The sequence below is a fragment of the Pedobacter deserti genome (assembly GCF_024436415.1).
Classification (GTDB): Bacteria; Bacteroidota; Bacteroidia; order Sphingobacteriales; family Sphingobacteriaceae; genus Pedobacter; species Pedobacter faecalis.
In genome coordinates this window covers 1,439,339-1,496,035 of sequence record NZ_JAFMZQ010000001.1, presented here as the reverse complement: position 1 = coordinate 1,496,035, position 56,697 = coordinate 1,439,339, and the positions used below count along the sequence as shown (strand labels likewise).

The following is a 56,697-nucleotide window of genomic DNA, read 5'->3' as shown; positions in this document are numbered from 1 at the left end:
CTGAAAAAAGACTACGAAGAAGAACTTAAAAAATAGCTTCAGCACTCCTCCGGTTTATCAGTAATTGAAAAACGTCTGAGCACGATTGGGTAGCAGGGCTTGCCCGAGGTGCTTTATCACAATAGGATAACCATCTGAATCGTAAGTGTATTCACCTTTACTGCCTAACATACTACCAGCGCCCAAATGAATTTGCTTACTTACTACATTATTCCGGTGAAAAAACTGAAGCCCATCAAATAACAACGATGTTATCGGTTTGCCTGGCGTCCCCCAAGTTGCTGTTGTTACCGAAATGATGGGCAAGCCAAAAAAGGGATTTGTCCTGGTATCCACCTGGTAAGCATTATCTTTATCACCCATAGCGGGCGGTATGTCTGGTGTAGGGTATTTAATAAAAACGATGCCTCCCCCGCCAGGTGAGCTATCTGGAAAATCTGGAATCTCATCACTGCGTGTACCTCCAAGCAGAACAGTATGGTTCAGGGGTATAATTCCAGAACTATAATTGAATGTATGTTCTTTCGCATCTGAAAAATGTTGAACCCTGGGCTCAAAAGAGATCTTAGTCAATCGTGTATTTGAGTAACTAAAGCTAACGCTGGCTACTAATTGCTCGCCTTCCGGATTATTTAGATATATATCGGCCTGCGATGGAGTGCCTCCGTCATACCTATACATGACTGTACTGGTCAGCGCGCCATTAGAGTACGACTTCAACTGTTTCAATTTGCCTTCTCCCTCGTATGCAAACTCCAACTTCACAGTTACCGGTCCGCCACTGGTGACCAAAGATGTGGGCCTTTTCAGAATTTTATTTTCTGTCTTATCCTTTTTACAGGAACCGATAATTCCAAATAAGAAAATAAACAGTACTGGCCTAAATGCCATTGATACCTTAAAAGCGAAGTTCATCGAAAGTTAATTTAGTTGCACTAAGATAGCAATCTCACTTTAAATCTTTGATAGACAGAAAAATCTTCCGAGGCGTCATCCCGGCCCAGTTGCGAGTAGCATATACAATCTTGTGATTCTGGTCAGTCACCACGATCACCGGCTTGTTACCAGTTTCGAATTTTGAAGTGAGGTCGGCCGCAGCCACAATATGCTGCGTGTTTACTATCGGGCTTTTTTTAAGGGCTGCTATAGATTGATCAACAGAATGATGTGTCACAGTGATAATGGCAAGCTTTTCTGAACCATGAAACCTTGATAGTACGTCATTTACCTGCTTATAAGCATCAGGAATTCTTTGGTAACAGTCCTCACACCAGAATATCAAGACTACTGCCTTTCCGTTCAAGGCCTCGATGTCGGTACGGCTTTCGAAAGGTTTAAGATCCAACGTCATACCCTTTTGGAGCAGAGGGCTGCCAGGCTTCAGGTATTCCTCCAGTTCGCGCTCGCGCTCTATATCACGCTCGTTGAATTTTGTGAGCACGTATCTCAGGGATCCGCCAACTTCGTAGGTTCGCACCTCATATTCATAAGTGGCAAGCCGGCGCTGTACCTCAGTTGAATCGAGCACGTTTCCAACCAAATCATAAACACGAGAATCTGTGGGGAGCGCCTGCTTAGGTAGCCGGTTATATTCCGCGCCCGTCATGGTTCTGCGTTCTACTTTTATACCATTTTGCACGCCTGATTGTGCGATCGTAAATGAGGCAGTAAATGATAAGATTAAGGTAAAAATGATCCGGTTCATAAAACGTTAATTGGTTCCGTTAAGATAGTGAAAGAATTACAAACCAGATCATCACAACCCATATTAAACACTTATTTCAGCAACCGCTTTTTCCAGCGCATGCTCCTGCATTCCGGGAATATTGATACCCTCTGCTCTGTATACCGTAACATCAGTCATTCCCAAAAAGCCAAGCATGGATTTCAGGTAAGGCACGGCAAAGTCGTACGGCTGATAAGGACCTTCGGTGTAAACTCCGCCGGAAGCCACAGCGAGATAGACCTTCTTATTTTTAACCAGGCCTTCAGGTCCGTGCTCCCCATATTTAAAGGTCTTGCCCGCGCGTGTGATGTGGTCGATCCAGGCCTTTAGCGACGAATGGATGGTAAAATTATACATCGGCGCGCCGATAACAATAAGATCAGCCGCCGTCAGCTGACTGATTGCATTATCAGAATGCCGTATCGCTTCCTGATCGGCCGCAGTAAGCTGCTCCGTTGGCGTGAAAAAAGATTGCAGATGCTGGGCGTTAAGATGAGGGATATTCCGCTGCAGAAGATCAACCTCTTCTACCCTGCTCTCCGGATACCTTTGCTGGAGCTGCTCTACGATTGCTTTACCTAAACTGATACTCACTGAGGCCTCATGACGGGGACTTGAAGTTAAATGAAGAATTGTTTTCATGATTATTCCGATTCAAATTATTTGCAGCAAAGTTATTTCTGCCAATCAGGGTTGAACCCATACTTCCCTGCAGGGAAGCACTTCCCTAAATGGAAGTGCTTAACTTTGTGTTATGGAAAATCACGAACAATGCACCGCCAGCGCTAACTATATCAGCGACGCCCTATACGTATTGGGCGGTAAATGGAAACTGGCCATTATATTTTCGCTGACCGAATCTCCCCGACGGTTCGGAGAACTGCAAAAGATCCTTAAAAGGATAGGCCCAAAGATGCTTGCCAAAGAATTAAAGGAACTTGAACTGAACGAATTTGTGGTTCGTCGCGTGCATGATGACACTCCGCAACGAATCGTTTATGAAGCAACTGCATACAGCGAGTCGCTATCACATGTTCTTTCCGAACTGCGCGACTGGGGCATGCAGCACCGGGAAAAGATCAAGCAAAGTATGCGAAAGACATCCTAGCTTTCCTTGTCGCGCAGCACCACACAACTCATTGTCACGCCGCCAATCGTTCGCTCTTCCAGGGCAGCGGTATATTCCGGATACTGCCCCTCCAGATGCTGTTGCATGATCACAAACATAACATCTGTTAGATCGGGCGGGGTATTTAACTCATAACAATACTTAGCCTGCAGCATCTGGGGTTTACGCACGTTGACAATGATCTGCTCACACGAAAACTGGTTTCCGGCACCAAGGGCAATAGCGTACAGTTCTGCCAGCGACTTGTTATATACAATGATGCGCCGGCCTTTATTAAAGCGCGAGGGTGTTATATGAAATGACGATTCAAAACCACTTTTAAATTTGCTGAAGCCCCATTTACAGCGATCATAGGCACTCACATCGCAGCTATTCTTCCTTTGTGCCGCCGCCTCATATTGCCCGCAGAGCGCAAGCATCAGCATGAGAACGAAAAAACTTATTCTAGTCATGAACATAAAAATGCCCCTCAGACTCCGTGTGTCGAACTCATTTCAGGAGTACTTTACGCTGAGCAGCATGTATTATACCATATAATGAATTGCGATATCCTTCAAATATGTATATTTACGTTATGGAAACCATCAAAAAGCAAGCGCACCTGGGCAGAAAGATCAGCCGCATTCGCGAACTTAGGGGTATAAAACAAGAAGCCCTTGCAGCAGAATTAGGTGTGAGTCAGCAGACGGTTTCCAGAATGGAGGCTAGTGAATTGGTGGAAGAAGAATTGTTGCAAAGGGTAGCGAAAGTGCTAGGCGTACCGGTAGAAGGGATTAAGAATTTTAGTGAAGAAAATGTACTTAACATTATCTCGAACACTTTTACGAGCAATGACACTTCTACGCTGAATGCGATAAATGTTCAACCAACCTTCAACCCTCTTGACAAGCTGATGCAAGTGATTGAAGAAAACAAAGCGCTATACGAACGCCTACTCAAAAGTGAGCAGGAGAAAGTTGAAATACTAAAGCAGCAGCTGAAGTAGCTCAGGATGCCTGGCGGTATTCATACCAACCCCGTAACCACCGCCACGCTGCAAGCCTCCATAGCATTCGTTACGTTAAGCTTTTTAAGAATATTTTGTCGGTGCCGGTTCACCGTGTTGATACTCAGCAACAACTTATCGGCAATTTCTTTGCTTCGCAGGCCAGCCTTAATCAGCTGCAGCACCTGCAGTTCCCTGGGACTTAGAAGCCGGTTAAACTGTTCTTCGTCATAACCAATCACGAGCCCGGTTTTCCTGTTTACGATAACACCTTCAGGTACGCCGTGGCCCGGGTGATCGTATACCAAATAATACAAACAGAGTGCTAAAGAGACCGAGCCATCGTCTGCACTGCTTATGTAAAGCAACCTGTGCTTCAACTTAACAAACTTCCCCTGCTCATCTCTGGCGCGCAGACCAGTAATTACCTCATAGTTACCACGCTCCGCCACCGGAACCGCACTAAGGAGCTGAAAGTACTGCAGTTCAAGCCGATATTTTGCCTGTACATCTTTCGGATGCATCCTCGAAAGCAATGCATCCTCCCAAATAGAATCGATTTCCAACTCGCGCTGCTCAATCCCAAGACGTGCCGCGAGGGCACTATAATAAATATAGCTCTTTCTGGATTTCAGATCGCTCAACACGCAGGTACACTGGTCTATCCTATTGTATACCTCGGCAATCAACTTTGCCTGTTCAAGCGTAATCTGCCCTTCAGCACCGCCAAATGGCTGAGCCAGCAGCTTTATATCCAGAAGCTGGCGAAGATTTGAATCAGTATTGCTATGGTTATTTATCACCATTGAATAACGGTTAAACAGTCGATAACTTTGCTAAACATACAAGTTAGTCCTGAAATAAAAATCATGAAAAAAATCTTTTTTGCCCTATTTCTCATTGCGGGCCTTACCAGTGCAAAGGCTCAAAGTCTTAATAAGCTGCATTGGTTTAACGAACCGCAAAAGTGGGAGATCAAAGACAACAGCCTCATCATGCAGGTAACGCCGAAGACCGACTACTGGCGCATTTCGCATTACGGATTTACGGTAGACGATGCACCCTTTTACTACGCCAATTATGGAGGCGAATTTGAAGCTAAGGTAAAACTGACCGGAGCATATAAGGCGCGCTTCGATCAGATGGGCCTGATGATACGCATAGACGAAAAACACTATATTAAAACCGGAGTAGAGTTCGTTGACGGCAAATTTAACGTGAGCACAGTGGTAACCAACGTGAAAAGCGACTGGAGCGTTACTACGCTCGAAAAAGTACCGCCATTCATCTGGATCAAAGTAGTACGCAGGCTGGACGCGATCGAAATCTTTTATTCACTTGACGACAAGACCTACATCATGACCCGGAACGCACCCCTGCAAGACAACAGCCCCGTAATGGTGGGCTTAATGGCCGCCAGCCCTGATGGTGATGGCTTCGAAGCCAAATTTGAAAACTTTACTGTAAAACATCTGCCAGATCAGCGCCGACTGGAATGGCTTAAAACTCATTAAACTACGCCCTCTCGCTTCTTATTTCATCGGCGAAACACAAGAAGCGATCAAAAGGTCGCCTGGTGCGGGCGGCCTTTTTTAACCTCAACAAAAAGACCAAAAATCAAAAAACCCAGGGCTTGGCCTGGGTTATATGTTCTTCTTTTAAAGTGCAGGACTATTGCAAATGAATAGCCGGGCACTGTAGAACAAAGTTACGCTGATCGTTAATAAAAAACAAGTTTTATTATACGATCTGACCGCAAAGCTCATCTAAAATTTCCGAAAGTGAATAGGTCTTGAGTTGTCCTTTCTCGAACAGCAATGCATCCTTAGCCGCATTTTTATACCTCTCAGCCAAATCAGGCTCTCGCAAAACGGCGTCCTGATCTTGAGCTAAGGCTTGTTTCACCTGCGCTTTTTCTCTCTCATTGAGCCCTTTTAACGCAGCTACTAGTTGCTCAACCGTCAATTTTACTGCTATCATCTTATGTTGATTTTAATATCAGATATCAACTGCCATCCAAGCGACGAAACACAACATCACAACCGCCAAGGCGAATTGAACAGGTTTAAAAGATCTTTTATTTCTCAAAGCGGGCGCTCCAAATAGCGTTGTTAACAAAACTTCAAGTATAGCTGACATAGTGTTTAAATTTTATCTAATATAATACAATTGAATTAAAATCCCCTGACTCACAGCCCATGTCTTTTCAAAAATGCTTCTTCCTCACCTAGAATATGATCATCATCAATAGCTGGAGCTGCTTTTAAATCCGCCAGAGCCAGTTCATCCATCATGTCGACAAAGTTTTTGTAGCTGGATCCGGCAGTCGGCTTAATAATTACAAATAAGGACTTCCCTACGTTCGATTTAACAGTAGAACCCACCTTCTGTTTGTTGGCAACTATGGATGCTCTTATATGTTCAAAGCTTTCAATTACGGGCGTGCTTTTGCCTGGCTCGCCCATATACCAGGCGATTTTGTCATTTTTCCCTAGTAGTATCGTCATCGTCCTAGATGCAGCAACAGGTTCCTGCACACCACCGTCGTCTGGCTTTGCTATATCCATTGCTACGGGTTTAGACAAGGAGGTGGTCAACATAAAGAAAGTAATTAGTAAGAATGCCAAATCGACCATTGCGGTCAGATCCACTTTTGGAACTGCCCTGCGGTTTCTTGATACGCTTAATTCTGCCATGATAGCTTAAGTTTAGGTACATCACTATGATGACAGAAGGTAAAATATTCCATAATTCAGGCTAGCAGTATTAAGTGTCTTTATCCCCCCTGCACCGCAGCATTCATCTCGTCAGGCCTTTTCGTACCTATCACAAACTTCTTCCCGCTTTTCAAGACCACGGCCAAGCCATAACTACCGCTAACGTTAAATACCGTACCGTATTTTATTGTAAGCCGTATACCCCAGCCGCCTACAAAGCCATAATTGATCACCTGGATATGATCTATATCTTCCCATTTCCACGTCTTTTTAAAAAAGGGAGCAAAACGCATTTCAATCCCGGTATGGTCTATCTTAGTGTGCAGTCTCGTAATAGCGAACAGGCCCGCAAGACAATAGATGAAAATTGTAGCGGCGATAAGCACACCATCCGGCGCAGGATTATTTCCCACAGATTCTTTCAAAACCAACTGTTTATAGAGACCATAAGAAGCTATAAGCGGAAGTGCAAACAGGATCCAAAGGAGTATATTCGGGAACCGTTGCTTTTCTTGAAATTGAATGTTCATGCATCAAGATAAGAAAAGCTGTTGCTATTCACAAACGATTCAACAACTCTCTAGGCGCATAACCATAATGTTTCTTGAAAGCATACGAGAAATGCGACAGATTTTCGAAACCTGTTTCATAACACACTTCAACGGGCCGTCTGCGTTTTTCAGTAAACTCGTAATGCGCTAACTCGAGTCGTTTCCGGGTTAGCCAGCGTTGCGGCGTCATGTTAAAGGCTTTACTGAAATCCCGCTTAAAGGTCGTAAGGCTACGCCCCGTCAGATATCCAAATCTTTCCAATGGCATATTGAACATGAAGTTCTTTTCCATAAAGCCGGTTAGCTCAATCTTATGCGGCTCTTCAAAATTTGCCAGGATATCATCGATTCCTTTGTCAATGCTGCGCAGAATGCTGATTGCCTCGGTAATCTTAAGCGATGCGATGTCTTCCGGAAAATTCTCCTGCATATCAAAATAGGGTATCAACGAGGCTAAGCAGCTTTGGAGCAAGGGATGCTGGTGAAAGCTGATGATCTTGCCAGCCAGAGGTTTGGCTTTAATGTTTTTATCGATGTAAAAGTTCCTGAGCCTTTCAATCGACAAATGCATGGCCACCGCTTTATGGGGCAAGCCGTCCTTTGGCACATTCATGATCGTTGCCAACTGATGCCTGGGAATCAAAAACGTATTGCCCGCACCGAAAACAAATGTTTCATCGGCCTGAATAATCTTGGTCTCACCCGAAATTAACCACACAAGCAAGTGATCATCAAATGCCGCTTCCGTTTTAAACAACTTCCCCTCGTAGCAGGAAAGCTTAATTTCCGGGTTGATATAATTTACCTGATAATCCATATCGCTTGTGTGTTAAAAGTACTAAATATCAGGAGATGTTGAATGTCACGCCAGTCATTTGTTCGCCCAACTCCCACACACGTTTTGCGTTCACTTCATCCAGCGAATATGGCTTTACCCCTCCTATAACCGACTCGTCTATATTTAAATCCGCCACTTCCACATGTTCGCAATACACCCCACCGATATCGTTGAGTTGTGGAGTGGTTGCACACCAAACGGTCGTCGCCGCACCCTGCGCCAGCGTCTTCAAGGAAGCCGCCACTTCGGGCAACAAGTTCCCATCCGCATCGCTGTAACCCATCTTTTGGAATAGCTCTACCGGAGCTTCCCTGGCAAGTTCCGTCTCGCCCACGGCCCCGGGGCACAATGAATAAGCGCGAACATCAAAAGCTTTTGCCCGTGAATCCAGTTCCATCGTAAAGAGGTTGACTGCCGTTTTTGACTGTCCGTAGCCCAGCAAAGTCTCATAATCTCTTTGCAAAAAGTTAGGATCTTCGAAATTGAAGTCCGAGAACTGGTGCCCGCCCGATGAAACATTGACTACCCTTGCACCATTCGCCTTTTTAAGCGCAGGCCAAAGTCTGGCAGTCAGATGAAAGGGTGCCAGGTAGTTGGTAGCCAGTTGCGATTCCACGCCGCGACTATCGCGACGGAGCGGCACCCACATAATACCGGCATTATTGATAAGTAAATGAAGCGGCCTGGCCGAGGCAATGAACTTTTCGGCAAAGGCATCAATCGAAGCAGGGTCCATCAAGTCCATAACCTCAATTTCTACATTGGCAAGCCCCGCAAGATTACGCCTGGCCTTTTCAACATCCCTGGCCGGAACGATAACCGTTGCTCCCGCTGATGCCAGCGTTCTCGTGGTTTCTAAACCTATACCCGTATTCCCGCCCGTGACAATAGCGATTTTACCTGTAAGATCTATTCCATTAATTACGTCACGCGTGGTAGATGATGCGTTGAAGCCCGACCCGATTGGTGTCTGCAGTGCTCCCTGATAGTTGTTCTGTTCCATGTCATTTTGATTTTGTATGGAACAAAGTTAGTAGCGCTGCAAACAGCCGGTTTTGTTTAAACGTCCGAATGTGCTTTGTTTAAAAGGTCATTGGTTTTGCAGAGCGCTAAGCTTTTCCTCGGCCATTTTCCGGTAGTATCCGATCCGCTCGTGCTCGATATATTGCTCACACATCGCAATACGCCCGACGTGCTAGAATAAGCTGTTGAAAGGACTCATCCATATAGCCGTATAACGATTGCTGCATGATCAAATATATCCTTTTCAAGGAAAAAGCGAGCCGCAAACAGAGAAAAGGGTCAAACTTGTAAGGCGTTTGCCATTGCTTGCTGCCCGGATACTACCCGGATACTACCCGGGTACTACCCGGATATTGCCCGGGTTTGGCCGCATAGCATCCATGTAGCTGCCGGGCAGATACTGGGCAGCAACCAGTCTGTATTCCTTAGCAGTACCTGCACTGCTTTTAGAGGCCACTGAATAAACGAAGCCACTGTAACTCTGGAGACGGGGTTGGCCATGGCCTAAAGGATAAAGTTGCCATTCGTTATCTGAAAGCGCGCAATTATTTTCTATCTTGCTTTAAACTATATATTATATGAAATTTTCAATTACGCTTTTCATCTTTCTACTTCCATTAACATGCCTTGCCCAGGCCGACACTTATTTTGTTATCAAAGGAAACGTCAAGAATCTGGGAAGTGACTTTTTTGAGATCGGAACCAGCGGCTTCATGGAAAGCGGCAGGCATTCCATCAAGGTAGACTCAAAAGGAAATTTCAACAAACGCATCAAAATTGAAGGTTTGCAAGATGTTTACCTTCCCCTCAACAATGACCTCTTCACCATCTACGCTTCTCCAGGGGATACTGTCCTATTAAAATGGGATACTAAGAAATTCGAAAATACTTTTATCATAAGCAGCCCGAAGCAAGCCTACGATCGGGAGCTGAAAATGCTCTTTGACTTGAACATGGCAACAAACCGGGCATTCCGAAAAGCCCATCAGAATACACATAATAAAAATCTCACTGATTCAGCAAAATACGAAGAAATTAATCAGTCCTATGAAAATTCACTTAAGTTGCTCTCGAAATATCAGTCTGTCAGTGAAAAGATCGTATACGATATTTATTTTAAACATGTCGATCTTCTGTATAACGCTAAGTTGCTCGACAAATTTACGCTTAAGTCAGAAGTGCAGATTGACGCCCAGAACGTTTCCCTATCGCATTTAAGTCCTCAATTTATATCAACCGCCGTCTTTGAACAATCACCCGTCTACCGTGATTTTTTATTCAACCGAGTCCGGTTCTTCCAGACGCCATTTGGCAGCATAAATTTCGACCTTGGCACAGGCATTTTCAATCCAACTAAGGCTGACTTCGCAATGGGAGAAGCCTTAATACCAGTCAGGTCCGTAAGAGAGTGGTATCTTGCCAAGGCTATCAGGGGTGGTTTTGAGCATTACGATTTCGCAAATACTAGGGAGATTTACCACAGATTCTTATCCAGCTATCCCGAATCTAAACATGCTGAACCGTTACGAAGCTTTTATACAGCCTTTAGCAGACTTGCTCCAGGACAGATTGCTCCTGCGTTCACGCTCAAAGATGTTAACAATAAATCCGTATCTCTAAGTGACTTCGCAGGGAAGGTTGTACTGATTGATTTCTGGGGTGTGTATTGCGGATCATGCATTGCCGACATTACTCGAAACGGAGAAAAGGTACACGACAAATATAAGGACAAGGACGTGGTCTTCATCAACATTTGCGTAGATGAGACTGGTAATAAATGGAAGAAAAAAGTAATGGACCTTGGATTGACCGGTGTAAATTTAGTGGCTGAAGGCTGGACCAAACATCCGGTAGTTAATGACTATCACATCCACGGGATCCCCAACTATGTGCTGATCGGCAGAGACGGGAAAATTATCGACAGAAACGTACCGGGCTTGTTTCATTTGGTGTCCGATCAGGAAAATAAGCTAGATAAGGCACTATCTGCAGCGATAAATGTTACGGGACCACAGAAATAGCGATTTTCAGACAGCAAAAATTTGGTTTGCAGCAGGCAAGTTATTCTGTATATTTCTTATGGACGCCCCAGCCAATTGTAAAAGCGAAGCCGGCATAGCCGCCTCTTCTAAGATCAGCAAATACCTTTAGGCCAAACGATCTCCCAAAAGCGGTTGGCCCGCCGACCGGAAACACGCCATAGATGTGGTACGGTATTTTACGCCGTTTAAAAAATTTGAGGTTAACTTCGAAAGGGATGCCGACATATCGGAGCGACTCCTCACCTAAATATTTGTCGTCCTCATCGACAATTGACGCAGAATGAAAATTTTGGGACACACCCATTGAGACGCTAAGCGAAAGGCCCTTTCCTGTAATTCGCGGACCGTACAAGATTGCAAACTCCCTGGTTCTCTGACGGTCAATTTCCCTATCGGGAGGTAAAAACAGAGAATCCAGAATTGGCAGACCGGCTAGCAAAGAGGTCCTGGCTGTAAACAGGTGAATGCCTCGCTGATAGTTGATATTTGCACCCGTGCCTAGCCCGTCCCCTGCTCCACCAAGCCACAGCTCACCAAATATTACGCGTGTTTTATTTTCCTGCCCTGTAGCGCATGTGGATGCTGCCAGCAGTAAAAAGAGCATTAGAAAGCGTTTCATAATTTATTAGCCCTTAAGCATGAGCGCTTTAGACATTCTAATATATAATATTTCACAATTATTTTCAGCAATAATTTGCAGAACTCAAAATCACTACATACATTAGTGTATTATTTAACTAATACAGTAGAGTATGGTAAAGATTAACGATCTGAATTTTGGGTATACGAAGAAGAGGCCCCTATTTAAAAACCTGAACATGAAACTCAGCGCAGGACATATATATGGCCTGCTTGGTAAGAACGGCGCTGGCAAATCGAGTTTGCTTAAAAACATGGCGGGGCTTGTATATGCCGATAGCGGTACGCTGGAAGTAATGGGCCATAATCCGGGCCGGCGACAGCCCTCGCTCCTGCAGCAAATCTGTTTCATCCCTGAAGAGTTTCATTTACCTGCCGCTAAAATTGATACTTACGTAAAAACCAACGCTCCATTTTATCCGGATTTCGACGCGACCTATTTCCATGGGTTGCTGTCGGAGTTCGATATTCCGACCGGCCAGAAACTTATCCACATGAGTTATGGTCAGAAGAAAAAGTTCATCATAGCATTCGGACTTGCCACCCGGGCCCGACTCATTATTATGGATGAGCCTACGAACGGGTTGGACATTCCGTCTAAAGCGCAGTTCCGCAAGGTTATGGCCGAGGCGCTAACGGAAGATCGCTGTATCATTATCTCCACCCACCAGGTGCGTGATCTTGATAATCTGATAGACACGGTGATCATTTTGGATGAACATGAGATTGCCCTCAATGCATCCATAGATGAAATCACTGCCAAACTCTGCTTTAAGCGTGTAAAAGAACTGGACAACACGGTCATATATTCTGAGCCCTCATTATCCGGACATAATGCCGTAACCATCAACTATCATAACGAAGACAGCAAATTGGACATGGAGCTCTTGTTTAACACCATGCTTGCTGCAAAAAGTAAACTTAAAACGGTATTCAACTAAAAGATATGAACAACACATTTGACATTAACCGCTTTGGGCTGTTGCTAAGAAGACAGTGGCTCGAATTTGGCAAAATATATTTAATGGCGCTTGGCGTTGCCTTTGGAGCTAATACTATATTTTACCTGTATTCGTTTTGGGCGACTATTATCTATCCAAATTTTACGCATATAAATCTGAATTTCAGGGAACCCCTTTTCCTCATTTTTGGATTTCTTTTTATCACGGCGATTGCCAGCAACTATTTCTCACACTATGGGCAGAAAGCCAAAACAGTGATAGACCTCCTTATACCTGCATCAACTTTTGAGAAATTCCTTGCTGCCGTGCTTTTTACTGCCGTCCTTTCTGTAGTGAGCTTTGTCGTGATTTTTTGGCTGGTAGATTTCGGTTTTATTACAAACTACCGGGCAAATCATGGTACAGCACGTGAACTTCATCTATTTTTCGCGATACATGTTCCAGACTTGTTTACCCCGCTTTATTTTGTCCCTGCCCTGGCAACGTCTATTTTTCTTTTGGGTTCCATTTACTTTCATAAATTCCACTATATAAAAACAGCACTCTCGGTTATGGTTTTCACGGGATTAGCGACATATATAGTTGCTAACGCAGGAGAGGCATTGACCAGAAACAGGCACCAACTTCCAACATCCCCGTTTATGAAGGTAGACGGCAAGGACCTGGCGGAAATATCGATTTCCCTGGTTCTGATCCTGCTCACTCTTGCCATATGGTCGATCACTTATGTCCGACTAAAAGAAAAAGAGGTTTAACAAAAGAACGAAATCATGGAATTTAGAGACAACAAAGCAATATACCTTCAAATAGCAGACTATGTTTGCGAGGGGATTCTGTTGCAAAAATGGAGGGCTGAAGAGAAAATTCCTTCGGTAAGAGAAATGGCCGTAGAACTTGAAGTTAACCCAAATACGGTGATGCGCACCTATGAATTGCTGCAAACCAAGAATATCATAAGCAACAAACGAGGCATAGGCTTCTTTGTGAATGAAGACGCCGTTGCCAACGTTAAGAGCTTTGCAAAAGGGCAATTTGTAGACGAAGAACTGCCCATATTTTTCAGAAATATTTATTTATTAGACATTGGTTTAGACGAATTAAAGGACAGATATAATGCCTTTGTCGCCGAAACCTTTAAACAATCAGAACAATGAAAACCAGCAATAAATTATTAATCATCTTTGGGCTAAGCCTAATTCTGTTGCCGATTTTGGTGGTAGCTTTTGTTTCCCGTGTCTATATGACAACAGAAAAGACTGCTGTCACTTACACGCCCGACACATTCGACCGACCTGTTGAAGGGACGACTTCTATAACGGCGCCAGAGCAGTTTAAGGGCGTAAGCATCATCGGAGGTTCAGGCAAGGAGTTGGCAATTACACTTGTAAAAGATAAAAAGTACGGGGTAAAGATCAGTGAACAAGCCCGGTCATTTATCAACTTCAAAGTAGACAAAGAGGGCATCTTACAGGTCACCATCAATGACAACTCACAACAAAATAGCGAGTATTATCAGCCCATATCGATTTATGCTCCCGACATCCAAAGTTTGCGAATACTTAACGCACAAAAAGTGACGCTTTCAGCTGGTTTCGATTCTCTAAAACTCGACGCAGAGAACACGGCTTCGGTTTGGATTAATACCAGTTCAAGTACTAGAAAATTAGAAAGCAATATGAACCGCGTTGGGGAGTTCGGCATCAATGACATTATTCCAAGATCAGCGTCCATCCATTTAATAAATAGTCAGTTCATCAGCCGTACCCAACATATCGGCACCATGAATATAAAAACCGAGGGCGACTCAGGCATCGATATCGACGGAGGTGAAGATGCCTCTAAAGTCCGGATAACCGAAAATCTAAACATTACCACCCTTGGAAAGACCAACCTGAAGATTGCGAACATGGAGGTTAAAAATATATCAGGCAGCCTTTCTGACTCGACCAATGTTCAAATGCCGGCCAAAGTACTCAATCAGATGTATAAAAAGCGATAGGTACTGTAGCCAAAAACGACACCATAGGTCAGGCTTCCAAAGACAGCAACGTAGTAATCGCTGGGTTGCTTTAGAAAAAACAGGCAGAGGAGCGTAAAGATGCACATATTTCTGAACATGCTCTTCCGCAGCCCCCGAGGTAAAAGCTCAGTGGAGAACACTGCCAGGCAAATGCCGCAGAGCCCAAAAATGGCACCAAAGGCTCCTGAGGTTGCTGCGGCGTCATTCCACCACAGGGAAGTTAGACCTGCAGCTATAGCCCCGAGGAGGTACGCGAGTGTGAACCGCAAGGAACCCAGGAGGGGTTCTAATATTTGTCCGATGTACACCAGCGCAAACATGCTTACGAGGAGCGGAAGAACACCCGTGCTTAGAAAAGATGCTGTAATGAGACGCCACGGCTGCCCATTCAGGGTGTCCGGACCAAAATTAGCACCCCATCTTATCAGCGCCTCTTCGCCTGCCGCAAAGAAAGGCACCCCGGAAAGACGCATAATGATAAAGATGAGCAGGCTTATGTTGACCAGCAGCGGTGTAATGATATAGCCCTCGCGCGGGAGGAAGAACGAGGCAAAGCCTCTATTAGTCACCTCCGGCGCGATCGTGGGGGTATCTACCTTCAACATCTCCCGGCGCTCGTATATGGACTTCAATTCTTCCTCAGTAAAATCGGGCCGCATGGCCTGCATCTTTTCTATGAACTGAAAAATGCGACCACCGCCATAATCAAATAACTGTGCACTAATATTCTCGCATCGGACACTTGCCATATCGTCGTTAACCGAAAAATGTATAAGGCGGTTATCGGCAGCAACATAAGGATTTGTATAAGCCTTGAAGCCTGTTGCATCTATATCAAAAATCGCCCAGCCCAGTTCTTTTGCAGCATGCAGGGCCAGACCCCGGTATGCCTCGGGAGAGATATCGCCCAGCGGATATACCTCCTGGGAAGTGGAATTTGACCGATTGGGAAGTGTCGTTGCCATACGCGTTAATTTGGTCAACACAATATACGGAAAACTAATGACCGTTGATATTGGTTTATTTATAAAAATATCTGCGTTATGGAGAGCAACAATCAAGTAATCAGCGACCTGAAGGGTTTAATTAATATCCTGAACGATGGAAAGGAGGGCTATGACTCGGCCAGCACGACGACTGAAAGCATAGAGTTACAAGGGTTATTTCTAACCTACTCGGCCCAGCGTGCTGCGTTTGCGGACGACCTGAAAGCACACTTGCATGCACATGGCGGCGACTCTGAAAATGAGAGCGGAGGCGTACTGGGCGCACTTCACCGCACCTGGATCGACATTAAGCAGGCTTTAAGCAGTAAAGAAGACATCGCTATATTATCGGCCATTGAAACCGGCGAAAAGGCGGCACTTGAAAAGTTCGATAAGGTTTTAGACGATCCGGCGCTTCACGTTGATCATCTGGAACTGCTGCAGCGTCAGCGCACCGGCATCCGCGAGGCGCTTACGGAGATTGAGACCTACCGCCGTCGATTGGAAGAGCTGAATGGTTGACCTCCGTTTTATTTTCCTTATCTTTGCCTTACTTGGCACACCAAAGTTTACACAGCGCCCCTTTGTACGGCAAGCCCGTAAATGCGAAATCTCTTTTCGTTAAGGCTGCCTCTTGTGCTTTGCTTTCAGTTATCCTGCCTGCATTTAAGTACTTTTTCTCCTGCTTTAAGGTTTTCAATACCGTAGCCCAGGCCTCCTAAACAATTTCGTCAGGGTCTGGGTTTAAAGCTAGATTCTTTCACTAGTCTCGCTATTTTTTCACTTCGCGGCGAAGTCCAGACGAACACATTTATCACTCCTTTTAATATATTGTTATGAATTTAAATGCAAACATCCCGGTAATCATCAGGGAAGATGATTATCAGTTACTTAAACCCTATTTCACCAAAACGGACGGGAGCTCAGGCGACATGTCCCTTTCGGCCGAACTAGGCAGAGCAGTGGTGGTAAAAAAACATGCATTTCCACCACATGTTATCCGCATCAACTCTCGGGTGCAGATTGTTGACGAGGAAAATGGCGCCGCAAGGGAAGTATGCCTTGTATTGCCTCAGCATGCCAATATCAGGGAAAATAAGATTTCAATTCTATCCCCTATCGGCGCGGCCCTCATCGGCTTCAGCAAAAGCGAAACCGTACAATGGCAGGTACCAGCGGGCCTGAAGAAGTTCAGGATTGCTGAGGTGCATAATGAGAAGGATTAATGCTCTGAGGGTTTGATCGGGCGACATTATACATATGCCGCCCGTTTAATTTTGTTTTAGTAGTTTTACGATTCGTATGGCCGATTATCGCACTTATACCGATCAGGAACTAACCTTGCTGCTTAAGTCGGGCAACCATTCGGCTTATGCCGAGATTTACAACCGGTATAAAAAGCTACTCTATGCCTTCGCTCTGAAACGGTTAGACAGCGAACAGGAGGTTGAAGATATTCTGCACGAACTTTTTCTTTCGCTCTGGAACAGGCGGACTCAGTTGAACGACAACACCCTGCTTGCCCCTTACCTGTATAATGCCGTCAGATACCAGATCATCAACGTTTTTTCAAAACGTAAATTATCGGAGCGCTACCTCGATTCTTTTAATGAATATCTTAACAATGAGATCAGCGCTGAAGAAACGGACTACCTGATCCGGCACAAGGAACTTGCCGCACTGATAGAAAAAGAAATAGCCGCATTGCCAGATAAAATGCGCCAGGTGTTTCAGCTGAGCAGGCAGGATGGATATAGTCGGAAACAGATTGCAGCAGAACTTGAACTGTCTGAAGAAACCGTTAAAAGCCACATGCATCATGCGCTAAAAATCCTGAAAACGAAGCTTGGCACCATGAGCGTTCTCCTTTTCCTATAAATTTTCATTTTTATTTAACCCTGCCGCCACAGTTTACTGACTATAGGGTATCAATTAACCCGACCAGATGAATAAGGATCAGTTTCAGGACCTGCTGGCAAGATACAGTAACGGTCAGTGCACCGAAAAGGAGAAAGCTTTGCTCAACAACTGGCTGAGCTTTGGACATTTCGATGGAAAGGTTCTGACAGATGAGCAACTGGACCTACGCCTGGACAAATTAGGCAGGCGCCTTAATCTTGCAGCCCGGCGGCGACGGTTGTGGCCGCGTTTTGCCGCCGCAGCCTCTATTATTCTTATCCTCGCAGCTGGCCTGTTTTATTACGCAAACCACAGGAGTATGTTAACCAAAGAAGTCTCCACATACGCAGGCGACGCAGACCCAGGTAAACTGGGTGCCACACTCACCTTGTCAAATGGAAAAAGAATCAGCCTGTCGGATGCCGGTAACGGTAAGCTGGCCGAGGAATCGGGCGTTGTTATTACCAAAGCAGCTAACGGGGAGTTAATTTATGAGATAAAAGCCGGGGCGGCTGAGCTAGACAATCTTAATACGCTGAGTACGGAAAAGGGGCAGACTTACCGGCTGCGCTTGCCAGACGGCTCGAACGTTTGGCTGAATGCCGCCTCATCGATAACCTATACAGCTGGCTTAGTTGAATCGGGTAAGCGCCGTGTAACATTGGAAGGCGAAGCATTTTTTGATGTAGCAAAAGACAAAGCGCACCCTTTTGTAGTGCAGTCAAACGGCCATCAAGTAGAGGTTTTAGGTACCCGGTTTAACATCAATAGTTATTCCGATGAACCGGTAAAAGCGACTACCCTCATGGAGGGATCCATACGTGTACTATGGGGTGCCTCCGAAAAAACAATTGTGCCCGGACAGCAAGCATTGATTCAGGACGGCTCCATAAAAGTAGCGAAAGTAAATGCGGCCGACTTTGCCGACTGGACGAAAGGTGAGTTCAACTTTGATCAGGTAAATTTTAAAGTAGCTATGCGAAAGATCGCACGCTGGTACGACGTGGATGTCAGCTTTGACGAATCAATTCCCGAGAACCTCTATACCGGAGGCTGGATCTCGAGGGACAAGAAGTTGTCGGAGGTATTAAATTTTATTGAATCATCGGGTATTGCCCGCTTCCATCTGGAAGGGAAAAGACTACATGTAACCCGATAAAAAGAAAGGAAAACGCCTATAGCTAAATTAACTACTTAAAAAAGCAAACCAGCAGTGTAAGACACCACTGGTTTGTGTTTGGAAAATCAACGAATCAATTTTTAACTGCAGACAGCCACTAGTTTTCGACGGCAAGGGGCTGCTGTACAGAACCAAACTAAACGTAAATGTATCAATTTTATACCAAAGAACCAGGTATAACCGATGGGTTATACCGCAAATTATGGCTGATTATGCGCCTGACTACCGTCATTTTATTCGCCTCGCTGCTGCAGGTTAGCGCGGCCACATTCGGTCAGCGTATTACACTGAACCAAAAAAACACACCCTTGAGTGCTGTATTAAAACAAATCCGCAGCCAAAGCGGTTACGACTTTTTCTATGAGGGAGAACTAATCCCGCCCAGTACACAGGTAAGCGTGCGGCTGCGCGAGGCTACTATCGAACAAGCATTAAAAACCGTATTGTCGGGTTTGCCGCTTACTTATGAGATCAGCGCGAAGAATGTTACGATTAAAAGGAAGCCTGAGAAGACCTTCCTGGACAAGCTCGCTGAGCGTTTCGCAGCTATTGATGTACAGGGCCGGGTTGTCGACGAAACCGGCCAGCCTCTCCTTGGAGCGGGTGTAAAGATAAAAAACGGAAAAGGTGCAGCCATTACCGGTGCCGACGGAGGCTTTACCTTAAGGGGTGTTGCTGAAGGGGCAACTCTGGTCATAACTTATCTTGGCCATAAGCCAAAGGAAGTTGCCGCGGCTGCGAATCTGGGCACCATTGAGCTAGAGCTGGCCGACAATATACTCGACCAGGTGCAGATTCAAGCCTATGGGGTGACCAGTAAAAGATTAAGCACCGGAAACATCGTGTCCGTTAAGGCCGAAGATATCGCAAAACAGCCGGTCAGCAATCCGCTACTGGCACTTGCCGGCCGTATGCCTGGGGTAAGCATAACGCAGACCACAGGACTGCCTAATTCCGGCGTAACCATCCGCATTCAAGGTATTAATTCTATTGGCAAAGGGCGTGATCCTTTCTTTGTGGTAGACGGTGTGCCCTTCACTTCACAGACGATGCCTACAGTGAGCACTGTGCTTGGAAGCTCCGGGACGTTCTATACCGGAGCAGTACAGGGAAGCGGAAACCCTTTCAGCTTTCTTAACCCTGCAGATATTGAAAGCATCGAGGTACTGAAGGATGCAGATGCAACATCTATTTACGGATCCAGGGCCGCCAACGGTGCAGTGCTGATCACCACAAAGAAAGGCAGGGCGGGACGCTCTTTAGTAGATGTAACCTTTCAAAACGGCTGGGGAAGCGTTCCAAGCAAACTGGATATGATGAACACCGAGCAATATCTCGCCATGCGCAGGCAGGCCTACAAACATAGCAACCTTGCTGTACCGGAAAGACCTGCTACTCCGACAGCTGCAAATGCCGGTCCCACAAACTATGATATTACTGTATACGATCCGAACCGGTACACCGATTGGCAGGAGGAACTGATCGGCGGAACCGCACAATATATGGATGGTCAGTTTGCTGTTTCCGGCGGCGGGCTAAACACGACGTTCCGCGTAAACGGGGGCTATCATCGCGAAACAACTGTATTTCCGGGTGATCTGTCGGATAACAAAGGCTCACTTGGAATCAGCATCAACCATACCTCCGCCAACAATAAGTTCCGATTCCAGATGTCGGGCAATTATATGAACGACAATAATAAACTGATCAGTACCGACTATACGAACATGGCGCTGAGCCTTCCGCCAAACTCGCCTGCTCTGTATAAAGGCGATGGCACGCTCAACTGGGAAAGGATTCCCAACGCTGCCGGAACAGACAGTGTGTCGACTTTTTTAAACCCGCTGGCACGACAGGAGGCAACGTATACGAATAAAACGACTAACCTGATCGGCAATACGGTTCTAAGCTATCAATTGCTCCGCAACCTTGAAGTGAAAACTACTTTTGGTTATACGAATATGGCATCCGATGAGATATCAAAAAGTCCGATCACCTACAATCCGCCGGAACTTCAACCTACATCTCAACGGCGTTCGACCTTCGGGAATGGCAGCTTTCAAAGCTGGATAGCCGAACCCCAGCTTAACTACAAGGCTGCCATCGCCTCCGGCCAGCTTGAAGCACTCATTGGCTCTACCTTTCAGCAGAATACCATGAACAGTGTACATCTTGCTGCCTCTGGTTATAACAGTGATGAGGTTTTGGAAGACCCGCTTGCAGCTCCGACGCTCAGAATAGCGAACACTGTAAGGAACACCTACCGTTACAACGCGGTCTTTGGCCGGTTAAACTACAACTATCAAAACAAATACATCGTCAATCTTACTGGAAGGCGCGATGCAAGCAGCCGATTTGGCCCTAACAACCGTGCGCAGAACTTCGGTGCAGTGGGGGCTGCCTGGCTATTTACCAACGAAGGCTGGGCGGCTGACCTGGGTGTGCTAAGCTTTGGTAAACTGCATGTAAGCTATGGTACGACCGGCAACGATCAGATTGGTGATTACCAGTTTATTACCAAGTACGGGCCTATCTCTTCGAACAATCCTTATCAGGGGTCGACAGCCTTATCGCCCAGGGAACATGCCAATCCTGACCTGCAATGGGAGTTGACAAAGAAACTGCAGGGCGGTATTAATCTGGGCTTCCTGAACGATCGCATATTGGCCGACATCAGTTACTATTACAACCGTTCAGGCAATCAGCTCCTCTCCTATCTTTTGCCTACCCTTACAGGTTTTGGTACGGTGACCAGAAATTTCCCGGCCATTGTGCAAAATACCGGATGGGAGGTCGCGCTGAACAGTACAAATATCCGTCGCGATGATTTCAGCTGGGCAACCAGTTTTAATTTCACTGTTCCCGAAAACAAACTGGTTTCGTTTCCGGGTATTGAGAATTCGACTTATGCCCGCGGATTGGCAGTTGGCCAGCCTGCAAACGTTTTAAAAACGTACAAAAGCGCCGGTGTTGATCCGAAAACCGGGCTTTACCAGTTTTACGCGGCCGATGGAAGCATTGTGACCACGCCGAATTCTACTACTGACAGGATCCACTATTACGATCCGAACCCAAGTTTCTTTGGCGGGCTGCAAAATTCGGTAACTTACAAACAGTTCCAGCTCGACTTCCTGTTCGAATTCAGGAAACAGACCGGGCCGAACATCCTGACGGCCTACCCATTCCCGGGCGGTTTCAGTTACACGGCACCTGGCTATAATCTTCCGACCTATTTCCTGAACGCATGGCAGAAGGAAAATGATATTACCGACATCCAACGGATCAGCAATGGCGGTAGGGCGATAACCGACAGTGACCGCGGCTTTACCGATGCGTCTTATATCCGATTGAAAAACGTATCGTTCTCCTGGACAATCCCTGCGGCATGGCAGCAAGCGGCAGGATTCCAGAACTGCCGGATTTTCGCTCAGGGTCAGAACCTGCTGACTTTTACCGACTATCTAGGCCTTGATCCGGAGAATGCAAGCATTTCCACCTTACCGCCATTACGGGTAATCACCTTGGGCGTACAGGTAGGTTTATAAACAGCTAAACGACATAGAATGAAAACGAAAAACATATTACAGAATCCAGTCCTGATCATCTGGATGTTTGTATGCACCACAGTTATCTCAGGCTGCGAAAAGTTCGTTGACCTGCCCGCCCCCGCTACTTCGATCAATGCGGAAAACGTATATGAGTCGGACGGGACCGCAATTGCCGTACTTACCGGCATCTATACAACGATGAGCTCCGAAAGCAGCAGTTTAGGTAACTCTGCAGGGAACGGCTTGAGCGGGATGACCGTATTTTCAGGGCTTTCGGGGGATGAATTTACGCTGGCCGACGGGATCACGGAAACACACAACGCCTACAGATATTACAAAAACAGGCTCGAAAGTGAATTTACCGGTACCAGGGATTTTTGGGTGAGCGCCTATTCCATTATTTACAATGCTAACGCGGCAATCGATGGCCTGAACGGAACGACTAAACTCACCGAATCGATTCGGCTACAATTGCTTGGCGAGGCTTACTTTTTAAGAGCCTTCAGTTATTTCTACCTGGCTAACCTATATGGTGATGTACCCAAGGTATTGTCGACCGACTATAGCGTTACTTTTGATCTGCCTAAGTCGCCCAGGGAGGAGATTTATCAACTAATTATTGAAGATGCTAACAAAGCCAGGACGCTCTTGTCTGAAAATTACCTGGATGCCTCTTTATTGAAGTCGACCATAGAACGCGTCCGTCCAAACAAATATGCTGCAGCTGCGCTTCTGGCGCGGGTTTATCTTTACCATGGAGATTGGGAAAAAGCAGAAGAAGAGGCGACGTCCGTAATTCAAAACAAAGCGGCTTATGATACAGTATCGGTAAACAATGTGTTCCTGAAGAACAGCAAAGAAACCATCTGGTCTTTGCAGCCGGTAACCGCCGCCACGCTCGCGAATACGGGGGACGGAAGGCTATTTATACCCTCTTCAACCACCTTTCCTACCTCTACTAACTACGTTTATTTAAGTCCCTCGCAGCTTGAGGCCTTTGATGTCGACAGCAAGCGCTATAAAGGCTGGGTAAAGAGCATTACTTCAGGAGGAACTACCTATTACTACCCTTATAAATACAAAATCGGGACCGTAAATGCGGCCTCGCCTTCGGAGTACCTGATCGTTTTAAGGCTTGCAGAGCAATACCTGATCCGTGCGGAGGCCAGAGCGAAACGAGGCAACACCACGGGTGCCCTCGAAGACCTGGACCTTATACGCAAACGGGCAGGATTAATGGCAAGTCCGGCCATCGGTGAAACAGCGATCCTTAATGCGATTTATCATGAGAGGCAGGCTGAGCTGTTCGCGGAATGGGGCCATCGCTGGCTCGACCTGAAAAGGACCGGGCGCATTGATCAGGTGATGCCCGCGGTTGCCTTGACGAAAGGAACGACCTGGGATCCGAGGTGGGCCTTGTATCCAATACCGGCAACCGATGTGTTGAGAAATCCAAACCTGCCGCCGAACCCGGGATATTGATGCTGCAGAGCACGATACGATTACTTCTAACGCGATCCCGGGTTCAAATGAACCTGGGATCATTAAACGATTTTAACGATGTTGAAGCATTTCAAAAAGTGGCAGCTATTGCTGCCCATGATAGTCTTATGGCTCCCGTTGAGCAATTATGCCCAAACGAATGAAAAAAGGTTCGTAATCCAGGGCGACATGACCGCGCTGCCGGCCGACTCGATTCCAAAGGTAATTTACTTTACCTTTAAACCCTATCTAAATAAAGAAACAGATAGCGTTAAGGTCATTGCGGGGCGCTATACCATAAGCGGAACATTGCCGATACCGGCTCATGTAAAAATAAGCCGAAAGGTTCAGGGCGCTGTAATTGCAAGTATTATCGCCGCCCCAGGCACGCAACAGGTCATCACCCTGCCCGCTGTCATAACAAGGGACAGGGCTTCTGCAGAGAAGCGGAACCTGCCCATGATCACGATCAAAGACAGCTCCATAGTCAGAGGTTCAGTCTCCGATTCGCTGTTTAAGAATGTGACAGATGCGGCTAGAAAAGCATTCCTGACTGTACCCGACCGCGCAAAACTCGGATTTATCGGCATCCTGACCAAGATGTCGGAGTTGTTGCAGGCCCAAATAATTACGGAGATAAAACAACATCCCTCCTCGCCAATCGCACCCATGCTCGTACTAAAGGTTATTTCTGACTATCGGATTAACCGCCAGTTAGCAGATAGCCTGCTCGCCATGCTTCCTCGGGATGTCCAGCCGCCTGTTGCGAAAGAGATGAGCAGGCTATTTGAGATCTCAGATGCAGCGGCACGCAAAAACAGGGCTGAACGGCAAAAGGTCGGACCTGCTATTGGTACGGAAGCACCGGTTTTCAGCATGAACGACACTACCGGCAAACCTGTCAGTATACGTGAGTTCAGGGGAAAATACGTGTTGATTGATTTTTGGGCAAGCTGGTGCGCGCCCTGTCGCCTTGAAAACCCTTCGCTGGTAAAGGCATATAAGGAATTTAAAGATAAGGGCTTCGAGATCATCGGCGTTTCACTTGACGATGCCAAACTGAAACAGGCCTGGATTAAAGCCATTCACGACGACGGCTTGCACTGGACACAGCTATCCGATTTGCAAGGATGGAAAAACGCTGCAGCGGCGTTATACGACGTGAAGGCCATTCCTCAGAATTTTTTGCTCGACCCGAGCGGGAAAATTATTGATAAAGGACTGCGCGGTAACGAAGTTTGGGAGGCTTTGGAAAAAGTACTGAGATAGTTTCTCTAACTAAAAAATAGCATATAGAACGCCGCCTAAAGGCAGGTCTATATGCTATTTCAATATATTAAGCTTTGATATCTATAGCTGACTAAAAGCTGTAATAACTTTCTTCCAATCCTTTCCGAAATCTACCTGTATCATCTTACCCTCGGGCGAGACGATGATCTTGGACGGATAACCTCTTATACTGTAATTGCGCTGTATAATGCCGTCTGACATGGCTACCGGAATGCCGAAGTTGTTCTCCTCAAGATAGGCTTTTACTTTATCCTCCTGATCGTTGCAGGCGACACTCAGAAACTGTACGTTTTTATGTTTGCCATCCTTTACTTCGTCGCTAAACCGGTTCACATCGGGCATTTCAGCCCGGCACGGGCCACACCAGGTTCCCCAGAAATCCATGACCAACCATTTACCTTTAAAATCGGCCAGGCTATGCTGACCCCCGTTTACCGCAGCAAGCGCAAAAGTTGGGGCAGCAGGCCAGCCACTTACAATCCGCTTTTGAAAAAAGGCAGAAAAATCATCCTTCTTAAACTTTTCTTCGTACAGCTTCTTCATTTCAAGGATTTGCTCGGGCATAGCCGTGATATGAGTTACGAAGACATCAGACGCTTCGGCCTCATTGCCGACCGCCAATAGCTTTTCGATGAACAGGTCGCGGTACCCTTCTTTGGTATCAAGCAGCGCACGATCATAAAAACTCATATGCGCCTTTTCTTTACTGCTAGCCGGCGAATACTGGGCGGCTTTAGATAAACTCCGGAAAGCAGAACCGTCGCCTTTCGCCTCATCCCTTAGAAACTTCAGGTAATAAGCGCCCGCCAGTAAATTTTTATCCAGATACTTTCTTGCGCTCAAGGAATCGGCGGTAAACCGTTCCAACCGTGCTATCGTACCATCGAGGAGCGCTCCCGCTTCGACTGGGCGACCAGCTGCCTGGAGCATTTGATATACCAGCAACGCATAGCGGGAGCCGTTGCCTGCCTGAATGTCCTGATCAGACATCTCATGGAATGTTTTAGCCGCTGCAATTGCAGCCTCCGCACTCGATGCCTGCTTTGCCCTAGACCAAATGGCAAGCGGGCGCACCTTTTTCAGATACTCAGCATCCTTGCTTGCAAGCATCATACCGCTCAGCACATAAGCCTTGTCTATTTTGCCGTCCAACTCACCCGGACTTTTGGCCGCGCTTATAGCCTGACAAAAAGAGCTTTGCAGCCAGCTCTCAAAAGCCTCCGTTTCTGCGGCATAGGTGGTCAGATCGTAGAGCGACGCTACATCCTGCTCATCATGATATGTGAAACTCAGTTTGTTTACAAGATGTATATAATTGCCCTTTAGGGATTTGTTAGGCGTGGTGCTTAACAAGGAATCGTACATCAGATCCGCTTTATCGCCATCCACGCGCTGCAGCGCACTCAGCCTGTTCTGAATATAATAATTGTCGTTCACAAACCGAGAGTCTGGTTTCTTAAACAATGCAAAAACCCGTGTAGAATCGTATTTGTCAGATTCCTTCAAGGCATCGCTCCAGTAGCTAAACCTTACTGCCATATTAATCCAGGCGGTATCAAGTGGCTTGCGCTGACTCACCGCCTGCAGCTTCTGAACAGTCGACACATCAATCCTCGCATTACTGCTGATGCCCGGTTGCGGACTCTGCTTAAACTGCGTTTTACTTTGCGCTCTCGACTCCTTGACCAAACCTGTTTTCTTATCAATCACAAATTTCCGATCTGCCTGAACGTCACCAATTTGGTTTGATGTCTGATACGTTGTGGTACGTGCTGTGCTGTTCACCGTACTGATCTTCGTTTCACCCTCCAACTTGTTTGCAGTCTGCGCCTGTGCTACATCCGCAGTCTTGCCATCAAAAAACAAGGCCTGCATTTCAGCTTTAATTGCCGCGGCCAAATATTCCAGCGTTCCTTTAGAGGTTTCTTCTGCGATTTTCCAGACAGCGAACCTTTGCTTCACAATTTCTTCAGCGCCCGATACAGCCAAGACTTTTCCCTCAGGAGATATGGTGAGTTGAAATGGCTTATCCAAAAGCGCCAGGTGTTTAAGGATCGCTGTCGTACGAAAATCCGTTTCCCTGATCTTATCCGTATTGAGCAACGTTCCCCCCATTTGCGAAGAACCGTAAGTTGCATTTACCAACTTGCACTCCAGCATAAAATCCCCGTCTTTATTCCTGCCTAGCGACTTAAAAGCATAAGTATCCGTAATTTCTGATGGATAACTGCCTTTATCTGTTTGTGTTGTTTGTATTTCGAAACTGTAGTTCTTTGGCAGATTGAGCGTTTGCGCTTTGATGCCCATGCTGAGCAGCAAAGCAAATACGAGCGATAATTGGACTTTCATAATTTGGTTATTTCAAATAAAGATATGGATTTTTTTGACCTGCCAAATAACTTATATTCGCTGCTATGCAGCCTAAACTGATTCATTTTCTGATATTTTTCGTGTTCATGTCGACCCACCCGGCCTTTGGTCAGCAAACCTTGGCCGACCAGATCAGTTTTACACGTCAGGCAGTACGCCGACTGATCTTCGATGAAGGCCAATCGATTCCCCTGGCCAAACTGGACCCGCAGAAAATCGTCGGAATGGAGTCGATGCATCCGGTGGCGCACTATCTGCCGAACCAGTCTGAAATTTCTATTAAGCAAGGCAAGCTTGTTATCGAATCGACGGAGAAAACGCAGACGGCCATCTGGATGGGCGGATTTAACCCGTTTTCGACTTACACCATCGATCTGAATTCGTGTGCCGGGGAAGGGGAATTGGGCTTTGAATTCTCTGATCCGGCTAAAAAGGAACAGTTATTTATTACGGTAAGGCACAAAGATGGTGTGTTAACTGGCACTGCGTTGCGGCTAATCAACAATGCGAGGTTGATCAAGGAGTCCACCATTACGGTGCCTGGTGTCGAAAACACAACCCTGAAAGGCAGGATCATTTTGCAAATGCTTGGTAGTGGGCTTGTGCTATACCTGCAAAACGAAGAGCTGCCGCAAGTGATCGGACAAGCTGATTTTAACAAAGACATAGATCTGCGGAGCAAAGAGCGGATCCATACCTTTCAATCACATTTGTTTTCATCGATAAGCTCCGGCAAAGTTAGCATCAACAAGGCCGGCATGGCGCTGACCACTGGCACCGGCCAGGCCGACATTCGTGCCATAACCTACGAGAATGGAGAGCCGCTTCTCGATCAGGGAAGATTGTGGTACACCATGTCTATTCGCGGACGTGCCCTGCCGCATCATATTCAGGGCGTTTTCAGCATGGACCCAACGGTGTTTGATGTTAAGCTGGAAGGCATTATTGTGTTCGATCGCAACGATGGCCTGCTCAGAAATGAAGTGGCTTCACACATTTTCTTCGACCGCCGCGATAAGATCTGGCGGGGAATTACCACTGGTTTTAGTGCATACGCCAGTCCCGACAAAGAGAAAAAGCAACTGCTCACCATAGAAAGTAGAAAAGATCCAAGGTTCGGATTTTCGGTGATGACCGCCGCACCGTTTGGGATTGTGGGCGACATTGAAGATCCGCACATCCTTTTCGATGAACAGGCAAAAAAATGGCGCATACTTACCTGCGAAAATCATGATGGTTATAAAGCTGTTATCCTTGAATCGGCCCATTGGAACAAGGACTACAAAAAGATAGCAGGCCCGGTGGCCCATAATTCTACCGGCACATCCATTCAAAAGATAGATGGTCGCTATTACTGTTTTTCCGGCAGTTCTGAACGGCAAATTTTTATTTACACCTACCCAGATCTCAGGGAAGCCGGCGTTTTAAAGATGGACCTGCCACCATGGAGCGAAACTTCAGGAACCCGGGTATGGCCGAACGTGGTGCAGTTGCCCGAGGGCTATCCTTTCCGTTTCGTCGCCCTGATGATGGACCGGTTCAACTATCCCGGCTTAAGCGGTCCGAACTGGAGTTACGGGGCGCTATACCTCTATCATGGTAAATAAAATACAAGGTTGAACGATCCTTGAATGATCGTTGAGCAATGGTTGAATGATCCAACGACCATTCAACCATTGCTGGAGCATTGTATAAGGAGTATATATCATACTGTCTAAAACTACTTAGCAGTGCGATTGTTAGGTATGGGTATTACACCATATACATGACCCTATGAAAGCTAAAAGTGGATCTGAACCTAAGTTCAGCACAAAAACAAATCCGGCAGCGGAGCCGGCATTGAAGGAACTATTTGTCGACAGCATCAAGGACTTATACTGGGCAGAGAATCACCTGGTGAAAACGCTGCCTAAAATGCAGAAATCTGCGACATCTTCGGAACTTGCTGGAGCGATTGGCAAGCATCTTACCGAGACGGAAACACATGTAAAAAGGCTTGAGCAGGTTTTTGATCTGCTGGGCGAAAAGCCGCAGGCTAAAAAGTGCGACGCAATGGAAGGGCTGGCCAAAGAAGGCGAAAGCATCATTGAGAGCACTGAGGCTGGGACGGCAACGCGAGATGTTGGGATCATCTTAGCGTCGCAGAAAGTGGAGCATTATGAAATTGCCTCTTATGGCGGACTGGTTCAGCTGGCGGCAACACTGGGCCTATCAGAGGTTGCCGAAGTACTTACCCAAACACTTGAGGAAGAAAAGAACGCGGATCTGAATCTTACCGAGATCGCAGAAAAGAATATCAACTATAAAGCTGCTGAGGAGGCATAATTGAACTATGGCAAAGAAAAACTCACCTCCAAAACAGGGTACAGAAAAGGCGATAGACCGCAAACTCGTACCTCAGCAGGAAACTGAAAAAACGAAGTCGCTCCTTCCGCATACTGCGGATGCAACCGACGAACAGATGACCACCAATCATGGTGTAAAAATAAATGACGACCAGAACTCACTGAAAGCGGGAGAGCGTGGCGCGACCTTGCTGGAAGATTTTATTCTGAGGGAAAAGATTACGCATTTTGACCATGAGCGTATCCCGGAACGCGTTGTGCATGCCAGGGGTTCGGGTGCGCATGGCGTATTCAAACTCTACAAATCTCAGTCGGCATACACTAAAGCGGCCTTTTTAAACGATACCGACATTGAAACGCCCGTGTTCGTGCGCTTTTCTACAGTTGCCGGATCTAGGGGGTCGACAGACCTGGCCCGCGATGTAAGGGGCTTTGCCGTTAAGTTTTATACCCAGGAAGGCAATTTTGACCTGGTGGGCAACAATATGCCTGTGTTTTTCATCCAGGATGCCCTGAAGTTTCCCGACCTGGTGCATGCCGTGAAGCCTGAACCGGATAATGAGATACCGCAGGCTGCTTCGGCGCACGATACATTCTGGGATTTCATTTCGCTGATGCCGGAGTCGGCACACATGATTATGTGGCTGATGAGCGATCGCGCCATTCCGCGAAGTTACCGGATGATGGAGGGCTTTGGCGTGCACACATTCAGGCTAATCAACGCGAAAGGAAAATCCAGCTTCGTGAAATTTCATTGGAAGCCGCTCTTGGGTGTACACTCTGTGGCTTGGGACGAGGCACAGAACATTTCCGGTAAGGACCCTGATTTTCACCGTCGCGACCTTTGGGATGCAATTGAAGCGGGGGCATTCCCTGAATGGGAACTCGGTTTGCAGATCGTGCCTGAAGAAGATGAGTTTAAATATGATTTTGACTTACTCGATCCCACTAAGATTATACCTGAAGAACTTGTGCCGGTACAACGTGTTGGTAAAATGACGCTGAACCGCAATCCGGACAATTTCTTTGCGGAAACAGAGCAGGTGGCTTTTCACGTTGGCCATATTGTTCCGGGCATCGACTTTACCAACGATCCGCTGATGCAAGGCAGGTTGTTTTCGTATACAGATACGCAACTGATCAGGCTGGGGGGACCGAATTTTCATGAGATCCCGATCAACAGGCCGGTCGTTCCCGTACATAACAACCAGCGCGACGGCTTTATGCGCCAGACGATCAATCGCGGGAAAGCCAGCTACAATCCGAATACGCTGGGTAACAATGATCCGGTGCAGGTTAAGGCAGCCGATGGTGGCTTTACCTCTTACCAGGAACGTATCGATGCGAAAAAGATCCGCGCAAGAAGCGATAGTTTCAGGGATCACTTTAGTCAGGCCCGGTTGTTCTTCAACAGTCAGTCGGACCCCGAAAAGAACCATTTGGTAGATGCCCTGGTATTTGAGCTTGGAAAGGTAAAAACGGTTGCCATAAGGCAGCGTATGTTGGGCATACTGAAACTGGTTGACGAAGGACTGGCCAGTCAGGTAGCCTATGGCTTAGGGCTGCCGGTACCGCAGCAACCTGAACAACCGGTCAACAAAAGTGTACCGGCCGACGGTGATCCGGCAGATTACGAGCCTATCCAGGTTGAAGGTTCATTGGATAAGTCTGACGCGCTGAGTATGGTGAACACACCAAAGGACAGTATAATTAGCCGTAAGATCGCCATCCTGGTGGCCGACGGCGTAACCGCCGGGTCGGTTCGGACGATGCGCGCGGCACTTGAGGCACAGGGGGCAATTGCTGAGTTGATTGCACCACGACTTGGAGAGGTGACGGCAGCCGACGGCACTTTTCTCACGGTTGACCATAGCTTCCTGACCGCGGCATCGGTTTTGTTTGATGCTGTCTACGTGCCGGGAGGGACCAACAGCGTTGCGACACTTGAAGCAGAAGCTAATGCGGTACATTTTCTGAATGAGGCCTTTAAGCACTGCAAGGCGATTGCCGCAGATGAGCAGGCCATGCAGGTATTGGAGGCTACCTATTTTCATAAGAAACTGCCCGATGAGTTTAGCGAGGAGACCGTACTTAAGGAGGGCGTTGCTGTAGGCGGCGACGTTGAAAAACTGAGCGATCTCTTTATCAAAGCAATTAAACTGCATCGTTTCTGGGAGCGGGAAAAGCCAAGGATGGTTCCGGCTTAATAAGTCGGGGCAATAATAACGAAAAAGCGCGTAGCAGGGATCAAACCCTTCGCTACGCGCCTTTTTTATGACTGTTTTTTAGCTCGCTTTGGCCATAGATTCAAGAATGTTAAGCGCTTCCGTATTGCCTTGTTGTGCAGCAAGATCAAACACAGACAGGCCGCGGGCATCCAGCAGCGTAGCATCGGCACCAGCATTGAGCAGCAGCTTCAGGAGCTCGTTTCTGCCAAACATGGCTGCAAACATAAGTGCTGTTCCACCATTTCCATGCTGCAGATCGAGCGAGGCACCATTTTCAATGAGCAGTGTAGCGATCTGTTCATATCCCTTAAACGCCACACCCATCAGCGCGGTGTTTCCTCCGTTGTCGGCCGCATTAATGTCGGCACCGTTTTCTATGAGAAATTTTGCTGCCTCGTATTGATTGTTATAGCATGCAATGATCAGCGGCGTATAGCCTTTTTCATCTCGTGCGTTTACATTTGCATTTTGCCTGACGAGTTCCTGCAGAACTTCCACGTTTCCAACGCGCGCTGCATGTATGATGATTTGAGTGGTGTTATTCATAGCATTTGAACAATCAAATTGTACAAATGTTTAGTCCCATCAATTAGGATAACATTTATAAAGTATAAAACAAGCCTAGTGAAAGCACCTGATTATAGATCTTAACGTTATTTGGGTCATTATTATTTACGCGAGTAAGTCCACGGCTAAAGCCTCCTTGAAGACCGATACCACTACGCAACTGGAAGGCGACGAACGTGCTTAGGCCAAAATCGGCACGAGGTGTAACATCTTCTTCCGAACTTCCGAATTTTATTTTCTCATCCTCGTAAAACTCAAATCCCTCGTCTCCAATTCGGCTTTCCATTACAGCGTTAACCTTGGTTTTGTGTCTACCCCCCACGCCAAGGGCTGCGTATGGACCCGCACCCAGCTGAAGTTTTCCTCCTATCAGGTTAAAACCTGCGACCAGAGGGAACGGCAGCTCAATATAATACGGCTTGGTATTTCGTTCAACAGTAAGTAAAAACAACTGCCCTTCAACAAAGTCTACGTCTGCGAAGTACTCCCTGAAGCCTTTCCCAATAAAAGTCAGGCCAGGCTGAATTGATAAGGTTGTGTTGAGCGGAATGTCTACTGAAGCGCCGGCGTAAAAGGAACTCGTTTTAGAGCTTTTGATGTCGGTGTTTCCACCACCGGTGACGAATTTAGGGGCGGTTAATCCCGCCTTCACTGAAAACTTGAGTTGTTGCTGAGCGTTAGCCTGACTATATAAGCCGGCCAGGAGCGCTAATACCAGAAAGGTTTTTTTCATTAATTTAGATTTATAGTCGCCTAATATAAGGAACGAGCCTCATAGTTAGGCGACTAAAAATCTACAGGGCTAAACCTGCATATTGCTTAAAATCAGCATCCTCTGCGTAGGCTTTAAAATTTTGTACATCTTCGCGGATCATCCGTTCAAATACGCCATTGAACAGTGAAGCAATGCTTCTTCCCACATTTCCTGCCGGGGCAAAATATTCAATTTCGATGTGCAGTTCTGTACCGGTGCCACTGAGGGTGTCTTTGAACTCCACCTTGCCGGCGTTGTCGACCTGCGAACCTTCGATAGACTGCCAGCCGATGTATTTGCCCTCATCTTCCCGGGTAATTTCGGCCTTCCAGGTCAGATCAAGCAATCCGCCCGGTACGTTTGCGGTCCACACCGAAACATCATCGCTTTGCTCCTCTACGCTTTTCAGGTGCGTCATGAACTTTGGCAGGTTAGAAAGCTCGCGCCAAAAGGCATACACCTTTTCCCTTGGTGCGTTTACGACGATGTCTTCTACAATGCGGATCGATTCCGGATCAGTAGTATCCTTGTCCAGATAAGTATATACCGGACAAACGCCAGTCGCGCCTCTGTATAGCATCATTCCTCCAGCAGCTACGCCTCCGAGGGCAAGAATGGGATGTTTTCCAAGCTTCTTCAGACTGTTGTAAAGCAGCCATCCACCCGCCAGTACCGACACCAGACGCTCGCTCTGATCAATGTTTTCCCTGCCTGTTGGCTCTATGCTCAGTTCGCTCAGGCCATCCGTTACTTTATTTATCCATTCGTTTTTCATAGGTGTTTTTATTAGTATCCAAAGAACAATGTACTTGCGCAATAGTTTGGCTTACAACCGAAAATGCTTACACCAGCGGTGTTTAAAAGATCAGTCCGGTAAGCCAGGCACCCACTTTCCAGAGCAGGTAAATAAGCAGAGCCAGTATCAGGAAGAGGATGATCAGTGTCCAGATGATAATGCCTTTGCCGCTACCCTGGTGCTTGTTTTCCAGGTAATGCTCGTTCATCAGCCTGATGTTCCGGTTATTGGCCTTGAAAAAGAAGTCGAAGATTTGCCCGATAACAGGGATTGCACCGATGGTGGCATCAAGCAGGATGTTCAGGCTCATGAGCACAACCAGTTTGTTGCTGGCGCCCTTACGGGCCATGGCCAGCATGAGACCTGCCGAAACCAGAAATCCTGCCATGTCGCCAGCAATGGGAAAAAGGTTAATGAGCGGATCGAGTCCGAAGCGAAACCTGGTGCCGGGCAACCTGAACTGGCTGTCCATTAGATATGCCAGACGGTTAATCCACCTGAGTTCGGGAATGTCGGGCCTGGCTGGGGTATAGCGTTCTGTCTTCATCTAGCACTATAACTTGATCGGGGGCGATTTGTTTTGCTGAGGACTGAGGTTGCTTGGGTTTTCACTTGAATTTCACCATATTTAGTTCATGATCCGTAAGTCCATCTATATTGGGTTTCTCCTTGTGTGTCCGTTGTTGACTACCGCCCGGCAGCCTGCATTGCAAGAATTGGATGCGTTTATTGCCCGACAGGTCAAGGATTATAAAATGCCGGGCCTGGCAATCGGAATTATTAAAAACAAGAAGCTGCTTTTTAAGAAGGGCTATGGCTTAACGGACTTAGCCACGGGGCAGCCTGTGACTACACAAACAGTTTTTCCGATTTCTTCCTGCACCAAAGCCTTTACCGCTACTGCACTTGCTATGCTGGTGGCAGAGAATAAGCTGAGTTGGGATGACAAAGTAATCAAACACCTGCCTGATTTCGCACTTAGCGACCCATGGATCACGAAGGAATTGACCATCACTGATCTGCTTAGTCACCGCACCGGATTGGCGACCTTCGATGGTGACTTGTTGTTCTATGGAACCAATTACACGAGGAAGCAGATTGTAGATAAAATGCGGTTTTCGCCGATCAGAAATGAGTTCAGGGCTGAGATGGGCTATAACAACATCATGTATGTTGCAGCCGGACTCGTTGTAGAGGCAGTCAGCGGCCAGAGTTGGGAGAACTTTATACACAGCCGCATCTTTGATCAGCTGAACATGAAGGAAAGTTATACCGACCGGCAGTGGCTGAAACCGGGGAGCAACTTTGCGCTTCCGCACATCAGAAATAAGCCGATCGCAACGGTGAGTATGGTTAACACAGCACCTGCAGGCGGCATTGATGCGAGTACGGATGACATGTTGAAATGGCTGGAGCTTTGGCTGTCTGATGGAATGGCAGGCGATAAACGTCTCATTAATCTGCAGGACATTGCAACGATGACGAGTTTGAAAGTAATGACGTCAGCCGATGGTGATGAAGGCTATGGGCTAGGCTGGTTTATTAGATACGAGAATGGGAAAAAGATCGTCCACCACTCCGGTGGCATGCCGGGTTACCAGTCGGGTGTGGTGTTATACCCTGAAACTGGATCAGGTATTGTCATCCTAACCAATAAAATCTCGGGGATCAATGATGAGCTTATTGCAGTTATCCAGGAGTATCTTGAGAAGCCGGATATGTTCAATTGGAAATCAGCAGATGCAAGGATGACCTCTAAAGGAGTGGTGTACGATTGGGATAAAGCGCGAAAAGAAATTTCGGCATCTAGGTCTGACGTTGCCGGGTTCAAGGAATATTTAGGAACTTATGTAGATGCGGTTTATGGTGGCGCAGTGATGAGATACGAAAACGGAAAACCCTTTTTAGAGTTGTTACCAGCGAAAGGGCTGTTTTCGGGCTTCCTGCAGTCAGACGGAAAGGATACCATGGACGTTGTTTTCAAAGACCCTTTTATTTCACCTGGCCATGTGATCTTTGATCGTGATGTGAACGGGAAGATAAAAGGTTTCAAGCTGGATATTGACTCAGATGATTTTCTTTTTGGGGATCTAGATTTTAAGAAGCATGATAATGTTAAACACTGCAAAAGGCTTCCCGGCAACGGTAGCTAGTACCGTTCAAAGCGAATATATTTGCAGGACCTGTTTAGCCCTTTCCAGATCATCGTTTTCCCATCCTCATTAAATTCCATCGTAAAGGTTTCCCAGATTAAACCTAGGTATTGTAAATATTGTTCTTCGGGCAGCGTTTCATGAGATCCTACTGGAAAACGGAAATCCAATAAGCCAATAAGTTCAGGACCGCGTTCATTGAATAACGCCTCAACACTTGGCCGGCCGATGAATCCAATTGGCAGGATTTTAGATTTGTATATTATGGAACCAGAAAAGTCGTTGTACTTGCGATAGTAGCCGCCGGTATCAACAACTTGATTTATATCCAAAATGCCGAAATCGTAAAGTATGGTATCCCTATAGATCCCTATTTCTGATGTACCTGGGGAAAACGGAGTTATTTGTATTTCCTTGATTCGCCATCTGGCCAACATTTTTGGCTGAATCGCCTTCATTACTTGTACAGACTTCTGTTCTGTATCAACATGCTCTTTCTCTGGCGTTTGCAATGAATTTTTTCCACACGCGGCAAATAATAGTACAAAAGCTAGAATTGAGAGAATGGGCTTTTTCATGAAACGATGCTGAGCTACAAAGATATTATTTTTAATACATTCGCTTAAAAAACAACTGAATTGTGACGCAACTCATCTCAAAACTTCAGTATAAGAAAAGCGAAAAGGGCGAATTTGACCAGATTGCTCCAAGGAATTTACAGGATACCCTGAAGCTGATTCAGGAATACCCCTGGGCTACGGAGCGAAGCCTGGCATCTGTGGAGCTGACTTGCCCTTCGGTTACGATAGAGCACCCAACTGGTACGTACCTGAAACTGGGACATTATTTTAGCGGAAAGTTTTGCCTGTATTACCTCGATAGCAGGAAGAAGGTTTATTTTAAAGTCGCGCCTACCCTGCAGGAAGCCTCCGAGTGGATAAGGGATTTCTTTGAAAACGATGGCCATATTGAGGGGTTTGAGAAGTACAGCTTTACGTGGAAGGGTGCCGCACATTTTATCACAAACACGTTTGAATATGTGGTCGACAAGACAGCAAGATTCCGCTTTTTCTCCGTTATTTTCTGGACATACAATTTTGTGATCATGTTGGTCCTCATTCGTTGGCTTGAAGAAGGTCAGACGCCAACACTTATTTCAGTGCTGGGCGTACTTTTCATTTATATGTGCTTTTGCGGGCCGCACCTTTATTTTTATCTCGACTACCTTAAAATTGACAGGTACCGTTATTTGCGTATCTCCAGAGCGGCTGAGATTTTCACGCTCGGAACAGCGGGGGAGCAACGGCAGTACTCCAAAAAAGATATTGAAAGTATAAAGTTCTTCGGGAACTTCAATAGCCGGAGTTTGTGGCAGGACTGCAATGTATACCTCATGACCTTTAAGAATGGTGATGAAATCCGATTTACCAGTCTGCTTATCCGGCGCGGCGATTTTTCAAAGAAGTTTCCTGACCACGAGATCAAAACGGTTATAGTGAATTTCCCGACCGTGCAAAGTGCTGAACTTTCTAAAACCGCTTCGGTTTAGTTCCTTTTGCGGCATGGCTGGCAATCTCCTGAATACGGCTTAGCCGGGTCTCAGGCCGCTTTGCCAAAACGATCCAATGCAGCATCATTTTTTTTATGGATTTACTGAGACTATTATAGTAGGCTTCGGCACCTGGGTTTGCGTCAAAGGCCTGCTGAAGATCGGCCGGCACCTGTAAGGCCTCAACTTCGTCGAGCACATTCCAGGAACCGTTATCTTTGGCTATCCGGATACTCTCGTAGCCCGCATCCGACATAAGCCCTTCCTTTACGAGCCGTTCGACCTTGTCTTTGTTGATTTTGGACCAGGTGCTTTTGGGCTTTCGCCTGCTGAAAAACTGATGCGTGGTATGCTGGTCTATTTTGATCTTTTTACTGTCTATCCATCCGTAGCATAAAGCGACATCAACCGCCTCGCTCCAGCTAACTGTTGGCCTGCCTGAGGCCTTGTGATGTTGCACTAGCCAAACGGACTGCTTCTTTTGATGGTTAGCCGCCAGCCACTCGTTCCAGTCGGCCACCGTTTCAGGATAAAATACTTCGATCTGTTCCATAGGTTTCGTGACTAAAGTTAGCAGAAATAATACAATCCGCTAAAACCACGGAACGGACGGGATGTTAATGCTACAATGGAACAACCCCGCTCGTCGACATTAAGAACTTTGCCCTGGATTGCTGCGCTGGCCATGTTTATGCAGTCGCTTGACGGTACGATCCTGAACACGGCTTTACCTTCTATCGCTACCGACCTGCAAAAACCAGCACTGTCGCTGCAAAGCATCATTATCAGTTACGTACTTGTGCTTGCCCTGCTCATCCCACTCAGCGGCTGGCTGTCGGATAAGTTTGGCTCGCGAAAGGTGTTTGTAGCTGCCATTGGCATATTTACCTTTGGTTCATTACTCTGCGCCTTATCGCAATCGCTGGCCATGCTTATTGTCTCCCGCGTCGTTCAGGCCATCGGCGGTTCTATGATGGTCCCTGTCTCGCGTCTGGCTATTTTGTATACGTACGACAAAGAGAAACTGCTGGGCGTGATCAATTTTATCACGATACCCGGGTTGGTAGGCCCGATCATTGGCCCGACACTGGGCGGCTGGCTTGTTGAGATTGCCTCATGGCACTGGATATTTCTGATTAACCTGCCGATAGGCCTGTTCGGCATGTATTACGCCAACAAGCACATGCCACAGTACCAGCGGGCGGGAGGAGAATTCGACTTCTTTGGTATGCTGTTTTTCGGCGGCTCTCTACTGTTGCTAACGCTGGGGATTGAGCTGGGTACGCACGAGTTTATCAGTGAATCTTTGCTTCTACTTGTGTTTGCTTCCAGCTTTGTGCTAATGAACCTCTATTACTTTCATTACAGACGCATCAAGGAGCGGGCGCTGATCAACCTCGGACTGATTCGCATCCGGACACTAAGGATCGGTGTGTTCGGCAACCTCCTAACGCGCCTGGGCATCGGCGGCATGCCGCTGCTGCTTCCGCTCCTGTTTCAACTAGGCATGAAGCAATCGGCCATGACCTCCGGTATCATGTTGATTCCCGTGGCGCTTACCTCCGTGCTTATTAAGCCCTGGGTGGTTCCGCTGGTGAAAAAGATGGGCTATAAGCGAACGCTGATCATCAATACTTTGCTTATTGCGGCGGTCATTGCGCTTTTCTCCCTGGTGAATGAACATACGAAACTACCCAACCTGATCCCGCTGCTGGTGGCATATGGAGCGGTAAACAGCATACAGCTGACCAGCATGAATACGATCTCCCTTTCGGCGCTCAACAATGAAACGGCCAGCAGCGGCAACAGCTTATTGCTGGTGATGCAACAGCTTTCTATGAGTCTGGGTATTTCGGTAGGCGCCTTCTTGCTGGCCAAATATTCCAGTTCGGCCTGGCTGCAGGCGGAAAATATTTTACATGCGTTTCACTATACTTTCCTTACGCTTGCTGCCATTACGGCGGTCACCAGCATGCTGTTCCTACGCCTCGAAAAGAATGCAGGCGAGGATCTCTCAGGTCATCATTAATTTTTTTTGTTAATTGAATTTTTGTGCGATATTGGTCGCATCTAAATTAATGTATTAATGAAAAAATTATTTGCCATGCTACTGTGTGGCGCAACCTATCTGACAGCCTCATCACAGGAAAAAGGCGATTTCGAACTTGGTATCAACAGCGGATTGAACCTAGCGACAGTGACGAGTGGCTCCAACACGAACACTGAATACCGTACAGGCGTTAACGTAACGGTTTCAGGAGATTACTTTTTTTCTGACCGCTGGAGTATTAAAGCCAAGGCGGCTTACGACCAGAAGGGATGGAACAACGGTTACATCTCGTTCGACAACGGTGAAGCCGTCCCGACGAACTATCAGTTCGATTACCTGACCGTGCCTGTTATGGCAAACTGGCACTTTGGAAAAACGCGCAATTGGTATCTTAATTTCGGTCCTTATGCCGGATTTCTGCTGAGTTCAAAAGAAACGGCAATGGGTACGGATTTGAAAGAAATTTCACAATCGGTTGATGCGGGTCTAGCTCTGGGGATAGGCGTAAAGATACCAGTCGGCAGCCGCGTTAAGATTTTGCTGGAGACAGACGGCCAGGCTGGGTTAACGGATGTTTTCAAAGACAATCAGGGGAATAAGATTCAGAACAGCCGCAGCAGTCTGAACGTAGGCCTTGTTTTCGGTCTGTAGAAAAAGGCTAATTGTAACTTATCACGGGCCCGGTATTGCCGGGCTCTTTTTGTGCGCCGCCTTCACGCCTTAGCTTGGCAAAAAGCAGCTTGGGCAGCAGTATATTTTTAACGCCTCCGTAGGCCACAATGATGTTATAGCCACCTGTTTGTTCGAATTCCCTGAACTTAAGCTTCCGGGCCCAAGTGCCGCCATCGGCTTTATACTTTCGAGCATACTTAAAGAAGCTGCTTTTTGTAGAGATCACCGTTCCGCCCTGCCCGGTGATAAACGCGACCTTCTTTCCTTTAAAGTCGACTTTTACTTTCTGCTCTGAAAAATATTCGGTAAGAAATTGCGCTTCCTCGGGTGAGAGCCTCGCGTAGTCGTTGTTGCCCAGTGTACTCTCTTGCGCCTGGGTGAGAAAAGCGATCGATAAAAACAGAAGAGTTATTACATGTTTCACGGCACTGGATTTGGTATGTCTAAAGTTACAAAATAACCATCACATTTTAGCATTTGCGCCGGCGGTAACCAGCAGTCGCCCTTTCCAGCTTACAGATCCGGTTAATTTACGCTGGACGGCGAGACAGCCGATCCAGGCCAAGGTAAGCATTTGGAGGGGGTGCAGTAAAATATTATTGACAACGCTTTGACCGGACAGGCGGGAACTGAAATATCGTGTGGTGACGATAATAAGCGTAAGGGCCGAAATGAGATAAAGGTTGCCACTCGCCAGCACAAGCAGCGGCCCGACCACTACCGCCGTTAGAAAAAGCAGGAACAATGGTATACTGTTATTGAAGGGCGCAATGAAGTTCTTGCTGAAACCATCAACCGCATCCTGATAGCCCGAGTACATTCTGCACTGCAAGAGTCCCCCTGCAATCAGCCCCTCTCCTTTCTTACCATAACGCTTTAGCATCTTCATGATCACGAGGTCTTCCGCAACGATAGATTTGGCCTGCCGATGAAACTGATGCTGTTGATAGTCTTCAGCATTGAATAACATGAACTGTCCGCATGCAGCCGAAAAAATGGGATCGGCGTGCGAGCGAATAAGTCGTATGGGCAGCAAGGTAAGCAGCAGGTAGTTCATTAGCGGCACGGTCATCTGCTCGCCCCAGGTAAGCATCTGCTGATCGGAGAATAGACTGAGCAGTGATAGCTTCTTGCTTTGCATGCGGTAAACTGCACTGCTTATCGCCGATGGGTGCAGTACCACGTCCGCATCGAGAAAGAGCAGATAGCGGCCCCTGGCAGCTTCGGCAAGCTGGTAGCATGCAAAGTTTTTCCCCGTCCAGCCCCGGGGAAGCGACGCTCCTCTAAGAACCCGGAATTTTGGATGCCGTTGAGCGAAAGTATGGGCGATCTGGTAAGTTTCGTCTGCAGAATGATCATCGAGCACGATCACCTCATACTGTATTCCCTGCTGCAAAAGAATAGAGTCAAGCAAGCGTTTGATCTTGTCCTGTTCATTTCTTGCCGGTATCAGGACTGACACCAGGCCAGCATTGCTGGAACATGCTGCGAGACGCAGACTGGGAAAGGTATAATAGTTATAGGCCGCAACCAGCAGGCGGAAGCCAAGGAACACCAAAATACAGCTTAGCAAAATAAACATGAACCGGTTTTGCTTACAGTAACCTTTTCCCGGTCGCTTTGTTTGGAAAAAATTAGCCTGCTGGTGCTCATACTTATTATTAACTTTGCCTACTGAAAAGCCAAGCTATGATCGAACTTAAACCATGCCCGCTCTGTAAATCTGAATATACGTATGAAATGGATAACCTGCTGGTGTGCCCGGAATGCGGACACGAGTGGAATCCTGAGGAAACAGAGACTACGGCTGAAGGTTTCGTGGTAAAAGACAGCAATGGCAATATCCTGCAAAACGGCGATTCTGTGGTAACAATCAAGAATCTTCCGGTAAAGGGGACTTCGCAAAGCATTAAGGCGGGTACCAAGGTGAGGAACATTCGTTTGGTAGATAGCGACCATAATATTGATTGTAAAATAGATGGTTTCGGTGCTATGGCGCTGAAATCGGAATTTGTAAAAAAAGCATAATGAAAAGGTTTTTCACGGTTATTCTGCTGGCGCTCGTGCCAGCATTGGTCTTCGCTGCAAAGGGAGATTTTTACCAGATTAAAATTTATCATTTGAAATCTGCGGACCAGGAAGAGCGTGTCGACCAATTCTTGGAGCAGGCCTATCTCCCGGCCCTTCATCGTGCAGGTGTCAGCGATGTTGGTGTATTTAAACCCATTGCCAGTGGGCCTGAGCGACTGATCTATGTGCTGATACCTTTCAGATCAGCTAAAGATTTCCTTGGCATTGATGCTAAACTTGGAAAAGATCGCCGGTACCAGCAAGACGGAAAAGCGTATCTGGACGCTCCGTATAATGATAAGCCATATGAACGTATAGAGAGCATTTTGCTGAATGCATTCAAAAGCAGTCCCCGGTACGCGCTCCCTAAATTAAGCGGACCAAAAAAGGACCGGGTTTATGAGCTGAGAAGTTATGAGGGACATACGGAGAAGATATCAGCTAATAAGATCAGCATGTTTAACGAGGGCGATGAGATTGGTTTGTTTAAGCGTCTGAACTTTAACGCCGTTTTTTATGGCGAAGTGATTTCAGGCAGTGCTATGCCTAACCTGATGTACATGACCACATTTGAAAACCGGGCCGACCGTGACAAACATTGGGATGCTTTTGGTAAAGACGCATACTGGAAAAAGCTTTCCGCTATGCCGGAGTACCAGAACAATGTGTCTAAAAACTCGCAGTTCTTATTGTATCCGACAGATTATTCTGATATTTAATCAACCGGCATAGTACGTTCCTGGTTGCCAGCCTTCTATGCTGATAAAATGTTTATCAGCTTATGACCGCCTTGCTAACATTGCCGGATATCCGCATATGCGACATTCGGAAACATATGGTATATTGTTATTTGAAATGGAGACAGACCTTTTGTTGAACAATATATAGCCGGTTCGTTGGGACATTACCTGCCAGATGAAGAGAAGGATTTGCTTTTGCGGATAGCTGAAGGAGATGAGCTTGCTTTTGGCCTCGTGTTCCGTGCTTATTACCCAAAACTATTCACCTTTATTTCGCGCATGGACCCCCGCGGAGATGATGTGGATGAAGCCATTCAGGAAACCTTTATTCGTGTGTGGCTGTCGCGCGACCAACTGCCTGGTATACTGAATTTCCGGGGCTGGCTATACACTATTGCTACGCGGGAGGCTATCGCGATCATGCGAAAGAACCTGCTAAAACAAAGGACGAGCGACAGACTTTTGTCGACCCCGCCCGTCTTGAGCGGCGAAACACCGGCCGACCTGACCCAGGCGCGGCAGATCAGGGAACTGGTTGAACAGGCCATCGCCAGGATGCCCCCAGGTCGCCGGCGCATTTATCAGATGAGCCGGGAAGAAGGCTTAAAACCCGCAGAAATTGCCTCAAGGCTGGGCTTGTCGGTAAGCACGGTGAAGAATACGCTGGTAACCGCGCTGCAGGACATCCGCAAGTTTCTTCTCGCTAACGGACAAACGATACCGCTGCTCATCATCCTGCTTGTATATTAATTTTTGGATTCAGTAGTACGTTTCTATCAGCGGGCCTTCTATGATGTGTAGATCAATCATCACATTATGGAAAGCACACCTGTTAAACAACTCATAGAAAAATATCTCAACAATGCCCTTACTGATCAGGAAAGGCTGCAATTGCTGGAATTGTCGGCCGACAAGCATCACCCGGAACTGAACGGCATTATTCGGGAGATACTGGAGAAGTCGGACGAAACGGCTGTGGACCGCGACCGCATGGAGGCTTCTTTGAAAAGGGTTTTGGAAACCGATAAGGCCGCAGGATTAAAGACGCCTGCGACCCGAAAATTGTGGTGGCGTTATGCCGCTGCTGCTGTATTGCTGGCCGGCCTTAGCACTTATTTCTGGTTTAGCAATATCGATCCCCGTCTTTCTGAGGTTAGTAAGGAAACTGCGCAACTGGCTGAGGATGTTTTGCCAGGAGGTCCGAAAGCGATGCTTACGCTGGCTGACGGAAAAAAGATCATGCTAGACAGCGCAGCAGACGGTAGTCTGGCCGCCCAGCAAGGCATTCAGATCGTTAAAAAAGACGGAAAGGTGATATACGCAGCTCTGGGAACCGCGCCTGAAGCTACGGCGTATAATACGCTGGAAACACCGAGAGGCGGAACCTATCAGCTTACTTTGCCCGACGGTACCACTGTGCTGCTCAATGCAGCCAGCTCCATCACCTACCCTGTGGCATTTACCGGAAAAGAGCGACTGGTAGAGATGAATGGAGAAGCCTATTTCGAAGTCGCGCATAACCCCAAAAAGCCGTTCAAAGTAAAAATAAATGAATCGAACACCATAGAGGTACTGGGTACGCATTTCAATATCAGCGCCTATGACGATGAAAAGATAATGCGTACAACATTGCTTGAAGGATCCGTTCGACTGCATAGCAACGCCACCAAAGGCATACTGAAGCCGGGGCAGCAGGCGCAGGTAACGGGCAAGCAGATGGCTATAGCCGACATCGGGCATGCCGGTATTGCAGAGGTGATGGCCTGGAAAGATGGCTTATTCAATTTTCAGGATGCGGACCTGCAGGAAATCATGCGTGACTTAGCCCGCTGGTATGATATAGAAGTGGTCTATGAAAAACAGATCCCTAAAATGGAGTTCATCGGCGAGATTGAACGCTCGCTTCCGCTCTCGGCCGTGTTAAAAGGACTAAAAATGTCGGGCGTGAACTTCCGTCTCGAGAAAGGAAAGCGACTGGTCGTTTTCCCATAAACCGCAAACTAAAGCAACCAACCAACTAAACCAATAAACAATGAAAGAACCTGCTAAACCCAACTTGAGGATGCCTAGAGGCATATGGCTCTGCATGCTGCTCGTGGTGACTTATTTAGGCGCCAATGCGCGGCAAGCAATGGAGCCGCTGATTACCTACACAGGAAAAGAAGTGCAACTGGTAAGCATCTTTCAGGTTATTAAGGAGCAAACCAGGTATAACGTGTTTGCTGCAAAAGACCTGCTGAAAACGACGCAGCCGGTAACGGTTGCGGCACGCAAGATGCCCTTGTCGGACTTCCTGAACCTGATTCTGCGCAACCAGAACCTGTCGTACGAGATCAGCAACAAGACGATCTTCCTGAAAGCGCAGCCCGCTCGTCCGCCTGCTGACCCCAGTGGCAAAGGCGCAGCGGCCATCAGCGGATCGGTCAAGAACACCAACGGAGCTCCCGTTTCCAATGCAAATGTGGTGCTGGAGCCATCGGGACAAAAAGGCATAACCAATGAGAAGGGTGAGTATCTGTTTGAGAACCTGAGCCAGGGTTTTTATACCGTTAAGGTATCCTGCATGGGATATGGCACCAACGAGAAAGAAGCCTATGTGAGTGCTGCCACCCTGCTGTATGTCGACTTCGTACTGAACGAGTCGTCGGCCCAGCTAAAAGAAGTGGTGATCAATACCGGCTATCAGACCTTCTCTGCTGGTCGCGGTGCTGGTGCTTATGCCAAGCCTGACCTGAAAACACTGAAAGACAGAACAACGTCAATGAATATTTTGCAGCGGCTGGATGGACTGGTGCCGGGACTAACGGTAAACAATGCGCCATCGGCATCGGGCAACCCTATCCTGATCCGGGGACTGACCTCCATCAACAGCAATAAATCGCCGCTGGTGGTGGTCGACGGTGTGCCGCTGGATAATATCAATTCGATCAACCCTCAGGATGTAGATGATATTACGGTATTGAAAGATGCCTCGGCAGCTTCCATCTGGGGCGCCAGGGCGGCAAACGGGGTGATCGTAATTACGACCCGAAAGGGTATCCGCGGCGAGAAGCTGGCCATATCGTACGACGGCTTTGCTAATTTTCAGGGAAAGCCGGACCTCGACTATTATCCGGTACTCGGCAGCGCGGAATTTATTCAGGCTGCGCGGGATATTTTCAGACCAGATTTATATCCCTGGAATACCGTCAGCGGCTATACCGGTCTGGCCTCGGTAGGTGTACCGCCACATAACGTCATATTGTATAACCAGCAGCGTGGATTGATAAGCGAGGCACAAGCCAATGCCAGCCTGGATAGCCTGGCTGCGATCAATAACCTGAGCCAGATTCGCGATATCTGGTACCGCCCCGCCATGCTCACCAACCATACGGTGTCCCTTCAGGGCAGTGGAAAGTCTTATGGGATATACGGGTCGCTGGCCTATACGGGTACACAAAGCAATCGCCCGGAGGAAAAGAACAACGGCTACAAGATCAATATTAAGCAGGACTACAACCTGAACAAATATATAGACGTATTCCTGATTACGGACCTGACCAATGTTCGGAGCAGCAGCCCGAGAAACATTGAGGTGGACAACCGTTTTCTGCCTTATCAGTTGTTTCGCGATGCGCAGGGCAACTCCATTTCCATTCCGTATGTGAAACATCTGTCAGAAGCGAACCGGCAGTTGTTTGAGCAAAGAAGCGGCTTGAGCCTGAACTACAACCCGCTTGATGAGCGGGACTTCGGGTACACTTCGGCCGATATGCTCGCCGCGAGGATAACAGGGGGACTGAATGCACGCATTGTTGACGGACTTTCCTTTTCTGGTGTGTACGGGTATTTCAAGACATCCGACAAGAGCCGGTCGTACGACGACAGCCGGAGCTACCTGGTCCGCTCGGAAGCGGCACAGTTTACCGTAGCCCCGGCTGCGCCCGGACAACTTCCAACCTATCATTTGCCGGTAGACGGTGGCAGGTATGCACTCCTGAACATTTCGCAAAACAACTGGACCATACGCAACCAGCTGGCGTACGACCGCGATTGGGCCGACCGCAAGCATCAGCTTTCTTTACTGGCGGGCCAGGAAGTGCAGGAGCAACTGCTGGAAAATAATCAGACACTGACCAGGGGGTATAATGAACTGCTTCAAACCTATCCGGCTATAGATTACCTGCGGCTTTCGGGTACCGGTGTGCCAAACACGGTAATGCCAAACTCGGGAACGCGGAGTGTACTGGGGGCGTGGCGACCGTTCACAGAAACAGAGTCGCGGGTGCGCTTTTTGTCGTATTACGGCACCATGAACTATACTTACCTGAACCGTTATACGCTGAACAGCAGTCTGCGTCTGGATCAGTCAAACCTTTTTGGAAAGGACCGTTCCTCACAAAACAAGCCTGTTTGGAGCATCGGCGGGCGCTGGGACCTGCGTGAGGAGGCTTTTATGTCGGAGAGCATCTTTAATAATTTGTCGCTCCGCGTATCCTATGGACTTACGGGCAACTCGCCTGTACCGGGGACGGCAGCTTCTTATGACATCCTGAATGCGAGGTCGGGCTCTGCCCTTCCGGGTAATACAGGGCTATCGATTACTACACCGGCAAACGCTGCCCTGAGCTGGGAAAGCTCGCGCACGTTTAATGCGGGGGTTGATTTCGGGATTCTGCAGGGCAACAGGCTAAGTGGTTCGGTCGACTTTTACAGCAAGAAAACGGATAATCTGATCGGACAGATGGAGGTGAATCCGCTCTCGGGTTATAATACGGTGATCGGTAATTTCGGCGACATGCAAAATACCGGCGTTGAGGTGTCAGGCCGTTCGGTCAATATCTCGTCAGACAGGTTCCGCTGGGTAAGTCAGCTTGCACTGGCCTACAACCACAATGAAATTACCAGGCTCAACCAACCGGTACTGATTTCGACGGGCACGCAAAAAGCAAGTACGATTTACCTTGCCGGTCACTCGGCATTTGCGGTGTTTGCTTACGACTTCGACGGACTGGACAACCTGGGCGATCCGCAGATCAGGCTGCAGTCGGGCGAGGTAACGAAAGAAAGGAATGTCGCAAAACCGGAGGACGTGCTGTACATGGGTACTTTTCAGCCTGTATGGAACGGCGGACTTAGCAATATATTCACCTTCGGCAACCTGGAACTGGCGGCCAACATGGTGTACAATTTCGGTAACGTAATGCGCAGAGATGTGAACAGTTTTTACTCGGGCAACGGACTGATTACTATGACGGCTAATAATGCCATGCAAAGCGGCGACCTGAGGTTCCGTAGCGGAAATGTACACGCGGAGTTTGCCGACCGATGGAAACAGCCGGGTGATGAACAGCATACCAATGTGCCCTCCTGGATAGCCGTGAACAGCCTGAATAGTAGTCGCCGTGACACCCGCTACTACACCCAGGGCGATGTAAACGTGGTTGACGCGGCTTTCGTAAAACTCCGCGATGTTTCGCTGGCGTATAACCTTCCGCAGACTCTGGTATCCAAGGCAGGCTTGAGCGGCGTGAGGTTACGGCTTCAGCTTTCGAACGTGATGCTGTGGAAGGCAAACAAGGACGGCATAGATCCGGAGTTTCATGATGCGCCAGGCGGCAGCCTGGCCGGCGAATACGCTGGCGGGATCAGGTATATGCGTACCGACCAGGGTACCCTTACCGCCGGCCTGAGTGTTCGGTTCTAATATGGATGGTTTACCAATTGATTAAGAGTTATGAAAAGATATATTACTTACCCTCTCCTGATGCTTACAGTGCTCTTCTCGGGCATGTCCTGTAAAAAAAGCTTTCTGGAAGTTTTGCCCAAAGGCAAGGTAATTGCCGTAAATGTTAAAGATTATGAGTTGCTGCTGAACAACCCTGATCTTCAGAACGTCGGTGCCGATGCACAAATCTTACTTGGCGATGAGGTGACTATGGAAGAGCCCTATTACAGCGGTCTGACCCTTCGCGAACAGCAACTGTTCACCTGGAGCGCCGATATTTATCAGCCCGACGAGAACGCTGCGGAAACCTCCGGACCGCTGTCGGCCATTTACACGTACAACAAGATCATCAACGAAGTGATGGAGGCCAGCGATGGCACTTTGCAGCAGAAAAAGGCGATACTGGCTGAAGCCCTTGCGGGACGGGCATGGACGTATTTCCTGCTGATCAACTATTACGGCAAGCCCTATGAGCAGTCGACCGCAGCGGCCGACCCCGGCTTTCCAATTATTACGACAGCAGATATTACGGTCAACCGCTTTACCCGCGCTTCGGTTCAGGAAGTGTATAATTTTATTGTCGCCGACCTGGAGAGAGCCTTGCCCGACCTCCCTGCCCAGGTGTTTCACCGCCTGCGCATGAGCAGGCCTGCTGCCCAGGCTTTATTGGGCAAAGTACACGTGTTTATGCGTCGCTTTAACGATGCACTTCCGCTGCTTGAATCTGCTTTGCAGGGATTTACTACAGCACAAACTCCACTTGGGCTATACGACTATAACCAGACCTTTGCACCAAACGGGGAGTTTATGCCGGTCGACTTTTTTGGCCCGAACTATCCATTAACACCCGACAACCGGGAGGTGGCCTATCTGCGCCAGTTCTCCAACTTTCATGCCTTAATGAATACCTTGCAGGTAAACAGTCAGACTATGGCGCTTTACAATCCGGCCGACTTTCGCCTCTTGTTGTATTCACCTACACCTTTTCCCGTTGGCGATCCATTCCAGGCAGGCGCCCAGCGCAGAACCGCACCAACCATTGTCCCTTTTGGTGTAAACCTGCCTGAAGTGTATCTGCTGCTGGCCGAATGCAAAGCCAGGGCCAACGACCGTCAGGGTGCTGTAACCGCGCTGGAGCAGTTGCGCAGCAAGAGGCTTCCTCAGGCTGAAGCTGCAGTTCCGGGCGCAGTGAGCGCAGATCAGAAGCGCTTGCTGGACTTCGTTTTCGAGGAACGCCTGCGCGAATTTGCGGGACTGGGATTCCGATGGTTCGACATGAGGCGCCTGTCTGTAGACCCATTATTTACCATGCCCGTTTACACGCATACGTTACGTGGGGCCGACGGCTCGACAGAAGTTTATACGCTCAAAAAAGAGCGACTTGTATTAAAGATCCCAAAACGAATACTTCAGACCAATCCGGGCATGCCCGACAATCCTTAACAAGAATAAGATTAGACATTTAAACAGAATACCGATATGAAAAAGATCAGCATACTATTCCTCATTTTTATGAGTGCCCTTTGTTCATCCCTGAGGGCTCAGGAACAAAACAGCCTGATGGAGCAGATGAAAGTTATGGCCAAAGAAAAAGACCCTGAAAAGGTTGTTGCCATGATGAATAAGATTATTGCAGACAACAAGCTTGATAAGGTAAAGGACGCAGAAACGATGGACATGCTGAAAGGCACTGCGGCAATGGCTTACCTGGGCAAAAAGCAATATCCGGAGTTCCGGAAATACATCGGTCAGTTACGCAACAAATTCAACCAAACCTCCTATTTAAACATGGCGGCGAGTACGCTTCTGCGGGAAGATGGCGATCCAAAAATGGCGGAGCAGCTGTCGAAAGAGACACTTGATCTTTATTTCTCTTACAAAGATGATCCGGCTGCCCGACCTGCCGAGATGGGTGAGGCTGACTGGAAACGCTTTATGGATTTCGCGAAGTATCCCTATTACGACACCTATGCGGCTGCCCTTTTTGCCAATGGCAAATACAAAGAAGCTTTGGCAAATCAGGAGAAAGCTTTTGACAGCACACCTGAAGAGGCTATGGCGCCTTCGGCCGAAAGATACGCCAGGCTGCTTGCACTGAACGGTCAGCCCGATAAAGCGTACAAGGTGTTAGAAACCCTGATCAGCACCGGCAAATCGACCGCTGCGATGGATGCCCAATTGAAAGAACTGTACGTAAAGAAAAAAGGTACCGAAGCTGGCTTCGATGAGTATCTGAAACAGCTGCAGCAGGGCGTACAATCCGTTTTGAAAACCTCGCTGGCCAGTAAAATGCTCGACACCCCAGCACCTGGGTTTGTACTGAAAGACCTTGCCGGTAAAACGGTATCGCTTTCGGATTACCGCGGAAAGGTAGTGGTGCTCGATTTCTGGGCAACCTGGTGTATGCCTTGCATCGCCTCCTTCCCTGCTATGCAGAAAATGGTATCGAAACATGACGATGTGGTGTTCCTTTTTATTGCTACCCAGGAAAAAGAAGCGGGTGCATTGGAACGCGTGAAATCGTTTGTGGACAAGAACAAATATAGCTTTCATGTATTGATGGACAAACCGATCGCCGGCAAGGCCGGGGCTTACGAGGCCCTGGCTGCCTACAAGGTTAAGGGCATACCAACCAAGGCCATTATCGACAAAAAGGGTAAACTCCGTTTCCTTTCTGTGGGATTTACGACCGACTCGGAACTGATCAATGAACTGGAAGCGATGATGGAACTGGCTGCAGAAAAATCCTCTTAAACGAAACAGATTTGCCGTAATCGGGTTAACTTGCCAGGAAATCATGAAACCCGATGGAGGAATACGTTTTAGGTGTTGATATAGGAACCGGAAGTACCAAGGCCGTAGCGGTGGACCGGGAGGGCGCCATACTCGGGGCCGCAAGTCGCCTTTACGTACGTTCTCACCCCGAACCCGGAGCCAGCGAACAGGAACCGGAGGAGATCTGGCTGGCCTTCCTGCAATCGATAAAAGAAGCGATTGAACTGGTAGGCAGGCCGCCGCAGATGATCAGTCTGAGTAGTGCCATGCACAGCTTGATCTTGGCAGATCCTGAGGGAACGCCCCTGATGCCTTTGATGACATGGGCCGATGTGCGAAGTGCCGCAGTTGCGGAAGAACTGCAAAGTACGGAAACGGGGAAACGCTTGTACCGGAACACCGGCACGCCCATCCACCCGATGTCACCTTTATGCAAACTGATCTGGCTGCGACGCGAAAAACCGGAGCTCTTCGGCGCCGCAGCCAGATTTCTTTCTATAAAAGACTATATCTGGTTTAAGTTGTTCGGCCATTTTGAAGCCGACTATTCAGTTGCCTCAGCTTCCGGCCTGTTTGACCTGGCATGCTTATGCTGGAACGAAGAAGCGCTAAGGCTTACGGAAATTCAAGCGACGCAGCTGCCTGATCTTAAAAATACGGACTTTGTGAGGGATCTGAGCGATGCGACGCTGCTCTCCAGCCTGGGCCTGGATCAGCCCGTTCCTGTGATGATTGGCGCAAGCGATGGCTGTTCTGCCAATCTTGGCACTTATGTACATGGCCATGGAAAAGCGGCGCTGACTATAGGCACCAGCGGCGCAGTACGGGTAACCGGCCGGGCGCCGATCAGCGATGATGAAACCATGATCTTTAACTACCGACTGGACGAGCAGACCTATGTGAGTGGCGGTGCAGTAAATAACGGCGGCAATACGGTAGACTGGCTGCTGAAAAAATTCCTGAATGTGGAGCAGGTGAGCGACGCCGCTTACAAAGACCTGTTTGACGCCATTGAGGATGTGGAGGCAGGCAGCGAAGGTCTATTGTTTTTGCCTTACCTGCACGGAGAACGGGCACCGATATGGGAGGCCAGCGCAAGCGGTGCCTTTCTCAATATTCGCTCGCTGCATACGCAGGCGCATTTTTTTCGGGCTGGCCTCGAAGGTGTTTGCATGGCGCTCAACGACGTATTGAAAACCATTGAGGAACGAGCAGGCAGCATTGAAGCGCTCCATGTAAGTGGAGGCTTCACCAATTCCGAAGTCTGGATGCAATTACTTGCCGATGTCACCGGAAAACGGCTGCTGTTAATGCAGGTAGAAGACGCGTCGGCTGTAGGCGCTGCCTATCTGGCGATGCGGAAAATCTGGCCCGAAGCCTTTGTCCGGCTCAGTGACCGGAAAGCCGACAAAGTAATAGAACCCGATAATGTTCGCCACCAAGTGTACCAGGAGGTGTTCAGCCGATACCGGAAATCATATCATTTATTGAAAACGATCTGGGCCTGACGATGTTGTTAGTGGAAACAATAGGTATCAGATATGAAAAAAACGATTATCGTGACCGGCGCAAGTTCGGGAATCGGCCAGGGTATTGCCATTGCTTATGGGCAGCAGGGCGCGCGGGTTGTCATCAATTACCATAGCGACGAAGAGGGCGCGCAGCAAACGTTACACGAAATTGAAAAGGCCGGCGGCGAAGGTTTTATTCACCAGGCCGATGTGAGCAGTGAAGCGGAAGTTACCGCCATGTTTGAAGCTGCTATGGCAAAATTCGGCGGCTTCGAAATCCTGATCAACAACGCAGGCATACAGATGGACAACTCCTTTGCCGAGATGTCGCTCGAAGAATGGAACGGCGTTATTAGCACGAACCTTACGGGTCAGTTTTTATGCGCCAGGGAAGCGATCAGGCATTTCGAATCTAAAGAAGATACCGGCTCATGTAAGGGCAACATTATCTTTATTAGCTCCGTGCACGATATTATTCCATGGGCAGGCCATGTGAACTATGCCTCCTCAAAGGGCGGCGTGCTTATGCTCATGAAATCGCTCGCGCTGGAGGTTGCGCCCAAAAAGATCAGGGTAAACGCCATATCGCCTGGAGCAATAGCCACCGACATTAATGAAGAAGTGTGGTCGGACGAGGTACAGCGCAAAAAGCTGCTTAAACTGATTCCTTACCAACGCATCGGCGAAGCGGAAGATATCGGCAAAGCGGCCGTGTGGCTGGGTTCGGATGAGAGTGATTATGTAGTGGGGACAACCATTTATGTAGACGGAGGCATGACGCTTTACCCTGGTTTTGTAGACAACGGATAGATTTAACGCATCAATATGACAACATTTGCTTATCACGCTTCGCATGAACAATTCAGGCCTAGCGAACTGTTAAGGTATGCCGCGATGGCGGAGCGCGTTGGCTTTGACGCCATTGCTTCCTCAGATCATTTTCATCCATGGAGCCACAGACAGGGACAGAGTGGCTTTTCTTTTGCCTGGCTGGGTGCGGCCATGCATGCCACCAGTCTACCATACAGCGTGGTATGCGCCCCCGGCCAGCGCTATCACCCGGCCGTTGTTGCTCAGGCCATTGCTACCTTGGCTGAAATGTTTCCTGGAAGGTTTGATATCAATCTGGGTAGCGGCGAAGCATTGAATGAAAACATTACGGGCGAGAAATGGCCCGACAAACAAACGCGCAATGAACGCTTGCTGGAGTGTGCGGAAATCATCAGAAGGCTTTTAAACGGCGAAACCGTAAGCCACAAGGGGCTTGTAACTGTAGAAACAGCCCGGTTGTATACACTTCCCGAGCAAAAACCCAGGTTATTCTGCGCGGCAGTCAGCAAAGAAACCGCAGCATGGGCAGGCAGCTGGGCAGATGGTCTGATCACGGTGCATCAGCCTTACGAGGAACTGAAGAAGGTAGTAGATGCATTCCGCAGCAATGGAGGCGCAGATAAACCGGTGCATTTGAAAGTGCAGCTATCTTACGCAGCTACTGCCGAACAGGCGCTGGAAGGTGCGTATGAGCAGTGGCGCACCAACATTTTTCAGGGCACTGTGCTGGGCGATATGCCCACGCCCGAGCATTTCGACGCAGCGGCCGAATTTGTGAAACGGGAAGACCTGCAGCGCATGGTGCGCGTTTCGGCCAGCCTGGAAGAGCATGCCGAATGGATTAAGCAGGATTTATCGCTGGGATTTGAACGGATTGCTCTGCATAATGTGAACCGGGAGCAAGAGGCGTTTATCAGCGACTTTGGTCGGCAGGTATTGCCTCGTTTTTCTTAACTTCGGGCATGACATATGATTTCGATGAACTGATTGACCGCAAAGGTACCAGTGCCGTAAAATGGGACGCGAGTGCGGAAGAGACTATGCTCCCGATGTGGGTGGCCGACATGGACTTTAAGACTGCCCCACCCATAGTTGAGGCGCTGGCTAAGCGGGTAGCGCATGGCATTTTCGGTTACACCCTGCTTCCTGATACGTTTTTCGAAGCTATTGTAAACTGGTGGCATAAGCGGCACGGGTTCTCTATTCAAAAAGAATGGATCATACCCACCACGGGTATCATTCCGGCCTTGTCGGCCTTAATCCGATCCTTTACAGAGCCGGGCGATCAGGTATTACTGCTCTCCCCGGCTTATAATCACTTTTACGAATCAATCGGCAGTGGTAGCTGCCAGGTCATCGAATCCGAACTGATATACAGCGATGGCCGTTATACGATTGATTTTGACGACGTGGAAGAGAAAGCGCAGCAGGAGTCGACGAAAATCATGATCATCTGCAATCCGCATAACCCTACCGGCCGGGTATGGAACCGGGAAGAACTATCAAAACTGACTGATATCTGCAGAAAACATGGCCTGATCATCGTTTCAGACGAAATTCATTCAGACCTGATACATACAGGGTTCCGGCATATTCCCACTGCCGCTGTTGCCGGCCCGGAATCCGTGATTACGCTTTCATCTCCGAGCAAGAGTTTCAACTTGGCGGGACTTCAGGTCGGTTACCTTTTTACTGCAAACACCGGATACCGGGAAAGGATTGAAGCTACGTTCCGTATGCAGGACACCAATATGTTCAGCCCTTTTGCCGTTGAGGGGCTGCAAGCTGCATACAACGAAGGCGAGCCCTGGCTCGAAGCGCTAAAGGTCTATTTGTATAACAACTACCTCTATCTCCGGGAAGTATTCAAAACCAAACTTCCTGCCTTAAGTGTGCTGCCTTTAGAGGCGACCTATTTGGTTTGGGCCGACTGCCGCTCACTCCCGATCTCAACTACCGAACTGTCGGCCGCACTTCTTGAACAAGAAAAATTGTGGATTAACGCGGGCAGCATGTATGGTACGGGCGGAGAAGGATTTATCCGGATCAATATAGCCTGTCCGCGCCCCCTGCTTGAAGAGGGTTTGGACAGGCTGGTGCGAGGAGTATCAGGACGACAAAAGTCGTAACCCCTTCACGATAGTTACCGGCCACCTTGCAGCCTCCATGCTCCTACCTTGTTCGGAAATAGTCTGGGTCTGGTCTGGGCTTTGTTCGCAAAATAGGGTACCTTTTGTGGACAAGTGTTGGATTAAACCCTGATTAAGCCCGAACTTGGTGGACACCTGGTACTATCAAATGACGGTGAAGTTTATCTTATCCACGCCAATGTTACCTGTTTTAGGGTCATACGCATACACATGCACTTCATAATCGCCCTTAGCTGTAATGGGTATCGCGGCTTCGAAATTATTCCAGACATCAGTGATTTTTAAAGGTATTTCACCGATCTTCTGCCCATTATGCTTAATGATCGCCTTGGTCGTAAATGCCTCGGAATCCCAGGTGCCGCCTTTGGATATAACGCAGCCACAAGCCATGGTAATGCTCGCTTTCAAGGGC

General features: G+C 47.8%; 57 protein-coding genes (2 of these 57 only partly in view). 34 read left to right on the top strand and 23 right to left on the bottom strand.

All coding sequences use genetic code 11. The features are described from left to right. On the top strand, positions 1-36 hold the end of the coding sequence (locus J3P40_RS06755; RefSeq protein WP_256004042.1) for a hypothetical protein. It extends 135 nt beyond the left edge of the window; the window shows 36 of its 171 coding nt (coding positions 136-171); the start codon falls outside the window, past its left edge; its stop codon occupies positions 34-36. Positions 37-57: 21 nt separating this feature from the next. On the opposite strand, the gene J3P40_RS06750 is transcribed toward J3P40_RS06755, so the two are convergent. From J3P40_RS06750 to J3P40_RS06740, 3 genes are all read right to left on the bottom strand, one after another. Continuing rightward, positions 58-891 (bottom strand): hypothetical protein, encoded by an 834-nt coding sequence (locus tag J3P40_RS06750; RefSeq protein ID WP_256004039.1) that lies wholly within the window; start codon positions 889-891, stop codon positions 58-60. Between the two features lie 58 nt (positions 892-949). Beyond that, entirely contained in the window at positions 950-1,705 is a 756-nt protein-coding gene (locus J3P40_RS06745; protein WP_256004035.1) for a TlpA family protein disulfide reductase, read from the bottom strand. A 63-nt stretch (positions 1,706-1,768) separates the two neighbouring features. After that, the gene (locus J3P40_RS06740) at positions 1,769-2,368 is read right to left on the bottom strand and encodes an FMN-dependent NADH-azoreductase (RefSeq protein WP_256004033.1); all 600 of its coding nucleotides are present in this window, start codon (positions 2,366-2,368) and stop codon (positions 1,769-1,771) included. Between the two features lie 112 nt (positions 2,369-2,480). Here J3P40_RS06740 and J3P40_RS06735 point away from each other — a divergent pair, with 112 nt between their 5' ends. After that, positions 2,481-2,834, top strand: a complete 354-nt coding sequence (locus J3P40_RS06735; RefSeq protein ID WP_256004032.1) for a winged helix-turn-helix transcriptional regulator — start codon at positions 2,481-2,483, stop codon at positions 2,832-2,834. Here the strand turns inward: J3P40_RS06735 and J3P40_RS06730 are convergent. Next, positions 2,831-3,307, bottom strand: coding sequence for a hypothetical protein (locus J3P40_RS06730; RefSeq protein WP_256004031.1), 477 nt, complete (start codon positions 3,305-3,307; stop codon positions 2,831-2,833). The two genes, J3P40_RS06735 and J3P40_RS06730, sit on opposite strands and share 4 nt — an antisense overlap. Before the next feature lie 107 nt (positions 3,308-3,414). Between J3P40_RS06730 and J3P40_RS06725 the strand changes: the two genes are divergently transcribed. Then, the gene (locus J3P40_RS06725) at positions 3,415-3,840 is read left to right on the top strand and encodes a helix-turn-helix domain-containing protein (RefSeq protein WP_256004030.1); all 426 of its coding nucleotides are present in this window, start codon (positions 3,415-3,417) and stop codon (positions 3,838-3,840) included. Between the two features lie 20 nt (positions 3,841-3,860). Here J3P40_RS06725 and J3P40_RS06720 read toward each other — a convergent pair whose 3' ends face one another. Then, the gene (locus tag J3P40_RS06720; protein ID WP_256004029.1) at positions 3,861-4,646 is read right to left on the bottom strand and encodes a helix-turn-helix transcriptional regulator; all 786 of its coding nucleotides are present in this window, start codon (positions 4,644-4,646) and stop codon (positions 3,861-3,863) included. A gap of 63 nt (positions 4,647-4,709) precedes the next feature. Between J3P40_RS06720 and J3P40_RS06715 the strand changes: the two genes are divergently transcribed. Further along, positions 4,710-5,354 carry a DUF1349 domain-containing protein gene (locus J3P40_RS06715; protein WP_256004028.1) on the top strand — a complete coding sequence of 215 codons (645 nt, stop codon included), beginning with the start codon at positions 4,710-4,712 and terminating at the stop codon, positions 5,352-5,354. 226 nt (positions 5,355-5,580) lie between these two features. Here the strand turns inward: J3P40_RS06715 and J3P40_RS06710 are convergent, their stop codons facing one another. From J3P40_RS06710 to J3P40_RS06685, 6 genes are all read right to left on the bottom strand, one after another. Further along, the gene (locus J3P40_RS06710) at positions 5,581-5,820 is read right to left on the bottom strand and encodes a hypothetical protein (RefSeq protein ID WP_256004026.1); all 240 of its coding nucleotides are present in this window, start codon (positions 5,818-5,820) and stop codon (positions 5,581-5,583) included. A gap of 209 nt (positions 5,821-6,029) precedes the next feature. After that, a complete protein-coding gene (locus tag J3P40_RS06705) occupies positions 6,030-6,536 on the bottom strand; it encodes an ExbD/TolR family protein (RefSeq protein ID WP_256004024.1) in 507 nt (168 codons plus the stop codon). Between the two features lie 80 nt (positions 6,537-6,616). Further along, the gene (locus J3P40_RS06700) at positions 6,617-7,087 is read right to left on the bottom strand and encodes a hypothetical protein (protein WP_256004023.1); all 471 of its coding nucleotides are present in this window, start codon (positions 7,085-7,087) and stop codon (positions 6,617-6,619) included. Positions 7,088-7,115: 28 nt separating this feature from the next. Then, positions 7,116-7,925, bottom strand: a complete 810-nt coding sequence (locus J3P40_RS06695; protein WP_256004022.1) for an AraC family transcriptional regulator — start codon at positions 7,923-7,925, stop codon at positions 7,116-7,118. A gap of 28 nt (positions 7,926-7,953) precedes the next feature. Beyond that, positions 7,954-8,949, bottom strand: a complete 996-nt coding sequence (locus J3P40_RS06690; RefSeq protein WP_256004021.1) for an SDR family NAD(P)-dependent oxidoreductase — start codon at positions 8,947-8,949, stop codon at positions 7,954-7,956. A 351-nt stretch (positions 8,950-9,300) separates the two neighbouring features. Beyond that, positions 9,301-9,426 carry a hypothetical protein gene (locus tag J3P40_RS06685; RefSeq protein WP_256004020.1) on the bottom strand — a complete coding sequence of 42 codons (126 nt, stop codon included), beginning with the start codon at positions 9,424-9,426 and terminating at the stop codon, positions 9,301-9,303. A gap of 121 nt (positions 9,427-9,547) precedes the next feature. Here J3P40_RS06685 and J3P40_RS06680 point away from each other — a divergent pair, with 121 nt between their 5' ends. Continuing rightward, on the top strand, positions 9,548-10,990 hold the full coding sequence (locus J3P40_RS06680; protein WP_256004019.1) for a TlpA family protein disulfide reductase: 1,443 nt from the start codon (positions 9,548-9,550) through the stop codon (positions 10,988-10,990). A gap of 40 nt (positions 10,991-11,030) precedes the next feature. On the opposite strand, the gene J3P40_RS06675 is transcribed toward J3P40_RS06680, so the two are convergent. Then, positions 11,031-11,630: a hypothetical protein gene (locus tag J3P40_RS06675; protein WP_256004018.1), complete on the bottom strand. Its 600-nt coding sequence runs from the start codon at positions 11,628-11,630 to the stop codon at positions 11,031-11,033. Between the two features lie 133 nt (positions 11,631-11,763). Here J3P40_RS06675 and J3P40_RS06670 point away from each other — a divergent pair, with 133 nt between their 5' ends. The 4 genes from J3P40_RS06670 (at position 11,764) to J3P40_RS06655 (ending at position 14,611) form a co-directional block, all read left to right on the top strand. Next, the gene (locus J3P40_RS06670; RefSeq protein ID WP_256004017.1) at positions 11,764-12,591 is read left to right on the top strand and encodes an ABC transporter ATP-binding protein; all 828 of its coding nucleotides are present in this window, start codon (positions 11,764-11,766) and stop codon (positions 12,589-12,591) included. Positions 12,592-12,596: 5 nt separating this feature from the next. Next, positions 12,597-13,367, top strand: coding sequence for a hypothetical protein (locus J3P40_RS06665; protein WP_256004015.1), 771 nt, complete (start codon positions 12,597-12,599; stop codon positions 13,365-13,367). Between the two features lie 15 nt (positions 13,368-13,382). Then, positions 13,383-13,766, top strand: a complete 384-nt coding sequence (locus J3P40_RS06660) for a GntR family transcriptional regulator (protein ID WP_256004012.1) — start codon at positions 13,383-13,385, stop codon at positions 13,764-13,766. Positions 13,767-13,852: 86 nt separating this feature from the next. Next, on the top strand, positions 13,853-14,611 hold the full coding sequence (locus J3P40_RS06655; RefSeq protein ID WP_256004010.1) for a hypothetical protein: 759 nt from the start codon (positions 13,853-13,855) through the stop codon (positions 14,609-14,611). On the opposite strand, the gene J3P40_RS06650 is transcribed toward J3P40_RS06655, so the two are convergent. Further along, complete coding sequence (locus tag J3P40_RS06650; RefSeq protein ID WP_256004007.1) at positions 14,590-15,597, bottom strand: rhomboid family intramembrane serine protease; 1,008 nt, start codon at positions 15,595-15,597, stop codon at positions 14,590-14,592. The two genes, J3P40_RS06655 and J3P40_RS06650, sit on opposite strands and share 22 nt — an antisense overlap. 78 nt (positions 15,598-15,675) lie before the next feature. Here J3P40_RS06650 and J3P40_RS06645 point away from each other — a divergent pair, with 78 nt between their 5' ends. From J3P40_RS06645 to J3P40_RS06615, 7 genes are all read left to right on the top strand, one after another. Beyond that, positions 15,676-16,140 (top strand): ferritin-like domain-containing protein, encoded by a 465-nt coding sequence (locus J3P40_RS06645; RefSeq protein ID WP_256004004.1) that lies wholly within the window; start codon positions 15,676-15,678, stop codon positions 16,138-16,140. 314 nt (positions 16,141-16,454) lie between these two features. Continuing rightward, positions 16,455-16,844, top strand: coding sequence for a GreA/GreB family elongation factor (locus tag J3P40_RS06640; protein ID WP_256004001.1), 390 nt, complete (start codon positions 16,455-16,457; stop codon positions 16,842-16,844). A 76-nt stretch (positions 16,845-16,920) separates the two neighbouring features. Continuing rightward, positions 16,921-17,496 (top strand): RNA polymerase sigma factor, encoded by a 576-nt coding sequence (locus tag J3P40_RS06635; RefSeq protein WP_256003998.1) that lies wholly within the window; start codon positions 16,921-16,923, stop codon positions 17,494-17,496. Positions 17,497-17,563: 67 nt separating this feature from the next. Further along, a complete protein-coding gene (locus J3P40_RS06630) occupies positions 17,564-18,676 on the top strand; it encodes a FecR family protein (protein ID WP_256003997.1) in 1,113 nt (370 codons plus the stop codon). Between the two features lie 167 nt (positions 18,677-18,843). Beyond that, positions 18,844-22,242: a SusC/RagA family TonB-linked outer membrane protein gene (locus J3P40_RS06625; protein WP_256003996.1), complete on the top strand. Its 3,399-nt coding sequence runs from the start codon at positions 18,844-18,846 to the stop codon at positions 22,240-22,242. An 18-nt stretch (positions 22,243-22,260) separates the two neighbouring features. Next, positions 22,261-23,727: a RagB/SusD family nutrient uptake outer membrane protein gene (locus J3P40_RS06620; RefSeq protein WP_256003995.1), complete on the top strand. Its 1,467-nt coding sequence runs from the start codon at positions 22,261-22,263 to the stop codon at positions 23,725-23,727. A gap of 78 nt (positions 23,728-23,805) precedes the next feature. After that, a complete protein-coding gene (locus J3P40_RS06615) occupies positions 23,806-24,996 on the top strand; it encodes a TlpA disulfide reductase family protein (RefSeq protein WP_256003994.1) in 1,191 nt (396 codons plus the stop codon). A gap of 81 nt (positions 24,997-25,077) precedes the next feature. Here the strand turns inward: J3P40_RS06615 and J3P40_RS06610 are convergent, their stop codons facing one another. Beyond that, positions 25,078-27,366 carry a redoxin domain-containing protein gene (locus J3P40_RS06610; RefSeq protein ID WP_256003992.1) on the bottom strand — a complete coding sequence of 763 codons (2,289 nt, stop codon included), beginning with the start codon at positions 27,364-27,366 and terminating at the stop codon, positions 25,078-25,080. Positions 27,367-27,431: 65 nt separating this feature from the next. On the opposite strand from J3P40_RS06610, the gene J3P40_RS06605 reads away from it, so the two are divergent. The 3 genes from J3P40_RS06605 to katE all read left to right on the top strand — a co-directional run bounded on the left by J3P40_RS06605 (position 27,432) and on the right by katE (position 31,939). Then, a complete protein-coding gene (locus tag J3P40_RS06605) occupies positions 27,432-28,994 on the top strand; it encodes a glycoside hydrolase family protein (protein ID WP_256003989.1) in 1,563 nt (520 codons plus the stop codon). 166 nt (positions 28,995-29,160) lie between these two features. Continuing rightward, the gene (locus tag J3P40_RS06600; protein ID WP_256003987.1) at positions 29,161-29,712 is read left to right on the top strand and encodes a YciE/YciF ferroxidase family protein; all 552 of its coding nucleotides are present in this window, start codon (positions 29,161-29,163) and stop codon (positions 29,710-29,712) included. 7 nt (positions 29,713-29,719) lie between these two features. Further along, positions 29,720-31,939, top strand: coding sequence for a catalase HPII (katE, locus tag J3P40_RS06595; RefSeq protein WP_256003986.1), 2,220 nt, complete (start codon positions 29,720-29,722; stop codon positions 31,937-31,939). A gap of 78 nt (positions 31,940-32,017) precedes the next feature. Here the strand turns inward: katE and J3P40_RS06590 are convergent, their stop codons facing one another. The 4 genes from J3P40_RS06590 to J3P40_RS06575 all read right to left on the bottom strand — a co-directional run bounded on the left by J3P40_RS06590 (position 32,018) and on the right by J3P40_RS06575 (position 34,624). After that, complete coding sequence (locus J3P40_RS06590) at positions 32,018-32,506, bottom strand: ankyrin repeat domain-containing protein (protein WP_256003985.1); 489 nt, start codon at positions 32,504-32,506, stop codon at positions 32,018-32,020. A 55-nt stretch (positions 32,507-32,561) separates the two neighbouring features. Further along, positions 32,562-33,260 (bottom strand): outer membrane beta-barrel protein, encoded by a 699-nt coding sequence (locus J3P40_RS06585; RefSeq protein ID WP_256003984.1) that lies wholly within the window; start codon positions 33,258-33,260, stop codon positions 32,562-32,564. A gap of 61 nt (positions 33,261-33,321) precedes the next feature. After that, the gene (locus J3P40_RS06580; protein ID WP_256003983.1) at positions 33,322-34,056 is read right to left on the bottom strand and encodes an SRPBCC family protein; all 735 of its coding nucleotides are present in this window, start codon (positions 34,054-34,056) and stop codon (positions 33,322-33,324) included. 82 nt (positions 34,057-34,138) lie between these two features. Further along, positions 34,139-34,624 (bottom strand): DUF4112 domain-containing protein, encoded by a 486-nt coding sequence (locus tag J3P40_RS06575; protein WP_256003981.1) that lies wholly within the window; start codon positions 34,622-34,624, stop codon positions 34,139-34,141. 88 nt (positions 34,625-34,712) lie between these two features. On the opposite strand from J3P40_RS06575, the gene J3P40_RS06570 reads away from it, so the two are divergent. Beyond that, the gene (locus tag J3P40_RS06570) at positions 34,713-36,230 is read left to right on the top strand and encodes a serine hydrolase (protein WP_256003978.1); all 1,518 of its coding nucleotides are present in this window, start codon (positions 34,713-34,715) and stop codon (positions 36,228-36,230) included. On the opposite strand, the gene J3P40_RS06565 is transcribed toward J3P40_RS06570, so the two are convergent. Continuing rightward, positions 36,227-36,808, bottom strand: a complete 582-nt coding sequence (locus tag J3P40_RS06565; protein ID WP_256003977.1) for a hypothetical protein — start codon at positions 36,806-36,808, stop codon at positions 36,227-36,229. The genes J3P40_RS06570 and J3P40_RS06565 overlap by 4 nt on opposite strands. A 62-nt stretch (positions 36,809-36,870) precedes the next feature. Between J3P40_RS06565 and J3P40_RS06560 the strand changes: the two genes are divergently transcribed. Further along, positions 36,871-37,779, top strand: coding sequence for a PH domain-containing protein (locus J3P40_RS06560; protein ID WP_256003976.1), 909 nt, complete (start codon positions 36,871-36,873; stop codon positions 37,777-37,779). On the opposite strand, the gene J3P40_RS06555 is transcribed toward J3P40_RS06560, so the two are convergent. Beyond that, entirely contained in the window at positions 37,760-38,332 is a 573-nt protein-coding gene (locus J3P40_RS06555) for a YdeI/OmpD-associated family protein (protein ID WP_256003975.1), read from the bottom strand. The two genes, J3P40_RS06560 and J3P40_RS06555, sit on opposite strands and share 20 nt — an antisense overlap. A gap of 75 nt (positions 38,333-38,407) precedes the next feature. Between J3P40_RS06555 and J3P40_RS06550 the strand changes: the two genes are divergently transcribed. Both J3P40_RS06550 and J3P40_RS06545 read left to right on the top strand, forming a co-directional pair. Further along, entirely contained in the window at positions 38,408-39,808 is a 1,401-nt protein-coding gene (locus J3P40_RS06550) for a DHA2 family efflux MFS transporter permease subunit (protein WP_256003974.1), read from the top strand. 57 nt (positions 39,809-39,865) lie between these two features. Further along, positions 39,866-40,480 (top strand): porin family protein, encoded by a 615-nt coding sequence (locus J3P40_RS06545; RefSeq protein WP_256003971.1) that lies wholly within the window; start codon positions 39,866-39,868, stop codon positions 40,478-40,480. A 7-nt stretch (positions 40,481-40,487) separates the two neighbouring features. Here J3P40_RS06545 and J3P40_RS06540 read toward each other — a convergent pair whose 3' ends face one another. After that, the gene (locus J3P40_RS06540) at positions 40,488-40,925 is read right to left on the bottom strand and encodes a DUF8192 domain-containing protein (RefSeq protein WP_256003967.1); all 438 of its coding nucleotides are present in this window, start codon (positions 40,923-40,925) and stop codon (positions 40,488-40,490) included. 39 nt (positions 40,926-40,964) lie between these two features. Continuing rightward, positions 40,965-42,083 (bottom strand): glycosyltransferase family 2 protein, encoded by a 1,119-nt coding sequence (locus J3P40_RS06535; RefSeq protein WP_256003965.1) that lies wholly within the window; start codon positions 42,081-42,083, stop codon positions 40,965-40,967. A gap of 107 nt (positions 42,084-42,190) precedes the next feature. Between J3P40_RS06535 and J3P40_RS06530 the strand changes: the two genes are divergently transcribed. From J3P40_RS06530 to J3P40_RS06480, 11 genes are all read left to right on the top strand, one after another. Continuing rightward, entirely contained in the window at positions 42,191-42,529 is a 339-nt protein-coding gene (locus J3P40_RS06530) for a zinc ribbon domain-containing protein YjdM (RefSeq protein ID WP_256003964.1), read from the top strand. After that, a complete protein-coding gene (locus J3P40_RS06525; RefSeq protein WP_256003963.1) occupies positions 42,529-43,290 on the top strand; it encodes an NIPSNAP family protein in 762 nt (253 codons plus the stop codon). Before J3P40_RS06530 ends, J3P40_RS06525 begins: the two co-directional genes overlap by 1 nt. Positions 43,291-43,467: 177 nt before the next feature. Then, positions 43,468-44,061: an RNA polymerase sigma factor gene (locus J3P40_RS06520; RefSeq protein WP_256003962.1), complete on the top strand. Its 594-nt coding sequence runs from the start codon at positions 43,468-43,470 to the stop codon at positions 44,059-44,061. 66 nt (positions 44,062-44,127) lie between these two features. Beyond that, positions 44,128-45,303: a FecR family protein gene (locus tag J3P40_RS06515; protein ID WP_256003961.1), complete on the top strand. Its 1,176-nt coding sequence runs from the start codon at positions 44,128-44,130 to the stop codon at positions 45,301-45,303. A 40-nt stretch (positions 45,304-45,343) separates the two neighbouring features. Further along, a complete protein-coding gene (locus tag J3P40_RS06510) occupies positions 45,344-48,997 on the top strand; it encodes a SusC/RagA family TonB-linked outer membrane protein (RefSeq protein WP_256003959.1) in 3,654 nt (1,217 codons plus the stop codon). 30 nt (positions 48,998-49,027) lie between these two features. Next, a complete protein-coding gene (locus tag J3P40_RS06505; protein ID WP_256003956.1) occupies positions 49,028-50,461 on the top strand; it encodes a RagB/SusD family nutrient uptake outer membrane protein in 1,434 nt (477 codons plus the stop codon). Between the two features lie 36 nt (positions 50,462-50,497). Further along, positions 50,498-51,772 (top strand): redoxin domain-containing protein, encoded by a 1,275-nt coding sequence (locus J3P40_RS06500; protein WP_256003954.1) that lies wholly within the window; start codon positions 50,498-50,500, stop codon positions 51,770-51,772. Between the two features lie 53 nt (positions 51,773-51,825). After that, positions 51,826-53,301, top strand: a complete 1,476-nt coding sequence (locus J3P40_RS06495; protein ID WP_256003951.1) for a gluconokinase — start codon at positions 51,826-51,828, stop codon at positions 53,299-53,301. Between the two features lie 33 nt (positions 53,302-53,334). Further along, positions 53,335-54,114, top strand: coding sequence for an SDR family oxidoreductase (locus J3P40_RS06490; RefSeq protein ID WP_256003949.1), 780 nt, complete (start codon positions 53,335-53,337; stop codon positions 54,112-54,114). A 15-nt stretch (positions 54,115-54,129) separates the two neighbouring features. Next, on the top strand, positions 54,130-55,089 hold the full coding sequence (locus J3P40_RS06485) for a TIGR03885 family FMN-dependent LLM class oxidoreductase (RefSeq protein ID WP_256003947.1): 960 nt from the start codon (positions 54,130-54,132) through the stop codon (positions 55,087-55,089). A gap of 8 nt (positions 55,090-55,097) precedes the next feature. Next, positions 55,098-56,264 (top strand): MalY/PatB family protein, encoded by a 1,167-nt coding sequence (locus tag J3P40_RS06480; RefSeq protein WP_256003944.1) that lies wholly within the window; start codon positions 55,098-55,100, stop codon positions 56,262-56,264. Positions 56,265-56,429: 165 nt separating this feature from the next. On the opposite strand, the gene J3P40_RS06475 is transcribed toward J3P40_RS06480, so the two are convergent. Continuing rightward, positions 56,430-56,697, bottom strand: the 3' portion of a protein-coding gene (locus J3P40_RS06475) for a hypothetical protein (protein ID WP_256003942.1). The gene runs 500 nt beyond the window's last position; 268 of the gene's 768 nt are visible here — the last part of the coding sequence; the start codon falls outside the window, past its right edge; the stop codon is at positions 56,430-56,432.

What these genes read in the sequence shown, in the direction of transcription:
- J3P40_RS06700 (WP_256004023.1), bottom strand. Translation starts at nt 7,087, where the DNA reads ATGAACATTCAATTTCAAGAAAAGCAACGGTTCCCGAATATACTCCTT.
- J3P40_RS06730 (WP_256004031.1), bottom strand. Translation starts at nt 3,307, where the DNA reads ATGACTAGAATAAGTTTTTTCGTTCTCATGCTGATGCTTGCGCTCTGC.
- J3P40_RS06615 (WP_256003994.1), top strand. Translation starts at nt 23,806, where the DNA reads ATGTTGAAGCATTTCAAAAAGTGGCAGCTATTGCTGCCCATGATAGTC.
- J3P40_RS06645 (WP_256004004.1), top strand. Translation starts at nt 15,676, where the DNA reads ATGGAGAGCAACAATCAAGTAATCAGCGACCTGAAGGGTTTAATTAAT.
- J3P40_RS06585 (WP_256003984.1), bottom strand. Translation starts at nt 33,260, where the DNA reads ATGAAAAAAACCTTTCTGGTATTAGCGCTCCTGGCCGGCTTATATAGT.
- J3P40_RS06750 (WP_256004039.1), bottom strand. Translation starts at nt 891, where the DNA reads ATGGCATTTAGGCCAGTACTGTTTATTTTCTTATTTGGAATTATCGGT.
- J3P40_RS06605 (WP_256003989.1), top strand. Translation starts at nt 27,432, where the DNA reads ATGCAGCCTAAACTGATTCATTTTCTGATATTTTTCGTGTTCATGTCG.
- J3P40_RS06555 (WP_256003975.1), bottom strand. Translation starts at nt 38,332, where the DNA reads ATGGAACAGATCGAAGTATTTTATCCTGAAACGGTGGCCGACTGGAAC.
- J3P40_RS06535 (WP_256003965.1), bottom strand. Translation starts at nt 42,083, where the DNA reads ATGTTTATTTTGCTAAGCTGTATTTTGGTGTTCCTTGGCTTCCGCCTG.
- J3P40_RS06710 (WP_256004026.1), bottom strand. Translation starts at nt 5,820, where the DNA reads ATGATAGCAGTAAAATTGACGGTTGAGCAACTAGTAGCTGCGTTAAAA.
- J3P40_RS06670 (WP_256004017.1), top strand. Translation starts at nt 11,764, where the DNA reads ATGGTAAAGATTAACGATCTGAATTTTGGGTATACGAAGAAGAGGCCC.
- J3P40_RS06480 (WP_256003944.1), top strand. Translation starts at nt 55,098, where the DNA reads ATGACATATGATTTCGATGAACTGATTGACCGCAAAGGTACCAGTGCC.
- J3P40_RS06695 (WP_256004022.1), bottom strand. Translation starts at nt 7,925, where the DNA reads ATGGATTATCAGGTAAATTATATCAACCCGGAAATTAAGCTTTCCTGC.
- J3P40_RS06505 (WP_256003956.1), top strand. Translation starts at nt 49,028, where the DNA reads ATGAAAAGATATATTACTTACCCTCTCCTGATGCTTACAGTGCTCTTC.
- J3P40_RS06660 (WP_256004012.1), top strand. Translation starts at nt 13,383, where the DNA reads ATGGAATTTAGAGACAACAAAGCAATATACCTTCAAATAGCAGACTAT.
- J3P40_RS06570 (WP_256003978.1), top strand. Translation starts at nt 34,713, where the DNA reads ATGATCCGTAAGTCCATCTATATTGGGTTTCTCCTTGTGTGTCCGTTG.
- J3P40_RS06525 (WP_256003963.1), top strand. Translation starts at nt 42,529, where the DNA reads ATGAAAAGGTTTTTCACGGTTATTCTGCTGGCGCTCGTGCCAGCATTG.
- J3P40_RS06680 (WP_256004019.1), top strand. Translation starts at nt 9,548, where the DNA reads ATGAAATTTTCAATTACGCTTTTCATCTTTCTACTTCCATTAACATGC.
- J3P40_RS06725 (WP_256004030.1), top strand. Translation starts at nt 3,415, where the DNA reads ATGTATATTTACGTTATGGAAACCATCAAAAAGCAAGCGCACCTGGGC.
- J3P40_RS06690 (WP_256004021.1), bottom strand. Translation starts at nt 8,949, where the DNA reads ATGGAACAGAACAACTATCAGGGAGCACTGCAGACACCAATCGGGTCG.
- J3P40_RS06530 (WP_256003964.1), top strand. Translation starts at nt 42,191, where the DNA reads ATGATCGAACTTAAACCATGCCCGCTCTGTAAATCTGAATATACGTAT.
- J3P40_RS06490 (WP_256003949.1), top strand. Translation starts at nt 53,335, where the DNA reads ATGAAAAAAACGATTATCGTGACCGGCGCAAGTTCGGGAATCGGCCAG.
- J3P40_RS06550 (WP_256003974.1), top strand. Translation starts at nt 38,408, where the DNA reads ATGGAACAACCCCGCTCGTCGACATTAAGAACTTTGCCCTGGATTGCT.
- J3P40_RS06740 (WP_256004033.1), bottom strand. Translation starts at nt 2,368, where the DNA reads ATGAAAACAATTCTTCATTTAACTTCAAGTCCCCGTCATGAGGCCTCA.
- J3P40_RS06640 (WP_256004001.1), top strand. Translation starts at nt 16,455, where the DNA reads ATGAATTTAAATGCAAACATCCCGGTAATCATCAGGGAAGATGATTAT.
- J3P40_RS06625 (WP_256003996.1), top strand. Translation starts at nt 18,844, where the DNA reads ATGTATCAATTTTATACCAAAGAACCAGGTATAACCGATGGGTTATAC.
- J3P40_RS06495 (WP_256003951.1), top strand. Translation starts at nt 51,826, where the DNA reads ATGGAGGAATACGTTTTAGGTGTTGATATAGGAACCGGAAGTACCAAG.
- J3P40_RS06500 (WP_256003954.1), top strand. Translation starts at nt 50,498, where the DNA reads ATGAAAAAGATCAGCATACTATTCCTCATTTTTATGAGTGCCCTTTGT.
- J3P40_RS06675 (WP_256004018.1), bottom strand. Translation starts at nt 11,630, where the DNA reads ATGAAACGCTTTCTAATGCTCTTTTTACTGCTGGCAGCATCCACATGC.
- J3P40_RS06620 (WP_256003995.1), top strand. Translation starts at nt 22,261, where the DNA reads ATGAAAACGAAAAACATATTACAGAATCCAGTCCTGATCATCTGGATG.
- J3P40_RS06590 (WP_256003985.1), bottom strand. Translation starts at nt 32,506, where the DNA reads ATGAATAACACCACTCAAATCATCATACATGCAGCGCGCGTTGGAAAC.
- J3P40_RS06515 (WP_256003961.1), top strand. Translation starts at nt 44,128, where the DNA reads ATGGAAAGCACACCTGTTAAACAACTCATAGAAAAATATCTCAACAAT.
- J3P40_RS06565 (WP_256003977.1), bottom strand. Translation starts at nt 36,808, where the DNA reads ATGAAAAAGCCCATTCTCTCAATTCTAGCTTTTGTACTATTATTTGCC.
- J3P40_RS06545 (WP_256003971.1), top strand. Translation starts at nt 39,866, where the DNA reads ATGAAAAAATTATTTGCCATGCTACTGTGTGGCGCAACCTATCTGACA.
- J3P40_RS06510 (WP_256003959.1), top strand. Translation starts at nt 45,344, where the DNA reads ATGAAAGAACCTGCTAAACCCAACTTGAGGATGCCTAGAGGCATATGG.
- J3P40_RS06575 (WP_256003981.1), bottom strand. Translation starts at nt 34,624, where the DNA reads ATGAAGACAGAACGCTATACCCCAGCCAGGCCCGACATTCCCGAACTC.
- J3P40_RS06655 (WP_256004010.1), top strand. Translation starts at nt 13,853, where the DNA reads ATGACAACAGAAAAGACTGCTGTCACTTACACGCCCGACACATTCGAC.
- J3P40_RS06610 (WP_256003992.1), bottom strand. Translation starts at nt 27,366, where the DNA reads ATGAAAGTCCAATTATCGCTCGTATTTGCTTTGCTGCTCAGCATGGGC.
- J3P40_RS06715 (WP_256004028.1), top strand. Translation starts at nt 4,710, where the DNA reads ATGAAAAAAATCTTTTTTGCCCTATTTCTCATTGCGGGCCTTACCAGT.
- katE (WP_256003986.1), top strand. Translation starts at nt 29,720, where the DNA reads ATGGCAAAGAAAAACTCACCTCCAAAACAGGGTACAGAAAAGGCGATA.
- J3P40_RS06720 (WP_256004029.1), bottom strand. Translation starts at nt 4,646, where the DNA reads ATGGTGATAAATAACCATAGCAATACTGATTCAAATCTTCGCCAGCTT.
- J3P40_RS06665 (WP_256004015.1), top strand. Translation starts at nt 12,597, where the DNA reads ATGAACAACACATTTGACATTAACCGCTTTGGGCTGTTGCTAAGAAGA.
- J3P40_RS06485 (WP_256003947.1), top strand. Translation starts at nt 54,130, where the DNA reads ATGACAACATTTGCTTATCACGCTTCGCATGAACAATTCAGGCCTAGC.
- J3P40_RS06635 (WP_256003998.1), top strand. Translation starts at nt 16,921, where the DNA reads ATGGCCGATTATCGCACTTATACCGATCAGGAACTAACCTTGCTGCTT.
- J3P40_RS06600 (WP_256003987.1), top strand. Translation starts at nt 29,161, where the DNA reads ATGAAAGCTAAAAGTGGATCTGAACCTAAGTTCAGCACAAAAACAAAT.
- J3P40_RS06745 (WP_256004035.1), bottom strand. Translation starts at nt 1,705, where the DNA reads ATGAACCGGATCATTTTTACCTTAATCTTATCATTTACTGCCTCATTT.
- J3P40_RS06705 (WP_256004024.1), bottom strand. Translation starts at nt 6,536, where the DNA reads ATGGCAGAATTAAGCGTATCAAGAAACCGCAGGGCAGTTCCAAAAGTG.
- J3P40_RS06630 (WP_256003997.1), top strand. Translation starts at nt 17,564, where the DNA reads ATGAATAAGGATCAGTTTCAGGACCTGCTGGCAAGATACAGTAACGGT.
- J3P40_RS06735 (WP_256004032.1), top strand. Translation starts at nt 2,481, where the DNA reads ATGGAAAATCACGAACAATGCACCGCCAGCGCTAACTATATCAGCGAC.
- J3P40_RS06650 (WP_256004007.1), bottom strand. Translation starts at nt 15,597, where the DNA reads ATGGCAACGACACTTCCCAATCGGTCAAATTCCACTTCCCAGGAGGTA.
- J3P40_RS06580 (WP_256003983.1), bottom strand. Translation starts at nt 34,056, where the DNA reads ATGAAAAACGAATGGATAAATAAAGTAACGGATGGCCTGAGCGAACTG.